This window comes from Halobacillus ihumii (genome assembly GCF_902726645.1).
GTDB lineage: Bacteria > Bacillota > Bacilli > Bacillales > Halobacillaceae > Halobacillus_A > Halobacillus_A ihumii.
Window position 1 is genome coordinate 2,645,172 of sequence record NZ_CACVAO010000001.1, and the last position, 57,671, is coordinate 2,702,842.

The window sequence follows — 57,671 nt, forward strand, 5'->3', positions numbered from 1 at the left end:
AGCAAAGAGATATAAAATAATGAGTGCACAAATGAATGCACAATTGAAGAGAAGATTTTATTTTGCTAAGATTCACACGTAAAAATTAATTCTTTTAGAGGAGGTAGAAAAATGACAGTTAAATCGGCTGATCGTGTTATTCGTATCCTGGATTTATTAAAGGATTTCCCTGAAGGGTTAACACCTAAAGAAATTGCTACCAGTCTGTCTTTGCCCCGGAGTAGCACATTTCACCTTCACCAGACAATGGAGGCTAGACAAATTTTAACTGTGGGAGAACAAAAGATATACAAGCTCGGTTCGAAGTTAATCCAAATCGGAGCAAGCGTACAGGAGACAACGGACATTTCTGCATAGGGTAAGTTTATCTCCTGGAATTCAAGGAAGTGATGGAAGGGCCATCCAAAACCCAAGAAAGACTCTGACAAAAGGAGCTGTCCTTATGGATGGTTTTTTCTCTAAGGGGGGCCTCTTTTCCTTTAGCCTTGGTGTGAGTAGCAGACCATATATTTGAGTACTTCATCCATCCTATCCTCTATTTGCTTCACTTTCTCTTCAAACGGGCAACCAGTTCAAAAAATCAAAGATGGTTATCGCGTAGAACAATGTATATCAAGATTAAAGACCCCATGGAGACCCTTGTGTGAGACGATAAGGTTATAATAAAGCCCAAAGTGGAAATTCTTAAAGAGCGGTTAGACAACGAGCCCCCTAGCATTCATAGAAATGTTTGTTATCCAAAAGGAGAGTTTATCATGAAGCAACAAATTATCGGTGAAACTGGAAGTGGAAAGTCCGTCATGTTAAGAAAATGGGCGCTGAATGATGCCAATAAGGGTTTGAATGTAGTTTTTGTCGATGGTATTGAGGGATATTCTAATCACGAGAAAAAATTATATACTAAAGAATTAATAGAATTCCAAGATAATCACCTAAACAAATTCACCGTTGATGAATTTATCACTGAAGTTGAACAAATAAAGTCGTGTGATCGTCTATATGTGGATCATGTTAGTAAAGATATGCTAGGAGAAAACCTTTTCCATGATACTATACATTTGATTCAATCGAAAAAGGAAGGTTTTCAAAACGTTTGTGCGGTCGTATATGGTGATAGATCTGATCACTATATACTTGACGGGTTTGTTCCTATTCAATTGGTCATGCGTAGTAAATAGGGGAATTCAATAAATGATGTTTTTACAACGCTAAGCCCTCTATTTGTAAAAAAATGGAATATCTAAAGCTGGGCACCCTTCGATAATAATAAAAATAGTGTTCATCTGAAGATATTAGTTGATAAAACAAATATTGAGGTGTTTATCGATGATGGGAAATTTGTTAAATCCAATCGGATCTTTCCCCCAAAGGATGACCAAGGAATCACCCTTTTCTCCGAAGGGGGAATGGCAACTTTTGAACATGTAGAAATTAAACATATGGGTTCCATCCATAAATAAAACCTCCCTTCTATGTTTTCAAAATATGCTAATAGGAGGGAATAGGTTGTGGGTTGTGCAGAGTCCATAGCAGAAAAATACATTTTAGTTAATTTTATGATTACGTTTAATAAACTGAGTTTTTCCCTTCATCTATAGTCTGTCTTTAAATATTGGACAACCAGCAGCCCTGATCAAATTTTCTCGACATAAGAATTCTTCCTACCTTTATTATTAAAGTATAGGGGTTTGGTATCAAGAAGGGTCGATGTTTCATTCATTTGAGCTTTCATTTTTGAGGGCTTTTTACCATTGTTTCTTTCTACATGGAAATGAAAGTATTATCCTTAGAGAGGAAAAGAAAAAAACCGTTTACAAATTAAGTTGTTTGTAGTACAACCCACTTAAATACAACGTATACAAAAGAAAGTGAGGTGAGAATAATGCGATTTCCAATTGACCGTCTGCCTTGTTCTTCGAAGGGAAAGGAGACTGCTAGTCAAATGCGATTTGAGATTATAGGGGGTGAATTGAAACCGGGTGAAACGGTTTCCGGAAATTATATTGCAAAAACATATAATGCTAGTCGGTCACCTGCAAGAGAGGCACTAGGCTTGTTATTTTTGACCACATAATGCTCACGTTAAAATCACATTTTATTCATTTTCTATATTTCTTAATTACTTTTTATTTTGTTTTAGAACGAAGGAAACCAACCGTAATAATTATCGTACGCTCGTAAACCCCCCGTTCTCCATAAAAGCTATATATCTCGATATGTATTCCCATAAAATAAATCCTCCGTTTCCCGGATCTCAAGTTGCTACAATCAATTTTCTTCTCTATCGAAAGTGGTGGGGGAGTTTGGTGTCAAAAAGATGTGACTTTTTAAAAGGTAACAAGAAAAGTAACGAGGAAAAACAACCTTACGAAGGTGTGCGAACGCACGTTCTATTTTAATAGTTTCAGTTTTAAAGATTCGCATTTAAATGGAGGGTGGAAAAGTCTCGAAAAACCTAATGATGTATGGGCGGCATGATGTAGGAAATACATGGATTGACAAAAGACTTTGTCTATATTATGATAATTCACATCATTTAAAAAATAATAAGCTTATCTTCTTATCTAGAGAGGTGGAGGGACTGGCCCTTTGAAACCTCGGCAGCGGGACTAATGAAGTTCATTAGAAACTGTGCCAATTCCAGCAGGTGCATGTGCACTTGAAAGATGAGGAGAGCCGGTTTTCTATTAAGTTTGAAAGCCCCTCTTCTAATTTTTCGAGAAGAGGGGCTTTTTCGTGTTAAATAAGGGGGATAAGAAATGATCCAGTTTGATGAGGTTTCGAAAGTTTATCAACATAATGGGAATGATTTGCGAGCAGTTGATCGAGTGAACCTAACCATTGATAAAGGTGAGATATTTGGGGTTATTGGGTTCAGCGGAGCTGGGAAAAGTACACTCGTTCGATTGGTAAACCTTTTAGAAAGACCTTCTGAAGGGAGTATATTAGTAGATGGTGAGGATTTGTCACAGTTATCAAAACCAGGTCTAAGGAAAGTGCGCAAGCGCATTGGGATGATTTTTCAACACTTCAACTTATTAGAATCTAAAACAGTTCTACATAATGTTGCTTTTCCTTTAATTATTTCAGGAACTCCGAAGAAAAAGGTTAAAGCTAGAGTTGAAGAGATATTGGAATTTGTAGGCCTTTCAGACAAGGCACATCAATATCCTGATGAATTATCTGGCGGCCAGAAACAACGAGTGGGTATCGCCCGTGCACTGGCTACTTCCCCTGATATTTTACTATGTGATGAAGCCACGTCAGCACTTGATCCAGAAACAACGAGGTCCATTCTTCAATTGCTTAAAAGAGTTCGAGATGAATATAACCTTACGATATTGATGATTACACATGAAATGAATGCGGTTCGCGAGGTTTGTGATCGCATTGCTGTCATGGAAAGTGGCCGTGTAATTGAGGAAGGTTCTATTTTTGACCTATTCTCTAATCCTCAACACCCAACGACTAAAAACTTTGTCAATTCAGTGATGGAAAGTGATATTCCGGCCTCTATACTTTCAGGAATTGAAGAGCGTGGTGGAGGACGACATGTCTATCGTGTAACTTTTGTAAAAGAAAAGGCCAGTCAGCCGATTTTTTCACAAGTCACTAAAAGTTATCAAGTAGAAGTAAATGTATTGTTTGGGCAAATTACCGAACTTCAAGGCATCCCATTTGGGCAGTTAGTTGTGGAATTGCAAGGCGATGATAAGGAGATCTTGAGAGCACTAGATTATATTCAACGAACAGTAACCGTACAGGAGGTAGAAGCCGATGCAGGTTGAGTTAGCAGAATTTTGGCCCCGGATTTTACAAGCAACTAGCGAAACTTTAATCATGGTAGGCATTTCGTTAGTTGCAGCAACACTTATTGGAGTTCCACTAGGAATTGCGCTCGTCGTTACACGACGAGGTGGACTTATTCAGAATAGCGCATTTTTTAAAGGGTTAAGCATAATTATAAACTTTTTCCGTTCGATTCCTTTCATTATACTACTTGTTGCTATTTTGCCATTAACTAGATTTATAGTCGGGACATCAATAGGGACGGCAGCTGCTGTGGTGCCACTCGTCTTATTCTCAGGTCCTTATATTGCAAGGTTAGTAGAAAGTAGCTTGTTAGAAGTGAAGCCAGGAGTCATAGAAGCCGCAGAAGCTATGGGAGCTTCTCCATGGCAAATTATTTTTCGTGTGTACTTGCCCGAAGCACTAAGTTCAATCATGTTGAATTTAACGATTGCAACGATCGGATTAGTTGGGGCATCCGCGATGGCTGGTTTTGTTGGGGGCGGAGGCCTCGGTGACTTAGCAATAGCCTATGGTTACCAGCGTTTTGAAACAGACATTATGATCATTACGGTCCTTCTACTCGTACTCATTGTGCAAGTAGTCCAAACAATAGGAAACATATTATCCAAAAAAATGAAAAGACAATAAACGGGAGGATTTATAATGAAAAAATTGACCGTACTACTCGGAATAATCTTAGCAGTAGGAACGTTACTTGCTGCATGTAATAAAGAAAGCGGGGCTACAGGCACCGATGAAGTTGTTAAAGTTGGATTGAATGGGTCCGGTGTTCCCATTTGGGAAAAGGTGAAAGAGAAAGCGGCCGAAGAAGGAATCAAAATTGAGCTCGTTGAATTTTCTGATTATGTGCGCCCTAATTTGGCACTTGCTGCCGGCGATATTGATTTAAATGCCTTTCAAACGGTCTCTTACTTTAATTCCTTTATTAAAGAACGCAATTTGGATCTTGAGCCCATTGCAACAACCATTATTGCTCCTATGGGGATCTACTCTGAAAAATATAAGGACGTAAAAAATATTCCAGAGGGTAGTTCCATTGCCCTGCCAAAAGAGGCGACAAACATGGGACGTGCGTTACTTCTATTAGAAAAAGCAGGATTAATCGGGCTTCCTGAAGACTTTGACGGAATTGGGTCATTGGATAAAATCGTTGAGAACCCTAAGAACTTAAAATTTGAACCCATTGCAGCTGCCCAAACCCCTCGCGTACTACCCGATGTAGCGGCTTCTATTATTAACAATGGGGTAGCCGTTGAGGCAGGATTTGTACCAGTAGATGACGCTATTTTCATTGAAGACGAGACGGCCCAGCCATATATCAATATTATTGCAGCTCAATCAGATGAAGCAGATAAAGAAGTGTATCAAAAGATTGTCGACCTTTATCAAGAAGAAGATGTAGCGCAACATATTCGTGAAGTGTTTAATGATTCTTTAATTCCAACATTTGTTCCGTTAGAGAAAATCGGATGGTAAGGGAGAGCTTTCTATGACTCTGACAACAGAGCAAGATTTACAGGACCAAATTATCCAGTCCATTGAAGGTGAAAAAGAAAGCTATTTAAATACAAGTCATAATATCCATGCTCATCCTGAGATAGGTAATGAGGAATTTTTTGCATCGGGTCTGTTAGCATCTTTATTAGAAAATGCAGGTTTTAATATCGACAGAAAAATTCCAGAACATGAGACCGCCTTCTTGGCTAGAAAAGTCTCTTCTAAACCCGGTGCTAAAATTGGATATTTAGCAGAATATGATGCGCTGCCGGGATTAGGGCATGCATGTGGTCATAATATTATCGGTACGACTTCTATTGCAGCAGCGATTGCTTTAGGGGAAGTGATTGAAGATACTGGTGGGGAAGTGGTGGTCCTCGGGACGCCTGCAGAGGAAGGTGGACCTAATGGCAGTGCTAAAGGTACATTTGTGCGTCATGGACTTGTTCAAGAGCTGGATGCATGTATGATGGTCCATCCCCTAGGAAAAACATCCGGATCAGCACCGACCTTGGCAGTAGATCCAGTAGATTTCGAATTCTTTGGTCAATCAGCACATGCAGCCAGTAACCCGGAGGACGGGATAAATGCCTTAGACGCTGTCATCCAATTATTCAACGGCATCAATGCTCTACGTCAGCACGTCACTGAAGACGTACGTATTCATGGTGTGATTTTAGACGGAGGACAAGCACCAAACATAGTACCGGATTATGCAAGAGCCCGATTTTTCATAAGAGCAGCGACTCGTGAATCTTGTGATCTATTAACTGCTAAAGTAGAAAGAGTAGCGGAGGGAGCTACCACAGCAACTGGAGCAACTTATAAGATGACCAGAATACAAAATGGGGTAGATAACTTTAAAGTTACACCACGATTCGACGTTATATTTAAGGAGAAGATTGAAGAATTGGGGGAAGATTATTATTTAATGAGCAAAGGCTTAGGATCCACAGATGCAGGTAACATTAGTCATGTGGTCCCGACGATCCATCCTTATATAAAAATCGGTAATGATGATCTTGTAGCACATACTAATGAGTTTAGAGAAGCAGCTCGTTCGAAAAAAGGGGACCAAGCACTATTAAAAGGAGCAAAGGCACTGGCTTTAACTGGTTTGGAATTATTACAAAGTCCAGAGTTATTGCAGGAAGTTAAAAACGAATATAATGATTTGTAGGAGTTTTACCTTTTATTAAAGGGGAAGAGTATCAATAATTCATAAAGTAACCAATTAGGCCAGCAATTATAAAATGGAGAAGTGAAAGAACACTTCTAAGGAACCGTTACTAAGCAGAGAAGCAACAAGTCAAAGACGACCACCTCGACAAAAGAGAGGGGCGTCTTTTTTCTTTCTACAGGTAGTGTGGATTATCAAATGAACATCAATGCTGATTGAGCTAGATGGTTAATTCATATAAGATTATCAGAAGTCAGAGTTCGCTAAAATCCCGTCCTTTTTCTTAAAGGAACGGGATTTATATTAGAAGTTTTACATTTGTTTTTAAAGGTAAATTGTAAACAATTTAATATGGAGACTTTCTTGGTCTCAAACCTATGCTTGTATGGTACTGGTATCCTTATTGAAAGTTTCTAAAACCCACTTACATTGTACTTACATCAATTACAAAACGATATTTTACATCGGAAGCTATTACTCGTTCGTAGGCTTCGTCGATTTCATCCGCTGAAATTACTTCAATTTTAGGAGTAATGCTGTGTTCTGCACAGAAATTCAGCATTTCCTGAGTCTCACGTATGCCCCCAATCATTGAACCTGCAAAGGAACGACGGTGACCGATAAGAGAAAACACATTTACTTCCAATGGTTCTGCAGGGGCACCGACATTTACCAGGGATCCCCCGAGATTTAACAAGGAGAGATAAGCATCAAGGTCAATTTTTGCACTTACCGTGTTAATGATGAGATCAAACGTACCGGACAGCTTATCAAAGGTCTCAGGATCCCTGGTGCTATAGTAGTCATTTGCGCCGAATTGCAGTCCATCATCTTTTTTATTCAAAGTTCGTGACAGAACGGTAACCTCTGCATCCATAGCGTGTGCAATCTTTACAGCCATATGACCAAGACCGCCCATTCCAACAACCGCTACTTTCTTACCTGGACCAGCTTCCCAATGATTTAATGGAGAATATGTTGTAATGCCTGCACAAAGTAATGGTGCTGCTGCGTCTAGTTCAATGCTTTCAGGAATCCTGAGTACGAAATCCTCAGTTACGACAATGTGGGTAGAATAGCCACCTTGAGTTGGCTCGCCATATTTGTCAACACCTGCATAGGTAGGGACATTTCCTTTGAGACAGTATTGTTCTTCACCTTTACGGCAGTTTTTACACTGGCCACAAGAGTCAACCATACATCCGACCCCTACTCGGTCCCCGATCTTGTACTTTGTTACCTCTGTTCCAACATCCGTGACTATCCCCGCAATCTCATGTCCAGGTACTAGAGGGTAGTTCACGTCGCCCCATTCCCCGTGAGCAGTGTGGATATCAGAATGGCATATCCCCGCATATTTAATTTCAATCAGAACATCATGTGAATCAAGATCACGTCGTGTAATTTCAGCTGATCGAAAGGCTTTATCTGGCCCGTCAACAGCTCGTGCTTTAGCAATAATCATATAATAACCTCCAGAAATTTATAGTTCAAGAGAATGCGCTGTATCGGATTAGATTGAAAACTCAGATGAAATCATCCTTCGTAAATCCCAATCCGAATTTTTTCTCTTGCAAAGCAATGGTAATGCTTATAGTTAACTCTAGGTCAAGAGATTAGTCTATTCTTTTTAAGGATCCAGTTCGTTAAATAGAACCAAGTTCTACATTATTTATAAGATTATTTTGACATTAAGTAAATACCGTGAAAGAACCCCTTCTAATCATAGAGTTAACTCGAAGTCTATACCATTAAAAATAGAAAAGGAGGTAAATGATGAAAAACTATTCTATCAGCGAAGTGGCAAAAAAATTGAATCTTACAGCATATACCTTACGTTACTATGATAAGGAGGGGCTTTTGCCTTTTGTTGAACGGAGATCCAACGGAACAAGGGTGTTTAAAGAATCTGATATCGACGCTTTAAAAGTAATTGAATGCTTGAAATCTACTGGGATGCCTATAAAAGAAATTAAAAGCTTCATTGATTGGTGTGCTGATGGGGATTCCACCTTGCAACAAAGATACGACATGTTTATGGAAAGAAAAGCTACTGTAGAAGCACAATTAAAAGAACTAAACAAGACAATGGAACTCATCAAGCATAAATGTTGGTATTACAAGACGGCTTTGGATTCCGGATCAGAAGATATTCATAAAAGTAATAAGATAGAGATTTAGACTAATTAAAAAAAGCCACTTGTATTTTATACTGTATATATGAAGTACAAGTGGCTCTATTTGTATCTATTACTATTGCTAACTATCTAAAATAAACAAAATACCAGAAGCCCCTTCACGAGGCTTCTGGCTATCTATATTATATTTTATCCATGAAATGGTAAAGAACTCATGAGAAGAATTATTAATTTGGTATGCGCACCATTTATATCGATTAAATTATTTGGTCTAACTGACATGTTATTCCCTGTATTATTTTCCTTAGTTAATTTGATATATGAACTTTGGCTCTGGAGCAGGATTAGGGTATTAATAGTGCCCCAATATTATTTAATTGTAGCATATACCACCATAGAAAAGATGGTTTTAACAGGGCTTTATACTTCACAGCAAAGGTTCCTACATACACCAACAGGTGAGTTGATCAAGTTCTCTGAAAGATATATTTGTGACTGGATTTTACTGGGTACTGTTCATCACTTTTGATAACTTATATTATCTAAAGTTATATAGACAATTTTTAACACTGATTATATAGGCGTTTTATCTCATATCTATACATATTTATTCTACTCAGGGAATGGGCGGCATGATGTAGTAAAACTCTGAAATTCCTTGATATAAGGGGTTTTAGAGGTTATACACCATCCGATCTCATTAAAATATCACGAAAACATCACATTTTTATATATTTTGTTCTGAGATGCTTTTCAGATGGCCTTTGACTTTCTGGGGAGCATCTTTTTCCATTTCCTATGTTACATATATATAAACCATATAACCAACGGGAAAGTGTTAATTCCACGGCACAGAGCCTCCTCGCTCCGCCTCATACATATCGGCGTTGTACACTCTAGGCAATGCAACTTGCGGGAAATAGGTGTTTAATTAACAAGTCTCTGACTTGGAATTAAGTGATATTTACTAAAATAATAAGTAAATACTTTACTTAGTTCTGTGTTATAGATGACTTGTATGGTGAATTACTTCTTGAATAGTGCGGGTAATAATATAGATACAAAACTTTCTAAAAATTTAGTGAATTTGTGTTGAAAGCGATTTAATAGTTTGATAGTATTCAATATAAGATACTGAAATTTAGTAAAATATTTACTCTTTTACATGAAGGGGATAACTATGACAACAATTAAAGATATAGCATTACGTGCTAAATTTTCAAATACGACTGTTTCCAGAGTTTTAAACCATGACAAAACATTATCGGTTGCCTCTGAAACACGGCAAAAAATATTGGATGTTGCCAATGAGATGGGATATAGAACGTTACAGGAACGCAAAAAGAAGAACCAACCTCGAAGTGACGTAAACACATCAAAAGTCGGCATTCTCCTCTGTGTTTCAGTTGAGGAAGAGCTGAATGATTCTTATTTTCTATCGATTAGACAAGGCATAGAGAACGAATGCCAGGAGAGAGGTCTGATCACTACAGAACTGTTTCGGTTAAACAATTTATTGTCTGGTCAAATCAGTAGTGATATCGAGAATTTAATAGTGGTAGGGAGGATCAATTCAGAAATTCTCGATCTAATCAGTGACCAATTACAAAACATTGTCTACATCAGTCATACAGTGGATGAAGACAAGTATGACTCTGTTGTTATTGACTTCGAAAAGGCAACCAAACGGGCATTATACCACCTGCTGGACCATGATTATAAGAAAATTGGATTTATCGGTGGGAAGGAAAGAGAGCACCAAAATAATAGAAAGGAAGAGTTCGAGGATATAAGGAAGTCTACTTTCAAAGAAGTGATGGAAGAGAAGGGGTTATTTAATCCGGATTCATTCCATGTTGGAGAGTTTACGATGGCTGATGGATATGAATTGATGAAATATTCCATTCAGCAAGGCGATCTACCTAAAGCGTTTTTTATTGCAAGTGATGCTATGGCAGTTGGAGCAATGAGGGCTTTGCAGGAGAATAACTTTAAAGTTCCCGAAGATGTAGCTATTGTGAGCTTCAACGACGTCAAATTGGCTCAATTTGCCAGCACTCCTTTAACTACAGTAAAAGTTCAAACAGAAGAAATGGGAAGGTTGGGTGTGAAATTAATGGTAGATCGTCTCAATGGCAGAGAAATACCGTTAAAAGTTACGGTTCCGACAAAATTAGTTATCCGGGATAGTTGCGGAACTAGGAATCTATCGAATGCCGTCAAACAAAAGAAAGAGATAATATCATAATGGGAATTTCCCGGGAAATAAAGGAGGTGATGTCGAATAGAAAAAGCTGAAAACGATGTGCATAAGAGTAATCACGTGAAAGAGGAAAAGCGTACACCTGCCAATGGTTAAAGAGGAAGGCAGGTGCACATGTAATTGTGCTGAAAGTTTATTCTGCGAAAATAAACCTTCTTCAGCATGTCAAATTATAACGGAACTGATCCACGACTACAATTATTTGTGTTTATACATGAATGAATTGAGGAGGAATTAGGATGAAGAAATTGATCCTGTTATTTGTAATGGTTGTCAGTACCATCATGGCTGGTTGTTCCAGTAATGAAGCATCAGGGGACGGCAGTGGAACTACTTTGACATTTTACTCAACAGCTACTTCTGAAGAAGATAAAAAAGTAATTTCAGAAGCTGTTGCTGCATTTGAGGAGAAATATCCCGATATTAATATAGAAGATAATTATCCGGGAGACGGATATGAAGACATGTTACGTGTGAAAATGGCAGCCAATGATCTGCCGGATTTATTTGATACACATGGCTGGGCTAAACAGCGTTATGGAGAATATGTAGCTGACTTGAGTGAGATGGACTGGGTGAAAAACCTTGATCCCGCACTTGATCCAATTCTAAAGGATGATGAAGGAAAAGTGTACGCATACCCTTTAAATCAAGCAAAGGATGGCATATCGTATAACGCTACATTACTTAAAGAATATGGTATAGGACCTCCGACAACATTTGAAGAATTTATGAAAGCATTAGAGCAAATTAAAGAGAAAAGTGATGGGGGAGTGACACCATTTTGGTTCAACGGTTCTGATAAGTCTGCTTTAGGTCAGTACTTTGATCAATTTGCGACCCCTCTGTTAGTAACAGATGAAGAACATAATTATGAAGAAGAACTGTTAAATGGAACATTTGATTGGTCTCACTATACTTTTCTGGTTGAAAAGCTGTTAGAAATGCAGGAGAAAGGGCTGCTTAATAAAGATGTTTTAACAGCGCAAATTCAGCAGCAAGCTCAATTAATGGCTCAGGGGAAAATTGGCTTTACTTTGGCAAGCAGCTCGCTCGGACCAGCCGTTGAAGACCTGAACCCTGAAGTGCAAGTTGGAGTTATCCCAATGCCAACGATTCACGAAGGAGATGAGCCGAGTTGGATCGGCGGGGAACGACATACTGTTGCCATCTGGAAAGATACAGAACACATGGAAGAAGCGAAGAGGTTTATAAAATTCTTGGCTCAACCGGAAATTGCAAAGAAAATCGCTGAAGGAACTTCACTTCCGGCAGGCTTGAAAAATGTTGAAGCTGACAACTATTTCTCTGAGTATTACAGGAAATATGAGGATGTGAAAGTGCAGCCTTATTTTGACAGAATCTATTTACCTAGTGGAATGTGGAATGTTATGGGGTCAACTGGACAGCAACTGCTTTCAGGGAAGATGACACCAGAAGAAGTCTCTGAAAAAATGGCTGAGGAATATAAGAGATTATTAGAACAATAGCCTGATAGAAGAGGGCAGTCTGCGATGAACCATGCCCTTGCAATATTTAATAAGCCAAGCTTATAGGAGTGTTTCTAATATGAGTGAATTGGTTAATAAATCACAACGTGCCATTGCTCACAAAGCGGCGGCAAAGCCTCCCAAAAAAAAGCGACAAAAGTCGCTTTGGTGGATGTATCTTCCTGCCTTAATTGTTGTCAGTGTGTTTATTATCTATCCGTTTTTAAATGGAATCCGTATTTCTTTTACGGATTGGAATGGATTTTCCCAAACAAAGAATTGGGTAGGCCTTGATCAATATAAGCGGATGTTCCAGGACCCTAATACATGGCTAGTAGTAAAAAACACCTTACTTTATGGAATTGGAAGTACAATTTTTCAAAATGTGATTGGGCTTTTATATGCCCTGCTACTTAATAAAAGCATTCACTTAAAGTCAATAACTAGAACAATTATTTACCTTCCTGTCATTATCAGTCCACTAGTAATGGGATATATTTGGTATTTCTTTTTTGCTTATCAGGGAGGAGCATTAAACGATGTGCTAATGTTATTTGGTTTAGAGAAAATCAATGCATTAGGCAACCCTGACGTAAATACGTGGATTATTGTTTTTGTGAATACTTATCAATTCGTAGGTATTGCAATGATTATCTATCTGGCAGGGTTACAGAGTATTTCGAAAGACTATTACGAAGCTGCTGTGATCGATGGTGCTTCGGCGTTCCAGAAGTTTAAAAATATCACACTGCCTTTATTGATGCCCGCCATCACCATTAATGTGGTACTCAATATCATTGGAGGACTGAAACTATTTGATGTTATTCTTGCTCTTACTGGCGGAGGACCGGGAAATGCTTCGCAGTCGATGTCAACATTTATGTACTCCTTATATTTCAGCAGACAGGATGCAGGCTACGCGGCCACACAAGGTGTGTTAATGGCGTTTATTACTCTAGTCTTCAGTCTGCTTGCTCTGGTGTACTTTAAACGCAAGGAGGTTGATGCTTGATGAAAAGTAAGGAGAAGAGATCAAGAAGATTTTTCACAGTCGTAGCCATTGTAATAACGTTGTTTCATCTCATACCCTTTTATATATTAATTACAACGTCGTTGAAAGCGAATAATGACTTCAGTTCTAAATGGGTATTACCAAACTCAGTTCATTTTGAAAACTTTATGAGAGCATGGGAACAAGCGAGCTTAGGAAATGCGTTTGTAAATACAACTATTATTACCGCAGGTGCGGCCTTGTTATTGATTATATTCGGGTCGCTGGCAGCTTACCCGTTGGCAAGAATGAATACAAGATTAAACAAATTTATCTACTTCTTGTTTATTGCGATCATGATCGTTCCTCCATTAACAGCACTCGTTCCTCTGTACAAAATGGTTGTCGACATGGGGATGATGAATACACATGAGATAGCAATTCTAAACAATATGGCAGCATTCTTGCCATTAACGATTTTTCTCTATGCTGGGTTCATTCGATCTACTATTCCTAAAGAGCTTGAGGAAGCGGCAAAAATCGACGGTGCAAGTACATTGAAGATATTCTTTAAAGTGGTTTTTCCGTTGTTAAAACCGATTACTGCAACCGTATTAATCATTTCCTGTGTATTTATCTGGAATGACTATCAATTTGCAATATTCTTCCTGCAAGACGAAAGTGTTCAAACATTAACAGTTGCGTTAGCAAGCTTTTTTGGACAGAATCAAAGCAATCTGAACTTAGTCGCAGCGGCCGCCATTATGTCAATGCTGCCGATGACGATCTTGTTTCTCTTTTTACAAAAGTACTTTGTGGCAGGTCTATCTTCAGGATCTGTTAAAGGATAACAAACCTTTATATAGTTAGGAGAGTGTTTATGTCGAAAATTACATTTCTAGGTGCAGGCAGTACTATTTTTGCAAAAAACGTTCTAGGAGATTGCATGTTAACACCAAGTGTTCAAGGGTTCGAATTTGCTCTCTATGATATTGATCTTCAAAGATTAAAAGACTCCGAGAATATGTTGGAAAACTTGAAAAAGAGTCTTGGCAGCCATGTTACTGTTAAATCATATACAGATCGTAAAGAAGCGTTAAAAGGCGCTAAATACGTGGTGAATGCGATTCAGGTGGGCGGGTATAAGCCTAGTACTGTGATTGACTTTGACATCCCCAAAAAATACGGTCTTCGTCAAACGATAGGAGATACAATTGGAATCGGCGGTATCTTCCGATCACTTAGAACCATCCCTGTTATGCTGGACTTTGCAAAAGACATGGAAGAAGTTTGCCCGGATGCCTGGTTCTTAAATTATACGAATCCAATGGCTTCTTTAACAGGTACGATGCTGCGTTATACGGGTATTAAAACAGTAGGATTGTGCCATAGTGTCCAAGCGGCTGTTCCAGATTTATTTAAGTCACTTAATATGGATTATGATGATGTTCAATGGAAAATTGCCGGGATTAATCACCTTGCTTGGCTGCTGGAAGTTTCAAAAGATGGAGAGGACTTGTATCCGGAAATTAAAAAGCGTGCAGCGCTAAAACAACAAGAACAGCATGATGACATGGTTCGTTTTGAACTGATGAATCGGTTCGGCTACTATGTAACAGAATCATCAGAACACAATGCTGAGTATCATCCTTATTTTATAAAAAACAACTATCCTGAATTGATTGAGAAGTTCAATATTCCAATCGATGAATATCCTCGTCGTTGTGTAGAACAGATTGAAGATTGGGAGAAAATGCGTGAAGATGTTGTTAACAATCAAAACCTCAGCCACAAACGCACCCATGAGTATGCTTCCTATATGATCGAGGCGATGGAGACAGATCAGCCATTTAGAATTCATGGAAATGTACTTAATACAGGCGGATTAATTAGTAATCTCCCTGCGAATGCCGTAGTTGAAGTGCCATGTCTCGTTGATCGCAATGGAGTGAATCCGTGCTATGTAGGAGATCTTCCGGGGCAATTGGCAGCTTTAAATCGCACCAACATAAACACTCAGTTGTTAACGATTGAAGCGGCTATGACTGGGAAGAGAGAACATATTTACCAAGCGGCCATGCTTGATCCACATACAGGGTCCGAGTTATCTATTGATGATATTATTTCACTTTGTGATGAGCTCATTGAAGCTCATGGGGAAATGCTGCCAAATTTTAAGCGTGAGGAATCCTTTGTTTAGACGTCTTCGTCTCAAAAGAAGGAAGTGAATGAACGGCTTTTTCTTCAAAACAAGAAAAATAGATTACAAGATGATCATTGGTTAACAGCAGATGTTTCGGCATCTGCTGTTTTTTGTACACAATCTGTTGGCTCCTCTTCAGGTTACTACACTGTTTCATGTGTAAAAGATAGAGAAGAAAATTTACGCTCTCTGAGTCCCTTTTTTCTTTGAATGGAATATGGAATTAGACGAAGGGACATCATTTATTGTTGTGAGCATGAAATCACCTTTACGCCTTATGTCTAACTGGCTACACATAAGTTAAAACTCAGTTTATCGGTTTTTTAATGAATCCTGAGAGGACCATTACAAATTTATCTTTTAATGTTGTAAGAAAAACTCTTCCAAAATTAATACACACGCACCATAAGCAGAAGCATTTTCTCCAAGACTTGATAATACAATGGAAGTTTCCCTAGCTTCTTTTGTCAATCCCCTTGACTGGATCGTTCCTTTTAGCCCTTCCATCAAAAAGCTGCCTGCATTCGCAACGCCGCCACCGATAATAATTCTGTTTGGATTCAGCGTATGCATGAGGTTGACGATACCTATGCCCAAAAACCTTCCAGTTTGATTTAACAATTGAATACTGAAATCATCTCCATCACAGGCGGCTTGATAAACAGTCTCACCGTCTATTTTCTCAATATCGTGGTCTATTAAATCTAGGATACGTGAGGTTTTGCCCGCTTTTAATTCTTTTTTCGCTCGTTCGGCAATCGCAGGGCCTCCAGCTAATGTTTGAAGACACCCGTAATTTCCGCAGGTACACTTTGGTCCGGAGAGGTCGATGGTGACATGGCCGATTTCTCCTGCAATATTGTTTTCTCCATGAAAAAGTCTTCCATTAATCATGATGCCTGCGCCGATGCCGTGACCGACGTTGATCCCCACAATATTATCCGCATCTTTTCCATTTCCAAACCACGATTCACCAAGGGTCATGGTACGGGCATCATTTTCAATTTTGACAACCATCTTAAACTCATTTTCCAACTCTTCTTTTATGAGAATATCGTGAAGATCAAAGGAAGGGGCGAAAAGGGAGACTCCTTTGTCCACGTCAACGATGCCGTGCATCCCTACACCAATGCCTAAAAACTTTTCTGTATCATTTTTGTTTGCCTGTAACAAGGAGTTGATGCCATTCTTCATTGTTGCAAGCAGATCTTCTCTTGTTGGGTATTTCTTAATCCGTAATAGGGTTGAATCTCTCACTTCACCAAACAAGTTCGTGACCACGAAATTCATCTTGTAGTGTCCAACGTCAATACCGATTATGTAAAAATGTTCAGCGTTAATCGCTAGTAAAGTAGGCTTTCTTCCACCTTGTGAGGCACCTTGGGTCGTTTCGATAACGAATTGACTAGTAAGCAATTCTTTGACGATGTTACTGACGGTAGGTGGGGTGAGTTTTGTTTGTTTTGCAATTTCGGCTCGGGAAATAGGACCATTCTTCCGAATCATATTCAAAATGATGGATCGATTGATCGACTTCATCAACTGGAAACTTCCTCTATTATACTTCGAAGACATTATTCTTCCTCCAACTATTCTAATTACGTCTATTATAACACAGGTTGTTCACTAAATTAAATTGATTAATAAAGTGAATGATTCAACTGACAAATGCCTCTTTTTATAAAAGTGGAATGTAATGAGGGAATAAATTGCATTATATGCGCTCACCATTGTCCTATAGTTTGTTTATAGAGAAGTAAGGAGAGACAAAATTCTTACTAAAGGGTTTTCATTTTTCAAACATTTATGATAAGTTGTACATAAGTTAATTAATTAATTTTATTAACTATATAGTGACCATTATCAAATCAATTGGATAAGGGGAGACAACCATGAATTTATTTACGATTTTATCTTTTCTGTTTTTTACTGGACTTGTAGCGCTTATCTCATACTTCCTGACTCGTAAAGAGAACTTAAACACTCAGGATGGTTATTTCCTAGGGGGAAGAAGCTTAGGGGCATGGACCATTGCTGGTTCTTTGATGCTCACGAACCTATCTACGGAACAGTTAATTGGGTTAAATGCTCAAGGGTATTCCGACACCATTGCTGTTATGGGGTGGGAAGTTGGTTCTGCTATTGCGTTAGTTGTTGTTGCCTTATTTCTTTTACCTAGATATTTAAAGGGCGGTATTACAACCATCCCTGATTTCTTAGAGGATCGTTTTGACTTTGGGACAAAACAAATTGTCACCATTCTTTTCTTGTTTGGTTACATATTTAATCTGCTGCCTCCGATTCTTTACTCAGGAGCCGTTGCCATTAATGGCTTGTTCAGTATTCCGGAAGCGCTTGGTGTTAGCAGGATGACCGCTTTATTCATTACGGTGTTCGCGATTGGAATTGTCGGTTCGATTTACGCCATTTTTGGCGGGTTAAAGGCGGTTGCCGTATCTGATTCCATCAATGGAATTGGTCTTCTGATCGGGGGATTGATGATCCCGGTAATAGGGTTATTTGTCCTAGGGGATGGTTCGATTACAAACGGCTGGAGTACAATTGTTCAGGAAACTCCGGAAAAGCTGAATTCAATCGGTGGACCTGAGAGCCCGGTGCCATTTGGGACCATGTTTACAGGGATGCTGTTAGTCAATCTATTTTACTGGGGAACGGCGCAGCATATTATGCAGCGAGCGATTGCTGCAAAAAGCTTGAAGGAAGGTCAGAAAGGTGTGTTAATTGCTGCCTTTTTGAAACTTTTGGGCCCTGTATTCCTGATTCTGCCGGGGATTATCGCCTTCAACATGTTCGGACCTGGGCTTGAGCCGACGAATGCTTATCCGATGCTCGTTAGAGAGGTATTGCCGACACCTTTAGTAGGTTTTTTTGCTGCTGTACTATTCGGTGCAATCTTATCTTCCTTCAACTCGGCCTTGAACTCATCGGTTACGTTGATTGCCCTCAATATTTATAAACCTTATTTCAAGCCAGATGCACCTGATCGTGAGGTTGTCCGTAAAGGGAAATATATTGGTATCGTACTCGCGTTGTTTGCGATGTGTATCGCACCACTGATTGATATGGTGCCTCAAGGGTTCTTCCAATATTTACAAATCGTTAATGGTTTCTATAATGTACCGATCTTTACCATTCTAATCGTTGGTTATTTAACAAAACGTGTACCAGCTATTGCAGCGAAAATATCATTGTTTGTATTTATTTCAATTTATGCCGCCACACAGCTGGTTTGGGACACAGGCATCCACTTTCTTCATATATTAGCGATCTTATTTGTGTTATGTTCAGGCCTTATGCTGCTTATCGGACAACTTAAACCGCGTGAACAAGCCTTCTCGTTAGAAGAAAAGGCGAAGGTCGATATGACTCCTTGGAAACTGGTTTTCCCTGTTGGTGTAGCAGTTACAATGGCGATGATCATTATTTATACCTTGTTTTCTCCAATAGGGATTATATAAATCTATTAGAAGGGTAAGTGAAAAAATGGAACAATTGAGAGAGGAATTTATCAATCAGTTCGGGGATCATGGAGAACTTGTGTCCTTTTTTGCCCCGGGACGTGTCAACTTGATTGGCGAGCATACCGACTATAATGGGGGCCACGTGTTTCCGTGTGCGCTTAGTGTCGGAACTTATGTGGTGGCTCGCAAGCGGTATGATGCTAACATTCAATTGTATTCCAAGAATTTTAGCGGAGCAGGAATCATCGAAACCAAGGTAGACGAACTCACATATGAACAGGTGCACGACTGGGCAAACTATCCTAAGGGTGTTGCTGCCTTATTTCAGCAAGCTGGCTACACGTTCCCCTATGGTTTCGATGCAATCTACTATGGAAATATTCCAAATGGGGCAGGTTTGTCATCATCTGCCTCAGTTGAATTGGTTACGGCTGTAATGTTGAAGGAGTTATTTCAGTTTGAGATCGACAGGATTGAGATGGTGAAGCTGGCTCAGAAAGCAGAGAACGAATTTGTCGGTGTGAATTGCGGAATCATGGACCAATTCGCCAGTGGAATGGGGAAGAAAAATCATGCCGTTCTATTAAACTGCGATACATTGGACTACCAATACACTCCCATTTCGTTAACGAACGAACAGCTGATCATAGCCAATACGAATAAACAAAGAGGCCTGTCTGAATCGAAATATAATGAGCGAAGGCAGCAGTGTGAAACAGCTTTAAGAGACTTGCAAACCGAGCTTGATATTAGCGCGCTCGGGGAACTGACAGCCGATAAGTTTGAGGATTATAAAAATTTGATTCAAGATGATGTGGTGCAAAAACGTGCGAAGCATGCGGTTTACGAAAACCTTCGTACGATCAATGCGGTGGAACAACTACAAGCAGGTGATGTTGAAGGTTTTGGCAAATTAATGAATGAGTCTCATGTTTCTTTACGGGATGATTATGAAGTGACAGGTAAGGAATTAGATGCCTTAGTCGAGGCTGCATGGGAAGAGGGAGCTATTGGATCGAGAATGACAGGAGCTGGCTTCGGCGGCTGCACGATTAATATTGTACCGAACGAGGTCACGAGTCGTTTTATCGATCGTGTCGGTCAGAAGTATACAGAGATTACGGGTATGGAAGCGGATTTCTATGTGGTCGATATTGGAGATGGAGCAATGAAATTATAAGAGGAGGTGCGCATATGGCGGTATTAGTATGCGGTGGAGCGGGGTATATTGGAAGCCATGCTGTGGCTCAACTGCTAGATCTTAACGAAGAAGTGGTGGTCGTAGACAATCTACAAAAAGGTCATCGTGAAGCCGTGGTTGAAGGGGCGGTTTTCTATCAAGGTGATCTTCGTGATGAAGCTTTTTTAAATAAAGTCTTTGAAGCAAACGACATTGATTCGGTGATTCATTTTGCAGCAGATTCACAAGTAGGAGAAAGTGTTGAGGATCCATTGAAATATTATGATAACAATGTGTACGGAGCGGTGTGCTTGCTGAGGACTATGGCTGTCCATCAGGTGAAGAAGATTGTTTTTTCATCAACAGCCGCTGCCTATGGGGAAGTGGAACAGATACCGATTCAGGAAACCGATCCAACTGTTCCGACGAATCCATATGGAGAAACGAAGCTTGCGGTTGAGAACATGCTGAGATGGGCTGAACAGGCCCACGGTATCCAATATGTCGTGTTACGTTATTTTAATGTGGCAGGAGCGGATCCCAATGGGCGGATTGGCGAAGATCATCATCCGGAAACTCATTTAATTCCCATCATCCTGCAAGTCGCTTCAGGGAAACGAGAGAAAATTTCCATATTCGGTGATGATTATCCAACAAAGGACGGAACATGCATCAGAGATTATATCCATGTAACGGATTTAGTCGATGCTCATTTGCTGGCAATCAAAAGGTTAAGAGGTCACAACAGCAGTGCCACGTATAATCTAGGCAATGGGCGAGGGTTTACTGTTAAAGAAGTCATTGATGCTGCGAGAAGAATCACAGGGCAAGATATTCCGGCAGAAAGTTCTCCTAGACGGGCAGGAGATCCTGCACAACTGGTTGCCTCTTCTGAAAAAGCAATGGAGGACTTAGGCTGGAAACCCAAGAACTCTGGCTTAGATCACATGATTCAAACGGCCTGGACTTGGTTTCAGAATCATCCAGACGGCTACGAAGAGTAATTTTGGAAGGGGGGGATGATCATGAAAGTCAACATTTATAAAGAGATTGAACGTTTGATTAATTATGGATTGCATAAAGAATTGATCTCGGTATGGGATGTCGATTATGTTCGGAATGCTCTGTTAGAAGTGTTTCATGCAGAAGATTGTGTGCCGGTACATGTGCCGAAGGAAGAGCATGATACTCCGATCGACATGATAGAAAATATGCTGGATTATGCAGTTGAACATCAATTGATTCCTGAAAATACCGTAACTGAAAGAGATTTATTTGATCCGAAAATTATGGATAAGCTGGTTCCCCGTCCTGTTGAAGTGATCCGAACCTTTTACCATCTCTATCAGACGAAGGGGCCGGAAGCAGCTACGAATTTTTTCTATGCATTAGCTAAATCCTCTTATTATATCCGAACAGATCGTGTAGCCAAGAATGTCCATTGGTACAGCTCAACCGCATATGGAGATCTAGAGATTACGATCAATCTTTCAAAGCCAGAGAAAGATTCGAAAGCGATTGAAGCGGCAAAAACAAAAGCGGCTGTTTCCTATCCGAAATGCATGCTATGTAAAGAAAATGTCGGATACGCAGGGCGGTTGGATCATCCAGCCCGCCAAAACCATCGTATCATCCCAATGGGGCTGCAGGAGGAAACATGGTTTTTACAATACTCTCCATACGTTTATTACAATGAACATGCCATTGTTTTTTCCCGTGAGCATCGCCCTATGAAAGTTTCACAGGCGGGCTTTGAGCGTCTGCTTCATTTTGTTGAACTTCTGCCTCATTACTTTGTCGGATCGAATGCGGATTTACCCATTGTGGGGGGATCTATTCTAAGCCATGATCACTTTCAGGCCGGTCATCACGAATTTCCAATGGCGCAAGCGCCTATGGAGGAAACGTTCACCGTAAGTAGTAATCCTGAGGTCACTGCCGGAATCGTAAAGTGGCCGATGTCCGTGATACGGCTTCAAGGGAAAAGCCGTGAAGCCTTAGCAAAACTAGGCGAACGAATTTTGCAAACGTGGCAAGGATACAGTGAAGAACGTATTGGAATTTTTGCCGAAACGGATGGGACGCCGCACAATACGATCACACCGATTGCCCGTATGAGGGGTGGGGTATTTGAGCTTGACCTCGTGTTGAGAAATAATCGAACGAACGAGGAGCATCCAACGGGGATCTTCCATCCTCATCAAGAAGTCCACCATATTAAGAAAGAAAATATCGGCTTGATCGAAGTGATGGGGCTTGCTGTATTGCCAGGGCGCCTGGTAGAGGAGATGGATGTGCTTAGTCAATACATGATTGAAGATGAACTGGATACAAAAGGATACGAAGATGAGCGTACAGCCAAACATGTTGATTGGGCTAAGCGAATCAAAGCAGAGAATGGTCACGTGAACACACAAACGATCAAGCAAATCCTCCGACAGGAAATCGGAAAGACGTTCTCAACCGTGTTAGAACATGCCGGTGTGTTCAAACGTTCGACAGAAGGACAGGAAGGGTTCCGACATTTTCTAAGTGAGGTATTGTAATGCACGTTGTAGGAGAGGTAATGATGATCAACTATTCCACGTTCAAGGGGATTAATTGTATTAGTTTAGAAAATGAACAAATTCGGTGCACGATTCTGCCTTCTTATGGCGGAAAAATGGCAAGCTTATTTGATAAACAAGCAGGATATGAATGGTTGTACCAGACAGAAGCAGACAAGCTGAACGTCCCCGCTTATGGGGACGACTTTTCCCAATTCGATTCCAGCGGATTTGATGAGATGTTCCCTGGAATAGATGAGGGACCGCACCCGCATGACTTTTCGCTAATTCCTGATCACGGAGAAGTGTGGGCGATGCCGTGGCAAGTGACAGAACGCTCGTATGGACTGGATTTAAAAGTGACCAGTCCGGTTTTTCCTTATTCGTTATCCAAACAAGTGGATCTTGGAATGGACCGTGTGGAGATCAATTATCAAGCAAACAACTTGTCTGACCAGCCTTTCCCGTTTATTTGGGCAGCCCATTCTCTATTGAATATGAATCAGGCTACAGTCATTCGCGTGCCGTCGGATATGAAAGAAGTCATAAATGTTGAACAGTCCTCTGTTCACCTTGGAGAGTGGGGAACACTTCATAGTTATCCCATAACCGAGTCAAAACGGACAGGTGACTCCGTCGATTTATCGAAAATGGAAGGCAAAGCAGCGAGCAATATCGAGAAGTTTTATTTTACAAAACCGTTAAGTCAAGGGTGGTGTCAGGCGGTCCAGGAAGACATAGGAAGAACGTTAACGTATACGTTTCCTCCAGATAAAGTTCCGTACTTAGGTGTATGGAAAACCCAGGGAGGCTATCGAAATGATTATAATTTTGCGTTAGAGCCTTGTACAGGGATGTATGATGATGTATATGTCGCAAATAAGATCAATAAGATTTCAAAAATTCCTCCGCGAGGAACGTACTCGTGGAAGATAACGATGCAGTTGGGGGGTTATTAAAATGCCATATCTTGGGGTGGATTATTATCCGGAACACTGGCCAAAGGGCATGATGAAAGAAGATATCCAAGGAATCAAAGAGATGGGAGCCAATATCGTACGCATCGGGGAGTTTGCCTGGCACCTGATGGAAAATAAAGAAGAAGAATTTGATTTTTCCTATTTTGATACGGTGATTGAAGCATTGAAAGAGAATGGACTGGATGTGATGTTCGGGACTCCTACCGCAACCTTTCCTGCCTGGCTAGCGGATCAGTATCCTTCCATCTTAGCTGAAGACGAATATGGTCACAAGCGGGTGTTTGGCGGCCGCCGACAATATTGCTTTAATTCGGAGGTTTACAGGAAACATAGCGCCCGTATTACGAAGGAATTAGTGCAACACTATCAACATGAACGCGCGATTGTAGTATGGCAAGTCGATAATGAGTTCGGCCATGAAGGAAGCGACCAATGCTACTGTGATCAATGTCATGCTAAGTTTCATGAATTCCTGGCTGAGAAATACCACGATATTGACAGCTTAAATGAACGCTGGGGGACGATATTCTGGGGGCAGACTTACAATTGTTTTGCTGAAATTCCCGTTCCAAAGCCAACCATTACGACTCATAATCCAGGGTTGAAATTGGATTGGGCCAGGTTCCGATCCGTTTCGCTTAATCGCTTCGCCCATGATATGACCAATATTGTTAAACAAAATAAAGGAACACACCAACAGGTGACCACGAACGTTGCAGGGGGATTTTTTAACAAATGGTTTGATCATGAGGAAAATCTGCGCCCCATGGACTTTGTTTCCTATGACAATTATCCAGTGTGGGGCGGACTCGAGGAGCCGATTCCCCCGGCTGAGATTGCGATGACGCTTGATTTCAATCGCGGCTTACTAGATCAAAACTTTTGGATCGTGGAGGGACTAATGGGAGCTCAGGGACATGATGTGATTGGTTATCTGCCGCGTCCGAATCAAGCTAAAATGTGGTCGTATCAGGCCTTTGCCCATGGCTGCCAACATATGCTTTATTTCCGGTGGCGAGGCATGACAAGGGGAGCGGAGCAATTTTGTTATGGAGTGGTTGATCAGGATAATCATTACGGCAGGAAGTACCAAGAAGTCCAATCGTTATTCCGTGAGATTTCTTCGTATGGTGATGTCCTGAACTCACCAATCAAGCCCGAGATTGCGGTTATTTATGATTACGATAATATTTGGTCGTGGCGTTCGCAGATTCAGAGTAAAGATTTCGATTTTAAAGAAGAACTCATGCGCCTGTATCGGCCGTTCTATGCTCTGAATACCCATATCGATGTGATTCCTAGTGATAGAGACCTTTCCACTTATAAGGTCGTCCTTGTACCCGCCATGCAAATCATCGATCAAAGGTTAGCAGATCAGTTAGCTGCTTTTGCGAAAAAAGGTGGGACGGTTGTCTTTACCTTTCGATCAGGTTTAAAGAATAAAGATAACGCGATTCATTTTAAAGAGCCGCTCCCAGGACTGGTTCGTTCCTTAACCGGAATCAGGGTTGAAGAAGTTGAATCCCTAACAAAAGAAAGAACGGCGCCAGTCGAAGGGAGAGGCGACTATCAGGGGAAAACTTCGCAAGTAGCGATTTGGAGAGATCTAATGGTGGCGGAAACGGCAGAAATTCTCTTTCACTATCAGGATGAGCTCTATGGGCAATACGCCGCGGTAACCCGAAATTTATATGGAAAAGGTAAAGTTTACTACATCGGCGGTGGGCTTGAAGAACAGGCAATGGATGCTATTTGCAAGGAGATTGTGGCCATTAATGGTATTTCTTTTGTGGAATCTGATGACGATTTGGAAGTTTATTGGCGCCATACTGAGGAAGATTCGTTTTATTTTGTTATGAATCATAGTGAACAGAGGAAATATTTTAAAGAGGTTTGTCTTGAGCCTTTTGAGAGTCGGATTATTAGGCAGTGACTGGTCGTTTTTCTTGCAGATCGTTGCGGAGTACCTCCATTGTTGATATTTATTTTGATGCTAAATACCACGGTCATTGGTATCTCTCTGACGCTATTGACTTTAAAATGATGTATAAAGCATCTAGAGTGATTTAGGAATGTGAATAGTAGGAGGTCGAAATGGAATCATTATGTATTGAAGTCGCAGTTCGTTGTGCAACACAACGGGCTGCGGCTTTTTTTATTGGCCATGCGGGGTGTTTTTCAACTCAACCCTACAAGCATATAAATTCCGGTGAAGGAAGTTGGACAGGATATGTTCCATCAGCGTGTGACAACGGAGGATGGGATGACGGAACCATGTTTCCTGAAACAGTCCCGTCAATACTTTGCATGCGTTAGGACTGACAGGTTATAGGGTATGAAGCACAGGTGGATTTGGCAGAACGAGGGCTGAAGCCATAAGAATAGATATGCCAGAGAAAGGAACCCTGCAAGGCGAGATTTTATATCCTTAGTTCTCCAATGTGGCATTTACTATAAATCTAGTTTTTGTAATGGAAATAAAAAACCATCACTAATATCAAGCAATGCCTTCTCCCCCATCAGCTAAAGTAATGGACTTTATATTACATGTTGGAAACACCATTTTATTCCCCTTTCCATACTCTTCGAAACTTCCAGTACAGACAAACTACCTTTATAAGAATCAGGGGCCAATATACACTTCATATTCATCGCCCTTTCTAGAAATCCTTATATAAACATAAAAAATTCCATCCTCTTTTATTTACAAAACTTTAAGAATTTCATTTCGGGCTCGCTTTCGATGGGATTGCATAGATTCTTGAGCTGCTTTTCCGTCGTTTGCCCGCATGCAGGCTATTATTGCTCTATGTTCAACGATAGAGCGAAAAGGCAGTGGACGCTTATTTATTGTAAATAGACGAGCCCGATATAATTGGTCTGCGTGTACTTCTATTACATTCGTTAACCTCTTATTATCGGCGTAATTTATAATTTTGAAATGGAACAGGTCATCGTGTTTAGCCCATTCAGTCAGGTCATTTTCCTTCAAGGCTCTTTCTTGGTAGTCAATTAGGACTTCAAGATCATCTAACTCCAGATCATCAATTTTATCAGTTGCTAAGCTTGCGGCTAAACCTTCTAATACCTCTACCACCTCGTAGGTTTCACGTAGATCATCTGTCTCAATTGGTTCAACAATAAAGCCCCTTCGAGGTATGAGCCTTACAACCCCCTCTGTTTGTAAGCGAATCAATGCCTCTCTTACAGGTGTACGACTCATGCCTAGAACTTCTGCCATTTCCCGTTCAAGAAAAGTTTTCCCTGGCATAAGCTTTAAATCTCTAATTGCTAATCGTAATATTTGGTAGGCACGTTGTGGAAGTTTGGTATCCTTTACATTATCCACGATATGCATTATTTCTCCCTGAACCTTTTTAATATTCATAGATGTTTCTGAGATCTTATCATTTTGCTCTTTCATCTTTTCACCACTTCATCGTTTATATCTTCATATTAATTATAAATTTATTACAGTTAATTGGGAAGAGAGTAAGTATAAAAAGAGGGAATATCTCCCTCTTTATACTTTTGTGTACATCCTTGATAAATGAGATATGATTGAGTCCGTAACTTCTTTCGTTGTATTTTTACCCCCGATATCGGCAGTTACTACTCCATCTTCTGTGGTTGTTCTAATAGCTTCATTTATCATTTTTGCTTCATCAGCCAGTCCTAAATGGTCTAACATTAGTGCTGCACTCCCAATAGTTCCAATAGGATTAGCTATACCTTTTCCAGCAATGTCAGGAGCAGATCCATGAACCGACTCAAACATACTAGGGAAACGACCTTCAGGATTAAGGTTTGCGCTTGATGCTATACCAAGGCTTCCGGCCAAAGCACTGCCTAAATCGGATAAGATATCAGCAAGTAAGTTAGAGGCTACTACCACTTCTAATTCCTCAGGATGAAGAACAAACTGGGCTGCCATAGCATCTACTAACCATTGGTCTGTTTCTACCTCGGGATATTCTTTACTTACCCTTTCAAAAACTTCATCCCATAAAACCATCCCGTACTGTTGGGCATTGCTTTTTGTAACACTAGTCACTTTTTTCCTTTTTCGCTTAAGGGCTAACTGGAATGCATGCCTGATTACTCTTTCGCAACCTTCTTCTGTGAAAATAGATGATTGCACGGCAACTTCTTTTCTGTTCCCTCTTCCCGTAAAGTTACGTCCTCCAATACCAGAGTACTCACCTTCTGTATTTTCTCGGACCAGTATCCAGTTTAAGTCCTCTTTATTGGGATGGTTCAGTTTACTTTGGATCCCGGGGAGAAATTCGACTGGTCTAATATTCGCCCATTGGTCAAACCCCTGACAGATTGCTATTCGAAGTCCCCAAAGACTGATGTGATCTGGTACAGTTGGGTAGCCAACTGCCCCAAAGTAAATAGCGTCATGATTTTTTATTTCTTCCAATCCATTTTCCGCCATCATTCTTCCATGCTCTAGATAATATTGACAACCCCAAGGGAAGTAATCGCTTTCAAAAGAGAACTTGTTGGATGTAGCTGCTAAATGTTCAACCACTCTTAGCCCTTCGTTAACTACTTCTTGACCAATGCCATCTCCGGGAATCACTGCTATACGAAAATGTTTTTTATTTTCCATGATATTATTCCTCCTAAAGATTTTTAATTTTGTGTCATTAACACCTAATATAAATAACGTATACATAATTTTCAAGTTAAATTAGTTATTTGGCTAATAAACTTAAATTAACAGAATAAATTGACATTAACGTATACATAAAGTAAGGTGTATTTATGAAAGCGCTAGCACAAAGATAAAGGAGAGGAAGGGTAAAAATGTTTTTACAGTCACTATGGGGACGATTATGGCAATGGGACACTGATATTAGAAAGGATATAAAGAAAACTACAGGACTATTGTTCTCTAAAAGCACAAGTAATGCAGCTGTACATGAAGAAGTTGACACTTCCAAACACAAAGTTAATGATAAACCTCCACAACCTGGAAATTATTCCTTGGCTCAAAAAATTGGATTATTTGTCGGTCCTTTAATGTTTCTTTGTATTTCTTTATTACTTAATCCAGAGGGAATGACTAGAGATGCTGTTATTATGCTTGGCCTCATTGCTTGGATTGCTACTTGGTGGGTAACAGAAGCTTTGCCTATACCAATGACTTCATTGCTTCCACTTATTTTATTTCCGATCACCGGTGTTATGGAAATAGGGAACGTATCCTCTTCGTATGGAGATCCACTCATTTTCTTATTTGCTGGTAGTTTTATGATTGCTTTAACAATGGAAAAATGGAATCTTCATAGACGTATTGCCCTTGCTATTATTGCTTTTATTGGAAGCAGTCCCAGTATGATTGTTTTAGGATTTATGGTTGCTACAGGATTTTTATCCATGTGGATTTCGAATACGGCTACTACAATGATGATGGTTCCAATTAGCTTAGCTGTTACTAAACATGTGGCGGAATCATTTGAAAACAATTCAACAATCGATACCTCTCCAGGAAAATTCTCGTTTGGAACTGCGTTAATGCTGGGAACCGCCTATTCAGCCACTATAGGTGGATTCGGTACTCTCATTGGTGCCCCGGCCAATACAATTTTAGCTGCAACGGTTAATAATTTGTATGGTATAGAGATATCATTTGCAAGATGGATGCTTTTTGGCGTGCCAATGGTTATTTTACTTATACCGATTGTCTGGTTTTACCTTGTTAAAATCGCCTACCCGATGGATGAAAAAAATATTCCAGGGGGGCGCGGGATTATTAAAAAGGAACTTCGGGAACTTGGGAAGATGAGTTATGAAGAAAAAATTGTACTAACCATCTTTACCCTGACAGCAGTTGGTTGGATTACACGAAGTTTGCTGCTTGAAAAAATAATTCCAGGATTAGATGATACCATTATTGCTTTACTGGGTGCTTTCGCCTTATTTTTAATACCGGCTAAAAATAAAAAAGACACAATTTTAGATTGGAATACTGTTTTAAAACTTCCATGGGGAATATTATGGCTATTTGGAGGAGGACTAGCTCTTGCTGCTGGAATCATAAGTACCGGTTTGGATAAATGGATCGGAAATCAGCTTGTTAACTTCAGTGACGTCCCATTCTTTATCACGATAGCATTAATCGTTGGTGTGATAACCTTACTAACAGAGTTCACCTCTAATACTGCTACATCCACTATGGTTTATCCGATCGTCGCGGCGGGGGCTGCCGCTCTGGGGACTGATCCAATTATACTCATGGTAGCTGCATGTATGGGTGCAACATTCGCATTTATGTTCCCTGTTGCCGCCCCACCAAACGCCATTGTATTCGCAACAGGATATGTGAAAATGAGCAGAATGGCGCTGACTGGTGTGTGGCTAAACTTATGCGGAATTATCTTTTCCGTCATTATTATTTACTTTTTTGTACCTCTTATCTTTGGTGGATTGATGTAATAGATACTAAAGTAAATTGATAAAACATTTATTTCTATAGGGGGCTGGAATATGGTGTAGTCGTGAAAGTTTCAGGGCGGTCTTCAACTAAAGGTGCGCGCGCGACAAGTTCTGTTATCGAGAATATCGGGGTTAACAACTTTTTCAACGGGATTAAATGTACGTGTCATGTCATTCATAAGCTTGGAGAATATACGACACCACAAAGAAGTTAATACTTATATTTAGTAGTTCCCTTTTAAGTCGATTGAAGCAATAAGGGAATATCTTTTTAACCATATCTTTAAGAAATATGATCATGAGATACTTTATTCCCTTACAATAAGCTGTGTAAAGCTAAAATGCAGAATATATAGGAGTTTTGAATGTTTAACATCGCCTTATCATACTTTTCAAGGAATGGCCGTCGTGATGTAAGCTTTCCTCAAACCCTTTGCTTTAAGGGGATTTGAAACTCTATAAATGAATATTGACTGGATTTCTATGAAATTCCGAATAAAACCTAAAGCCTCCCCAAAGTTCACGTTGAACTTTGGGGAGGCTTTCTTACTTCTCTTCATCTTTGTGGAATACCACCAAACTTTATAGGTATCTCGGACTTACCCCATATAGTAAATACAATATTTATTTATGCCCTATAAAATAAAACAATTATTCAGGGAACCGATATATTGCTAATATTAAGATAAATATAGATTTACTTGTGAAAGGCGTTAACAGTAAGGATTGAAAGAGTTAAAGGGGGGGACAGTCAATACTTGTTCTTCAGTATGCAGTTAAAGTTAACAAAAATAATGCTATTGTTATTAACAAATTTTTAAGAACAACTTGGTTTTTTTAAGTAGATCCATTATGAAATTGATTTAATTAAAAAAATCACTCGACATCGTTTCACTTTTTTATAAGAAAAAGAGAACAAATAGTTGCAGATAAATCTCCACCATGACATAAAAAGTTATGGCGTATTTGTAGTTAAATAGCAAACTGTTTTTGATTATGCTAAGCCGGTTCACAGAACTTAAAATGATCGATGGTAAAATCAGCGGAGATAACATAATTGAAATCACGCTCCCTGATGTAATACCTAGAACGATGATTTCTGGTGGATAGGGCAGTTCCACCCCTTGTAAAATCCCTGAGACGAGTACGATGACTGTTAATGGACCAAGTCCGATAAACCCTAAAAGGATCACGACAAAAGGAAGAACCCATAAGAAGTTTAAGAACGGTACAGCGTCTGTCACATAAAAGAGGCCGTCAATAATATATTCGCCATATCCCGACTGATTCACCGCATTGATTAAAAATCCAGCTGCCAATAGAATCGAGAACTGTTGGACTTTGTTTGGAATGGTTTTTTCTAAATAAGCTTTTCCATTCTCCGTAATTGCGCTGCTTCTTCTACGAACGATAAAGTAGACGATTACCCATCCTACGATAACGATGGGGATAATGAGTAATAGCTCCACATCCCAAATCGCGTTGAGAAGAAATATCGATCCAAATAACGTTACAAATAGACAGCCAAATTCGAGCGCATCGCGATGACCTTTTGTATCCTGTTTCTTATCCTTTGCAATATTAGCTAGTTCCTCCTGGATGCCTGCCGTAAGATTAATACCGTAATGACGTTCTTGAAAATACGAGAAGAGAACAGATAACAAAATACCGACGAAGGAGATGATAAATCCTTGTAAGATGGATAGAGCCAACGAGGCATCAAGCGCATGAACGGCGAAAATAAAACTGGGAATGCTAACCACCCACATTGTCGTTAAGGAAAACGCACGAAGTAAGGCTGTTCCTTTATAATTCTCCCACACCTCTCCTTTTTGATTATTTAAAAATTCGTTGATCATTCCATATACCATAGGGATCGATCCGAATAATAGAAAGTACGAAATAATTTGAGTAATTATCATCATCCCAAAATAAAACTTGCGACTCGTATTGAGCAAGTTTTGAGCGAAGTTAATGACAGATTCAATGTATGGCTTCTCTTCTAACACCCAACTTATCGTAGGAACGATAAGTAGGATAGCGATCAGTCCACTCATCACAGCAAATCCAGATATAATCCCTTCTATGAGAGAAGTACCTGCTGAAACATGAACTATCAAGGCTATCACGAGAAGTAAAAGAGATATGCCTGCCTGTTTCATAGGCAAAAAGAAATACCCGAGCAGAAAGGCTGCCAAACCGAATAAGGAAAGAGTTGTCGAAAGCACTTCTCCTCCTGTGAAATAAACAATAAAGTGCATGATTACATATAAACTAATAAAAAAGGTATAGCCTCTTTTTGCCATTTGTACCATCATTGATCCCCCAATCCTGGTTCAAAATGTTAACCTTAAACATCGTATCATAAGGAATATAATAAAGCTTTCGTGGTAATGCTGAAAATATTTCTTAAGTCGTCTTCATTGATTAAGGAGAGAAGGAACGAAATGGATGAACTATTATATTTAAGCGTTTTCCTCATCTATACCATTGCTATTCTTATACTAGGGAAACACGGTTTTGATAGAACAGATAAACTTAAAGGTTATTTTCTAGCAGGGATGAAGAAACAGATCTTTCATCTCTTGATCAAGGGGGGGGGGAGAATACTACCAATGACACTTGGAGATGCTTATGGATCAATAAATTCTTATCTTGAAAAGGCAGGATCTTTCCAATTTCACCCCTGTTTCAATTTTATAATAATATCGTGACAGGATTCCTCCTTGCTTTCCTTTTAACCACATAGTAATCTTGAGATTCATCGAAGGGAGTGGAGAGACCATGACGCGAGTGGTCATCTTAGCCGAAAAACCCTCTCAGGCAAAAGCTTATGCAGAGGCTTTTACGATACAGGAAAAAACGAAAACTTATATTCTATTAAAGCCGGATGAGACATTCCCGAATGGAGCGACAATTACGTGGGGGGTCGGCCATTTGGTTGAATTAAAAGAACCTCATGACTATAAGAAGGAATGGAAGAGGTGGAAGCTTGATCAACTGCCGATTGTTCCTGATCGGTTCCTTGAGAAGGTCTCTAAAGGGAAATGGGAGCAGTTTCAAGCGGTCAAGAGGTTGTTCCAGCAAGCGGACGTGCTCGTGAATGCGGCCGATGTTGACCGGGAAGGCTCGAATATTTTTTACAGCATTCTCCGCTTAACTGGTGTGAAGGGAAAGCCGATTCAGCGATTGTGGATCAATTCTCTCGAGAAAGATGAAGTTCGAAAAGGATTTAAGAATTTACAAAATAACGATAAGGACTTGCGTTTATTTGATGAAGCGAAAGCCCGGCAAATTAGTGATTGGATGGTTGGAATCAATGCCAGTCGTCTGTTTACATTGCTGCTGCAAAAGAAAGGGTTCGCAAGCTACCTTTCAATTGGGCGCGTGCAATCTCCGACGGTTTATTTGATTTATCAAAGACATAAAGAAATTGAAAACTTTGTATCCGAGCCCTTTTATCAAATCGAGGGACTTTTTCAATCTGAAACGGGTGCCTATAAGGGGCTTGCTGAGATTAAGGAAAAGGAAAAGGATAAGGTGCAGGAACTTATGGACAAGCATGGCCTTAAAGAAAAGGAAGACTTACAAGGGATTGTCCAACGTGTGGACAAAAAGACAAAACACCAAAAATCTCCGAAACTGCATTCCCTGTCTACCCTGCAAAGTGTTGCGAACAGGCGTTGGAAATATACACCTTCGCAAGTACTCAAGACGATGCAGAAGCTCTATGAGAAGCGTCTCGTCTCCTATCCGAGAACGGACTGTAACTTTATCACTGAAAATGAGTTTGCTTATTTAGTGAACAACTTGAATTCTTACCAGGAAGCGTTGAATGTCTCTTTCACACCGGTGTCTCTGAAACCAAATAAACGGTATGTTAACAGCCGTAAAGTTCAAGAACACTATGCGATCATTCCGACAAAGTCTGTCCCTTCTCAAAGGAAGCTGAGTGGGCTGAGTCGTGAGGAAAGCAATATTTATCATGAAGTTCTGGCCACGACGCTTGCGATGTTCCACGCAGACTACGTGTATGAAGAGACGACGATTTTTACACATGTTCAGGACTTACCTTTTAAATCTTCAGGCAGAAGAGAAGTGAAACGCGGATGGAAAGAGCTGTTTCCAAAGCCTTCTAAATCAAAACAGGAAAAAGAAGCGGATCTGCCGGATGTCCAAAAAGGTGCACAGGTTGGCGCTCGGCTTCATATTAAAGAAAGTATGACACAGCCGCCCAAGCCTTATACAGAGGGTCAGCTGATCAATATGATGAAAACTTGCGGGAAGCTCATGGATAATGAGGAAGATGTGGAGATTCTGAAGGAAGTCGAAGGCCTGGGCACAGAAGCCACCCGTTCTAGCATCATTGAAACGATTAAGGCACAAAAATATATTGAAGTGAAACGAAACAATGTGTATGTCACAGATAAAGGAATTATGCTTTGTGAAGCGATTGAAGGGACGCTGTTATCGAGCCCTTCCATGACCGCAAAATGGGAATCGTATTTAAAGAAAATCGGAAGTGGTGAGGGATCTAAGCAAGTATTTCTCAAACAGACCAGTCAGTTTGTAGAAAAGCTGATCCAGGAGACCCCCGATTCCATTCAGCAGGTTCACATTCGAAGCACCGGAGAGAAAAACAAGTGGAATGCTCCGATCGCCAAATGCCCTGCTTGTTCAACTGGTTCTATTGTGGATCGATACAAGTTTTATGCGTGTTCCGCTTACAAAGAAGGATGTAAAGTGACCTTTCCTAAGAAATTAGCAGGAAAGACGCTAACAAAGAATATGATTAAAACGTTGTGTGAGAAGAAGCGAACAAGGGTTTTAAAAGGATTTAAAGGAAAGAAAACATTTAGTACAGCTTTAACACTCGATCAAGATTACAAGATTAAATTTGACTTTAAGAAGAAAGCGTGAAGCGGATCTTACTCAAACAATGATAGATTTTATAAAAGCGCCTGTTCCTACTGCATAGCATTTTAACGCAGCGGGGATCAGGCGCTTTTATTTTATCATGCACATTTTTTAACAAAGGCAGGAACATCCCTCCTATAGCAGAAACATGTTACGATACCTTTAGGAAAATAGAGGAGGATTTACAATGACGACGAGAAGACTTTTCTACGAAGATCCTTATAAAATGGAATTTGAGTCTAAGGTTATAAAAATAGACAAAGACGAGCGTGGATTTTATGTGGTGCTGGAAGAGACGGCGTTTTACCCGACTGGCGGGGGGCAGCCGCACGATACAGGAACATTGAATGGATTTGAAGTGATGGATGTAGAAGAATTAGAGGGCGAGGTGCGTCATTACACAAGAGAAAAACTTCCCGCTGAGACAGAAGATGTACAAGCAAGCATCGATCAAGAGCGACGTATCGATCATATGCAGCAGCACTGTGGACAGCACATCATTTCAGCTGTTTTCGATGATCAGTTTGGGATTCCAACAACGAGCTTCCATTTAGGAACAGATACAGTAACGATCGATTTGGATACGGAACATCTTTCCGCAGACCTTTTGGAAAAGGTGGAGAGGCAAGTGAACGAGGTCGTTCGGGATAACTATCCGGTTAAATCGAAGTGGATGTCCGCAGAAAAGGCAGCGGAGTACCCGCTTCGCAAACCGCTCGCAGTTAAAGAAGATGTCCGGCTTGTCATCATTCCAGATATTGATTATAACGGATGCGGAGGAACTCACCCGCACTCCACTGGCGAGGTTATGGCTGTCAAGTTTCTAGGATGGACAAAAAACAAGAAACAGGTTCGCCTGGAGTTCGTCTGCGGTTATCGAGTGCTGCAAAAGCTTGAACAAAAACACCGGATATTAACCGAAATGAAGCGGCTTGTTCCAAGACCAGAACAACAGCTTGTAGAGGAAGTCGATGAGCTGATCACGTCAAGCAAGGAGAAAGACAAGAAAATCGCTGAGCTTGAAGAACACCTGTTGCAACATGAGGCACGTGATATTATTTCAGAGTTCCAGGAGGGTCGAGTGATTCAGTGCGTTTTCCAAGACCGGCCTGTCAAAACACTCCAATCACTCGGAAAAGCCATCATACAAGAAACACCTGATGCTTATCTTATTCTGATCAGTGAACAGGAAAACCAACTCCAGTTTGTACTGGCTCATGGGGAAAACATTAATCAAAATATGAATGAAATAGCCAAACAAATTATGCCCCTAATTGAAGGAAAAGGCGGGGGCAAACCGAATTTCGTTCAAGGAGGCGGGAAAAAGTTCATGGACGGAGATGTTTTTGCTGATCGAGCTAAGGACCTTTTATAACGTTGGGGTTGGAAGATCATTAATCTTCTTGAGTAAAAAGAAGGAAAATGGATAATTACCCCCATAACTTACGATTGCTGACATGAATTAGTTCCTGCTTAGCTTCCTTCGCCAGAATACTAAGACAAGCATGTCGAAAAGTATCGCCTTATTGGTACCGTGAGGGATGAACTTACAAAATATGATGCATTCGAGGAAATTTCCCGGGAAATAGACACGTCTTCTGAAGACGAAGTGACTGATTTTTCGACAAGACATGAAGGTTACAATCATATGACAAGTGGTACACAGCTCTGAGTGAACATTCTCGCTGCCCATCCCTTGATGGGAAAAACGGCCTTTGCCTAAAAAATTTTTCAATAGACGCCTCTAACTTAACGGGGGTGTTATTAAATGAGTTAGTAAAACTATAAGCAAATAAATCTTGAATACATACCGTTTCACAATACAGAGTATTCAAGGTGACAGGCCAACAGAAAGGACTAAAAAAGATAGAAAATTCATGTTACAATAAAAATTAAACTTCCAGTACACTTGAAGTTTATGGTGAAAATGTATAGGGTTGGTTGTTCTTTATACTTCTGTGGGTGAGTAAACTGTTCGTTCTCCCCCCATTTAATTAAAACTATAGAACTCTTGTTAACGAACGTCAGAATAGTGGTTCAAAATTACTAACATGAAAATTGTGAAAACAGGGTATGGATACTACATAATACTTTAACAAATGGGGTTGATGTCTCTAAATAAGAGGAAGAAGTTATAAAAATCGATAACATAATAACCTTAAATTTTTACCTAAAGGAGACTTGTAATGGATAAAAAACAGAAAAACTGGAAATTCATGAATAGAGTTTTTTGGATTTCTTTCTCCATAATTTTCCTGTTTGCATTATGGGGAGCATTAGCTCCTGGCGCCCTTGCCTCACAGGCAGAAAATATCTATGGTTTTATTGCGAACACTTTTGGATGGTTTTACTTAGTATTTGTGCTATTTTTAGTTCTATTTAATTTCTACTTAGCTTTTAGTAAATATGGGAAAATTCGTTTAGGTGGAGATGATGTTAAACCGAAGTACCCTCTTTTTACCTGGATCGCGATGCTCTTCAGCTGTGGGTTTGGGGTCAGTATCGTATTCTGGGGAGTAGCAGAACCAATGACCCATTTTGGCACCCCACCTCCCTTTGATCCCAGCATAGAACCTGAATCTGCAGAGGCAGCCCGCGTAGCTATGTGGAATGCTTTCTTTAATAACGGAGTCCATCAATGGGCTTCATTTACGTTTGTAGGTCTTGCTCTTTCCTATTTTATCTACCGTCAGGATGAAAGAAGCTTGATTAGTGATACGATGAATTCAGTCATAGGAAGCACAGGCAAAAAGCCGTTTCGGAATGCGGTTGATATTATCGCGATCGTAGCAACCGTAATGGGCGTTGCAACAACGCTTGGTTTAAGTGTTCTGCAAATTAACAGTGGACTTGGCAGCGTGTTTAATGCACCAACTGGTGGTGTCACACAGATTATCATTGTTCTCGTTATGTTTATTTTCTTTATGTTATCCACCCTCTCAGGTCTAGATCGAGGAATTAAATACTTAAGTAATGCCAACTTAGGCATCGCTCTATTTCTTATGATTGCTGTATTACTTATCGGACCCACAGGCTTCGTACTCGATACTATTACGATGGGAGTCGGTGACTACCTGCAGAACTTCTTCCAGGCGAGTTTACGACTTGATCAGTACACGGGGAGTACATGGGTACAGGATTGGCCAATTTATTACTGGGCCTGGACCATTGCCTGGGCGCCGTTTGTCGGAATGTTCGTTGCACGAATATCCAAAGGACGTACTGTTCGGGAATTCGTTCTCGGCGTTATGGTAGCTCCGCCTGCTATAGGAATTATTTGGATCGGAATCTTCGGAGGAACAGCCATCAACTTAGACCTCTTCCACGGAACCGACATCGCTGGTGCTGTTGCGGAGAATGAAGCAACTGCTTTATTCAGCATGCTGGAGAATTTACCATTCGGTACGATCTTATCAGTTCTTTCCATTTGTTTATTGTTCACTTTTTTAGTCACTTCTGCGGACTCCGCAACATTCGTACTTGGAATGATGAGTTCAAAAGGGGATACGAACCCTTCCGGTGTAGTTAAAGTCGTTTGGGGTACATTAATTGCCGCACTGGCCATTATTTTAATCTTAAGTGCTGGGTTAAATGGACTTCAGACCGCCTCGCTAATCGGTGCATTGCCGTTCTCCATCGTCCTGTTTATTTCTTGTGTATCGTTGCTCAAATCGTTACGTGAAGACTACAAAGAAACCAGGCGTGAAGAAGAGAAAAAACGTCACCACAGAATTCAGAAACAAATTGAAGATTACAACTCAGATTAATCAATAAATGAGCGACCTTCATTATGAGAAGGTCGCTCTTATTTTCAGATTTGAACCCGTCTCATTTGTTTCATCTAAAAATAAAAAGGTTAAGAACGTACAGTTTGTCATCAAAACAGAAAGTATCAAAAAAGAGGAAGACAAACAAGAAGATAAACAAAAAGAAGCCGAGGAAAAAGAGAGGTCTGGGGTCGGTTATTCGATTGTTCAGATAGTACCATAGAAATATAGCAATGAAGCCTAAATTCTTTATAAATCAAAGGATTTAGGCTAATTAAAAAAGTTATAAATATTACTTATAAGAGGGCGTTAAGTGCGATCTCGGCAGCTTGAGCTATCAGCTCGTCGTTATATTGGGCATCCTCCTGATCACGGTGGGACATGATCGCAATGACAATTGGTTCTCTGTTTGGCGGCCATACCACTGCAATGTCATTTCTCGTTCCGTAACTTGCGGCCCCGCTCTTATCACCAACCACCCAACCTTCAGGTGCTCCTGCACGTATTAGCGCATCTCCTGTAGCATTGCCTTTTAGCCAATCCGTGAATAGTTCACGCTTATCATTTGAAAGCAAGTCGCCGACTGCGAATTCTTTTAGACTGGTGGCGAGAGCTTTCGGTGTGCTCGTGTCTCGCGTATCTCCCGGGGTGAATTCGTTTAAATCCGGTTCGATTCGATCTGCCTGGGTAACGTTATCGCCGATTTGCCTTAGAGCTTGTTCAAATTCATTAGGACCTCCTAGTGCCTTAAATAAAAGGTTCCCCGCGGTGTTGTCACTGGTTCGAACAGCCGCTTCGCTTAGTTCCAAAAGTGTCATCCCAGTATCCACGTGCTTTTTGGTGACCGGAGAATAGGTTACTAAATCATCCTCTGTGTAGGTAATGACTTCCTCAAGTTCATCCTTGGACTTCTGCTGCAGCACGATGGCTGCGGCCAAAGCCTTGTAAGTGGATGCAAAGGCAAAACGCTCCTCTGACTGATATTCGATAGTTTGATCCGTGCCCGTATCGAGCGCGTAGACACCGAGTTGAGCGTCAAATTCATTCTCGAGTTTGGAAAACTTTTCATCTGTTTTAACTGTTTGGCCAGCTTTGTTTTCCTCTTTAGGTGAGGCATTGGTCGAACTGTCTGCATTCATGCAAGCGCTGAGTGTAACTAGTGTGAGCAACGATGCAAACAGTGTGAACTTATGCATGCTGAATTTGTATTTATATGTTTTTTTCAACTTGATACCCTCTTTCTGTAAGTTTCTTCACTTAATTTCTATTTGAAAACTTAACTGTCTTTTTTCTTAGAAATCAACCCTCCCTTAACTTTCAACTCGTTGTTGATTACAACTGTAGTCATATACTACAATTGTAATCAAAGAAATGTCAAACCTTTTTAAGTTGAAATAGGGATATCTATTTTCTTTCAGATAAAGACTAAAGAGCTCATAATCTCTTAGGATTCACCATTTTTTATCGGAAAATGATAAACTAATCATAAACTGTTAAACTTTAATACCCATAGCTTTGGAAAATGGAGGTTGGAGGAATGTTCTTCACTCATCTCGTTACAAGTTTTATAGTGTCCTCTTTTACTATAGTGATAATTATGCTGATTAAGAAAATATGTTTCCAACACCTTTCAGCGAAATGGCAGTACAATCTATGGTTTTTAGTGTTAATCGCATTGACACTTCCATTTCTGCCGAAGCAATGGATTCATTTTGAAAATTTTTTTATATCATTCGATGGAAATCATAGTAATGGTACCAGTAATCCTTCTGTCAACACGGGTGAAGGCCTAGGGCTAAGTAACGAAAATTGGATGCAGGATTTTACGGTATCAGTTAATCGGCTCAATCTGGATTTCCTGAATATCACGTTAGCCAGCATTTGGATTGCAGGAATGCTGGTCATGGCTGCTCTTTCCCTGCATGCATGGTTCAAACTAAAGAAAATTAGAAACACGACAACTGTCCTGAACAATGAAGAACTCTTACACTTATTTGAACGGTGTAAGCATCGATTAAATATATCTAAACCTTTATTCGTAGGAGAATCACCGCTTGTCAAATCTCCAATGACGTTTGGACTGTTTAAGACCTATGTTGTGCTGCCGAGGCACCTTGACGAACGAACGTCTATAGAAAATATCAAATACATTTTCATGCATGAATTACATCATTATAAATACAAAGATATCGCAACGAATTACCTTGTTATCATTTTTCAAATTTTATACTGGTTTAATCCACTTGTTTGGTTTGCTTTTAAAGAAATGAGGATAGATCGAGAAATTGCCTGCGACAGGGCTGTTTTAAAATCGTTGGATGAAAATTCTTATGCCGATTATGGGAATACGATTATTAGTTTCTTGGATGTACCCTCGTATTCGAAGAATTTTACTGGGTCCAATCAGTTGAATGGTCCCAAGCAGCAAATTAAAAAAAGAATTGAAAGAATCGCATCCTATACGATGGAATCGAAGTGGCTGAAGCTGAAGAGTATATCAATTTTTACTCTTGCAGGGATATTTGTAGCAAGTCAGCTCCCATTTATTTCTGCAATGGCCACAGGTAATGACCGTTATGATTTTAATTTTGAACACACGATTTACGATGATTTAGGTGAATATTTTGGCGGATATGATGGAAGCTTCGTGTTATATAACATGAAAGATGATCAATATACCATCTATAATAAAGATAAAAGCACATTGAGAGTTTCCCCAAATTCTACTTACAAAATTTATACCGCATTAATGGGATTAGAGTTAGGGGTCATCACAAGTAATCATTCCACAATGAAATGGAACGGAACGCAATATCCTTATGAATCTTGGAATTCGGATCAAAACCTATCGACAGCCATGGAAAATTCCGTAACCTGGTATTTTAAGAAATTGGACCAAAAAATGCCGCGGGATACCGTCCAAGCTTATTTGAAACAAATAGGTTATGGAAACCGTGATCTTTCCGGCGGCAAAGGCTATTGGCTGGAATCTTCATTAAAGATTTCTCCGGTCGAACAGGTACAATTGTTATCGGCGTTTTATACCAACCAGTTTGGGTTCAGCCAAAAGAATATCCAAACTGTAAAAGACTCCCTGTTATTAGAGGAATACGATGATGCAAGACTCTTCGGGAAAACCGGTACTGGCAATGTTAATGGCAAGAATATAAACGGTTGGTTTATTGGGTATGTAGAGAGTGAGGACAATACTTATTTCTTTGCAACCAATATACAAAACGAAGATAATAGTTATGGAAGCAAGGCGGCAGCAATTGCGTTATCGATTTTGAGGGATAAGGGAATCATAAAGGAATAAAAGAATAAGTAGTTTGATTTCATATGAGTCCAAAAGAAGGAGGGAGGATAAGGATGACAAAGAAAATCCCGAATATTTCCGAATCAGAATGGGAAGTTATGCATGTACTTTGGAAAAATGCTCCACAAACGGCCAATGAAGTGATATCCTCCCTGCAGGAGCAGACGGATTGGAAGCCGAAAACCGTGCGAACTCTGTTGGATCGTCTTTCCCGTAAAAAGGTGATCGGTGTCAATAAAGATCGGAGGGTTTATACTTTTTATCCGCTTTATTCACAAGATGAGTGTCAGCGCGCTGAGGCACAGTCATTTATTCAGCGAATTTACGGCGGAACGTTAAAGTCAATGCTGGTGCAGTTCATCGAGGAGGATTCTTTGTCAGAAGAGGATATTAAAGAATTACGTTCGATGTTAGATGAAAAGCCTAAAAAAAGGGAATCAAAAGATGAAGATTAAAGACTTTTATTGGAGGTTTATATATGGATAATAATGATATATTAATTAGATTACGATATGCCCTGGATATTAAAGATAAAGATATGATAGAAATATTTAAACTTGGCGGCGTTGACCTCACAAAAGAAGACGTGTTAAAGGTACTCACTAAATCGGAAGACAGTTCCGATGATGACCACGACTATAACGATGATATACCGGAAAATGAAGAGCATATAAAGTGCACGAATAGTATGCTAGAGTCCTTTTTAAATGGCATGATTACTTTTAAAAGAGGACAACAGGATCCAAAACCTGGACAATCGAATAAACCTGACCGGTCTATAAAGAATCATTCAAGTGTTAATAACGTCATGTTAAAAAAAGTGAAAATAGCACTGAAATTAACGAGTGAGGATATAATCGATATTTTAGATGAAGCAGGGGTCACGATCACAAAAGGGGAATTAAGCGCATTGTTAAGAAAAGAAGGACACAAGAATTACAAAGAATGCGGGGATAAGTACGCCAGGAACTTCTTAAAAGGGTTAGCGTTAAAATATAGAGGATAAGAGGGACGGGCAAATAAAAAAGGGTGCAAGTACATCGTCGTACTCGCACCTTTTTATTACTATCTTTTATTAACAGAAGCATCGTAAATTGAATCAACGGCATTTTTCAATGCGGTATTAAACTCTTCTTCAGATTGATTGGCATTTAAGTCAGCGGATAACGCACGGGAGAAACTTGCTATGAGCCCGTCATTTTCTTTCAACTTCTCATTCGCTTCTGCGCGAGAATAGCCGCCTGAAAGAGCGACGACCCGAACAACGCGTGGATGCTCGATCAATTCTTTATAGGCATTGGCCGTTGTTGGAATTGTGAGTTTCAGCATCACATTTTCATCCTCTGATAAGTCATTTAAGTGTTTAATAATTTCTTCTCGAAGGATTTCCTCCGATTTGTTTTTATCTTCACTGTTAATATTGACTTCTGGCTCAATGATCGGGATAAGGTCAGAAGCGATGATGCGTTTTCCGACTTCGAACTGCTGGTCGACTACAGCCTTAATACCACTTTGGTTTGGTTCATGGATAACAGAGCGCATTTTGGTACCGAAAATATTCCGTTCGTTAGCACGTCTTAGGGTTTCATCTAAATCATGAATTGGTTTCATGAGCTGTACACCGTTTTCCTTTTCAGCTAGTCCTTTATCGACTTTGAGGAAAGGCACAACTCCTTTATCAGCAAGGTAATCTGCTGTATATTTGCCTTCGATTTCGCGGTCCATCGTTTGCTCGAAAAGGATGGCGCCAAGAATATGATCGGAATTAAATGCTGGTGACGTGATGATTCTGGTCCGCATTTGGTGAACCAGATCAAACATTTCATCCTCGCCAGAATAAGAATCTTCCGGTACACCATAACCTGCTAATGCTTTCGGTGTACTTCCGCCACTTTGGTCGAGTGCAGCGATAAACCCTTTGCCATTCTTGATTTTATCGAATTGCTTATTGTTCATTACCTTCCACTCCTTTTTCTAGTCATTCAAGACAAAGTCCATTTATACTCTTTCCCTTATCTCTTCGTATATAACATATAAATGATCTATATTGTCATTCTTGCACAAAATGTCACGGAGGATCAAATGGCGAGGTGAAGTTCTAGACATCTTCAATCATTTCCATTTACGATAAAAAGAAGCAAGTATTTAATCGTAACGTGATTGAACTAATTTAATTTGAAAGGATGGAAAAAATGAAAGTACTTGTAGTTGGAGCAAATGGTCAAATTGGAAAACATCTCGTTTCATTTATTAAGGATAGTGATAACCTTGAAGCAAAAGCCATGATTCGTAAGCAGGAGCAGGCCTCCTTTTTTGAAAATTTAGGGGCGGAAACTGTAGTAGCAGATCTGGAACAAGAGACCGAAACGATTACAAAAGCGGCGGAGGGTGTGGATGCAGTCGTGTTTACTGCAGGATCTGGACCGCACACAGGACCGGATAAAACCATTTTAATTGATTTGGACGGGGCTGTGAAAACTATGGAAGCAGCTAAAGCTGCTGGGGTAAAACGGTTCATCATGATTAGTTCTTTTGATACGAGGCGTGAAGCTATCCAGGCGGCTCCTTCGTCCTTTGCACCATATGTTGCGGCCAAGCATTATGCAGATGAGTGGTTAAAGTCAGCGGATTTGGATTATACGATTATCCATCCTGGACGGTTAACAAATGATGAAGGAACAGGTCAGGTAGAGGCTGCATACGAAGTGAACCGAGCTGAAATTCCTAGGGAAGATGTGGCACATGTTATCGTGGCCAGTCTGGAAAATGAGTCAACGGTCGGTAAGGAATTTCAGGTAGTGAGTGGAACGAAACGTATTAAGGAAGCCGTACCGTTCGTCTAAGGGAAAAAGGACGCTTCATTTAGAGAAGACAATTTGCCGATGTGGTGAATTGTCTTCTTTTGGTGTGCCCAAAAGTAACCCTTGAACCTCTCTTAAAAAGATTATTTTGATAAACATTCAGACTGGTCAATAATAAAAGTCTAATTTATTGATGCTTTAATCGATATATTAGGCTGTTTTTCTTCTAGTTGACAAATCGAACAGTTTGCTATAAAATTTATCTTGAATTAAAGATAAATTAATTAAGGATTTGATGTTCATGAAGCAGTATGATGAAAAGGATTTGTCCTTAAAATCTTTTATTGTCCTTTCTCGTGCAAGTCATGTTGTGGAGGAAAAGATTAGAGAAGCTATTCAAAAACATGATTTGAATCCGACGGAGTTTGCCGTTTTGGAATTGCTGTATCATAAGGGTGACCAGCCGATACAGCGTATTGGGAAGAAGATCTTGCTTGCCAGCGGCAGTGTTACGTATGTTGTTGATAAGTTAGAAGGCAAGGAGCTCCTGCAACGGATCAGATGTCCAGAAGATCGGCGTGTTATTTATGCCAGGATCACAGATAAAGGCAATAATTTGATGGATGACATTTTTCCGCAACATGCAAGAGATGTTCAACATATATTTGAAGAGTTGGATGAGACTGAAAAGAAAACACTGATTTCTTTGTTAAAGAGGCTGGGTCTTTCTTTGAAGGATAACTAAATTTTTTTAGCCTTATATCTTTAATTCGAGATAAATGAATCAGAAGTAAATGAAGCGACATAATACAAACGAAAGGAGCAAGAACATGACAAAGGCTACAGAAGGCATTCACCACATTACGGCGATTGTGGGAGACCCGCAGGAAAACGTTGATTTTTACGCTGGTGTTCTCGGGTTAAGGTTAGTAAAAAAGACCGTAAACTTTGATGATCCAGGCACTTACCATTTGTATTTTGGAAATGATAATGGTCAGCCGGGGACAATTATGACCTTTTTCCCCTGGGCGGGCGCCCGTCAAGGTCGGATTGGTACTGGCCAGGTTGGTACAACTACATTTGTCGTCCCTGAAAATGCCCTCGGTTTCTGGGAGGAGAGGCTTCTGACATTCAGTGTGTCGGTAAATAAAGAAACTCGTTTTGGTGAGGAATTTCTTCTATTTGATGATCCGCACGGCTTGCACCTTGAAATCGTGGCACGAGAAGAAGGCCCTAAGAGTAGGTGGGAAACCGGTAATGTGACACCTGAATTTGCTATTAAAGGATTTGGAGGGGCGATCTTAAATACAGCTGCTCCATACAAAACGGCAGATTTACTTGAAAATGTCTTGGGAATGGAAAAAGTTGGACAGCAAGATGACTATCTCCGTTTTCGTTCTTATGGTGAATTAGGAAATATCATTGATATTCAATTAACGGCAAGCCCAAGAGGTGAACTGGGGGCTGGTACTGTTCATCATATTGCTTTTAGAGCAAAAGACTTTGAAGACCATAAAGATTGGCAGACCCATATTGCTAATAAGGGATTCTTCCCGACAGATGTAAAAGACAGGGATTATTTCGATGCCATTTACTTCCGGGAACATGGCGGATTATTATTTGAGATTGCCACAGACCCGCCAGGATTCACACGTGACGAGCCGTTCGAAGCATTAGGCGAAAAGTTAAAACTTCCTCAATGGCTCGAAACACATCGCTCAAGAATTGAAGAAGTTCTTACACCTATAACTGCACGAGAACGTAAGGGGGAACAATAATGAAACACATTTATCATAAAGGAACGGACTTGGAAAAGCCAACTTTCCTTTTGCTGCATGGTACCGGAGGAACAGAGACCGATTTATTACCGATCGCGGGGATGATTGATGATTCTGCATCAATTCTGGGGGTTCGTGGCAACATAAGTGAAAATGGTATGCCTCGATTTTTTAAAAGACTTGCTGAGGGTGTATTTGATGAAGAAGATTTGATCAAGCAAACGAAAGAGCTGCATCAATTTCTTGATACAGCTGCCCATGATCATGACTTTAATCGCAGCCATATGCTTGCCATTGGCTATTCCAATGGGGCAAATATAGCTGCCAGTCTGCTATTTCACTACCAAAACTCTTTACAGGGAGCCATATTATTGCATCCTATGGTACCGCGTCGAGGTATCGAACTACCTGATTTAACTGGACTTCCTGTATTCATCGGTGCCGGGACGAATGATCCGATTTGCAGCTCTGAAGAAACTGAAGAATTAGCTGAAATGTTGGAAAAAGCCGGGGCTCTTGTAGAAGTTCATTGGGAGAACCAAGGGCACCAGTTGACAAAAAGTGAAATTGACAAAGCGGCTGAATGGTACAGGGCGACATCTCTTAAAATGTGAAGTTAACAGTTTTAAGATTCGGGTAAATAAGTTGCAAAATAAGCATTTGATTTTATTGAATAGGAGATATACCACATGGGAATATTAAATTTTTTTAGAAAAGATACAAAAGGGAGCGATTCAACAATGGAAAACGTTAAATTAGCAGTTATTTATTATAGTTCAACGGGTACTAACTATGAAATGGCAAAATGGGCAGAGGAAGGTGCCAAGCAGACAGGTGCTGAAGTGAAGTTGGTCAAAGTCCCTGAACTTGCACCGGAAGCAGCAATTGAGTCCAATCCGGCATGGAAAGCTCACGTGGATGCAACAAAAGACGTTCCTGAAGCCACCTTAGATGATCTTGAATGGGCGGATGCGATTATTTTCAGCATGCCGACTCGTTTTGGTAACTTACCAGCTCAAATGAAGCAATTCCTTGATTTAACGGGTGGACTTTGGTTCAATGGGAAGTTGATTAATAAAGTGGTTAGCGGAATGTCTTCAGCAAACAACCCACACGGTGGTCAAGAAGCGACAGTTAAAGCACTTTATACTTCTATGATGCACTGGGGTGCGATTATTGCTGCTCCTGGATACACAGATCCTGTGCAATTCACTTCAGGCGGGAACCCATATGGTGTTAGTGTGACAGTTGATCAGGAAGGAAACATGCAAGAGGATATAGAGGATGCAGTTAAACATCAAGCTAAACGTACAGTTACAATCGCTTCCTGGGTAAAACAGGGTCAACAATAATTCAACGCTGTATTTCTTAGATATTTCTTAGACATGTGGAGGGTTCAAGTTCTCCACATGTCATATACATAACAATGACTTTTCTAGAGTTATACCCGAAAACAGTATATGTACCCTAAACAAAAACACGAACATATTCGCCAGAAGTTTGTGTTTTTGTTATGTAGAGAGCCATTAAACAGCAACAATTCTAATGTTTACCCCATTCCTGGATCTCCAGGATCTTTAACTGAACGATTGGTATGAACAAACTGAAATATACTAAAGATGTGTTTTATGATCATCAATCCTCCTTAAGTGCAAAGTTATGTAGTGTGTGAAAAAGTTTGAACAGTTTCCATTTTGTAGGGGCATAAAGATTCAATAAGTCAAAATATTCTAAACACAATTCTGAGTATAAAGGAGTGGTTAAGAAAATTCAGTCGAGTTTTGTAGAATTATTAAAATTTACTAAAAAGTTTTTGAGTTCCCTTTAGGAACGCCAAGATTAGAGCTTTTTTAAACTTGTAATATATGTACGGACAGGCAATGCCCAAAAATGAATCAGAATAGTGGTATAATCAGACTAGGATAATTGGTAATAAGATAAGGGCAAGCGTAAAAACCTTAAGTAATACAAGTGTTTTTACGCTTTTTTCTATTTATAAAGAATGGAATGGACATAACGTATTGACCTTGTTGTGCACCCCACAGTTTATGATGGAATGGGAGGGGAAGGATGCACAAGATTAGTGAATTTGCGGACATGACTGGACTAAGTAGAGAAACGCTGCGTTATTATGCGGAAGTGAAATTACTTGAGCCTGCCTATATAGACCCTAATAATCATTATCGATATTACGATGATGGTAGCTACTTTTTAGCTGTGCTGCTTGTGAAGCTAAAAGAGTTTGGTTTTACGATCCAGGAAATGATGGCTGTGATGAATGATCAGTCATTTGAACATTTAGAGGATTTGCTAATCCAAAAAAGAAAGAACATACAGGACCAGATAAAGGAACTTCAGATACGGGTAGAAGAAATAGATGATTTCCTCGCATCTGGAAAGGAGGACGTGCCATGATCAGTTGGAAAGAAGAAAGAATCATTGAAGCTTCTATCGAAGAGGTGTGGGAGTTATTTTCCGATGCTCAAATTCACCGCATCATGCCTAAGGTGGAGGAGCATCAACTTATTGAAAAGACTGAAGAAGAAGCGGGAGCCAAGCATCGCCAGAGCTACCGTGAAGGAAAGCGTGTCGAAACTTATATCGTCGAAACATTGGCGTATGAAGATCTGGAAGATAAGAAAAAGAAGCGTATTAGCTTTGTGCTGGGTTCAGCCTTTGAGATCGATCTTACCTTCACGTTAGTAAAAGTAGGGGAGAATCGCACGAAATTTATCTATGAAGGCAGTAATAAAGGAACGAACTTTGTAGGAAGAGCGATGCTTAAGCTGGGTGGCAAGAAAGGGAATCATAAAGTAGTGGGAGAATTTATGGATCGAGTGGAACAGGAGGCAGTAAATGGGTAAATTTGGTTAGCGGAAAAACTATGCGTCATGGGAAACACGTAACGAAGCAGGATAATACTGTCTCTCTTCTGTTCATATCATAAATAGCAATCTATTTTTGTCGATGAGGGAGGAGTTACGTGATTCAGTGTGAAGGTTTTTGGACCTGTATATCACCTGATGCCTGGATTACAAGCGGCGGAACATTAATAGGGGCATTTCTGGGGGCATTAATTGCTGGCCTGATCACCTTACGTGCCAACAAGAAAATGATTGAGTGGCAAGAGAAACTAAGGACAAAAGATAAAGACGACTATTTTAAAATTATTTCGCAACAATTTATAGATCAATTTGAATTAATTGATTCCAAAGTCCAGATGGTGATTGAAACAAACTTTGATAAAGAAGTCTCGAAAGAGGTCGGTCGCTATATATCGGATAACATAAATGGTATCGATGCGACTCTTGATATTAAACAAATGAATCCTGAAGATTACAAGGTTTTTAATAAATTGTTAGAAGGTTACCGTTATATATCATATGAACTCGTTTATATGATGGATGAACGTTCACCTAATTTAGAAGTTATGAACATGATTAAAACAGAGATGGATAATACTTTGAAACAAATTAAAAATACCTCTCCACCGGATTTCCAATGAAGGAAAGTGGTTAGACCGCATGAGAGAAGAGAAGGTTGAGCGTAGCTTTGCAGATTCAAAAGAGCTGCACATGGGGGCTGCGCTATTGCCGCCTGCAGAAAAACAGGGGTTCTCCATAAGCTGTAAAAGCTCCTTTAGTGGGAGCTTTTATTGTAGTTAATAATAATAAATGAATTATAGATTAAACTTTTTTAAGCGATATTGAAGACTTTGTCTGCTGATGCCAAGAATTTTTGCGGACCTTGAAATATTATGATCATTTTCAGTCAGAATTTGTTGAATATAAGACACTTCAACTTCTGCTACTTTATCCTGTAACGTTTTTGCTCCTTGTTCAGATTCAGACATAGCAGCCAGGGGGAGCTGTTCACTCTGAGAAGAAGGTGCTTCATTTGCTTGGTACCTTTTACGAAACCGTACAGGTAGGTTCTGCAATGTAATGATTTCTTCTCCCATAATTAAATTCATTATCCCTTCGATCGTATGCTCCAATTCCCTCACATTTCCCGGCCAGTCATGCTGTTGAAGCAATTGTATTACATCTTCATCTACCCCTTTGACATCCATATTAAATAAAGCATTATATTTATTTATGAAACTCTGACCAAGCAGTAAAATATCCTCTTTTCTGTGTCGGAGCGGAGGGACAAATAAAGTAACGACACTAAGGCGGTAATAGAGATCTTTTCTTAATCGGTTGTTCGTTACAGCTTCTAATGGATCTTCGTTTAGTGTAGCAAGGATGCGTACATCTACATATTTATCTTTCATATCTCCAACTCTTCTAATTGATTTCTCTTGAATCACTCTTAATAATTTTGCCTGAAGAGCGGGGTCTAACGAATTGATTTCATCCAGTAATAATGTGCCGCCATCTGCTTGTTCAAACAGCCCGGGTCTATCGATGGCCCCTGTAAATGCTCCTTTTTTAGTCCCAAATAGCAGACCTTCCATTAAATTATCTGGTATAGCTGCACAGTTTTGAGATATGAAAGGTGCACCGGAGCGGCTGCTGCCGTTATGAATACTCTGGGCAAATAATTCCTTTCCCGTCCCCGTTTCTCCTACTATGAGCACAGAAGAAGGCGTACGAGTTGCCCGCTTCGATTCTTCAATAACCGATTCCATCAAATCACTTTGCCCGATAATATCTTCAAAGGTAAACTTTGTATTTTGTTTACGAAGCACGTTTTCCTTAATGACACGTTCAAGATGAGTTACATCTTTCGCCATTTCAATTGCTCCCGTAATTTTACCATCTTTTATGATAGGGAAGGAGTTGTTGACCGTTGTGATCTCCTTCCCTTTATTATTGAAGTAGGTTTGTTTGACGTTCTTGGTTGTTTTTCCGGTTTTTAGTGCTTTGACTAGTGTGCTGTTTTGACTTTTATCGAACATGAAGACGTCTAATAAATTTTTATCAAGGACATCTTCGCCTGTCATTGATTCAATCTCCATCATTTTTTTGTTATAAATGATGGTTTTTCCCTTTTCGTTAATAACGTGAATGCCGACATCGACTTCATCAAGGAGTTTTTCGTAAAGTTCGTTCATTCCTATTAAAGCTTGTTCGTCCATAGTAACTCCTCCTTTATGTATATATTAATAGAGTAATGGGTGATCTGCAAAATAATTTGGCATATTTATCTCCCTTTTTATAAAAAGTGCAAAATGATATTGCATGTTGGTAGGGTATTGGTTAAGAAAATAGCATCAATTCAAGAGATCAAAATGTTGGCATGAAAATTGCATGGTAAGTAAAGTGGAAACCATTATATATATATTTCAAGGAGGAGTTAGATGACTAATACAACTGTAAAAACAAAGGAAATCATAAATCAGACGGAAGAGTATGGGGCAAATAATTATCACCCGCTCCCAATTGTTATCTCAGAAGCTGAAGGTGTCTGGGTTAAAGATCCTGAGGGCAACACCTATATGGATATGTTAAGCGCATACTCAGCGGTAAACCAGGGACACAGACATCCAAAAATAATTGAAGCGTTAAAAAAACAAGCCGATCGCGTCACGTTAACATCACGTGCTTTCCATAACGATCAGCTTGCACCATTTTACAAAAAAGTAACTGAATTAACGAATAAAGATATGGTTCTACCGATGAACACAGGAGCTGAAGCGGTTGAAACGGCTGTGAAAACCATCCGTCGCTGGGCATATGAGAAAAAGGGTATTCCTGAAGGGAAGGCTGAAATTATCGCATGCGAAGGCAACTTTCACGGGAGAACGATGACGGCTGTTTCGTTGTCATCCGAACAAGATGGTCATGATAGCTATGGCCCCGTTCTTCCAGGGATAAAACTGGTTCCCTATGGAGATATCGATGCATTAAAAGAGGCTATTACACCAAATACTGCAGGCTTTTTACTTGAACCAATTCAAGGAGAAGCAGGAATTGCTATGCCGCCAGAAGGGTTCCTGAAAGAAGCCTATGAGGCATGTAAGAAAGAGAATGTTCTTTTTGTTGCAGACGAAATACAGGCAGGTCTAGGCCGTTCAGGGAAAATGTTCGCCTGTGACTGGGAGAATGTTCATCCTGACATGTACATTCTCGGGAAGGCTCTTGGCGGTGGTGTGATGCCGATTTCCTGCGTTGCAGCAGACGAGGATATCTTAGGCGTCTTCACTCCAGGCTCACATGGTTCTACCTTTGGAGGAAATCCTCTTGCTAGTGCTGTAGCAGTTGCTTCATTAGATGTAATTGAAGATGAGAAACTTGTAGATCGTTCCCTTGAGCTTGGTCAGTATTTTCAAGAAAAGCTGCAAGAAATTGATAATCCAGTAATTAAAGAAATTCGCGGCAAGGGACTTTTTGTTGGTGTGGAATTGCATGAGCCGGCCCGTTCTTATTGTGAAAAGTTAAAAGAACAAGGACTGCTGTGCAAGGAAACACATGAAAATGTCATCCGTTTTGCACCACCGCTCGTAATCAAGCAGAAGGATCTTGATTGGGCAATTGAAAAAATTACTCAGGTTCTATCCAAATAAAGACTGATATATTTCATAGGAGTGAGAATATTGGCAACGACTGATCTTTTAAACAACAAACAGCTAGAGAATAGTCCGGAAGCAGAGTCGCTCGATTTGTTCAAATCCACGCAGATTGTTATTGAAGAAGCCATTCAGAGTTTGGGTTACCCTGAAGAAACCTACGAATTACTGAAAGAGCCAATGAGAATGTTTACGGTTCGCATTCCTGTTCGGATGGATGATGGGAATATTAAAATTTTCACCGGCTACCGTTCCCAGCATAATGACGCTGTCGGGCCAACAAAGGGCGGTGTCAGATTCCATCCGGAAGTTAATGAGAAAGAGGTAAAAGCACTCTCGATGTGGATGAGTTTAAAATGTGGCATTACAGATTTACCTTATGGTGGAGGGAAAGGCGGCATTATTTGTGATCCTCGCGAGATGTCTTTTCGGGAATTAGAAGGTTTGAGTCGCGGATATGTTCGGGCAATCAGTCAAGTCGTTGGACCAACAAAAGATATTCCAGCTCCAGATGTATTCACCAATTCACAAATTATGGCCTGGATGATGGATGAATACAGTCGAATTCGTGAATTTGACTCTCCAGGTTTTATTACGGGGAAACCAGTCGTCTTAGGCGGTTCCCATGGTCGGGAAACAGCGACAGCAAGCGGTGTGACGATATGTATTGAGGAAGCAGCCAGGAAAAGGGGAATTCAATTAGAAGGAGCCCATGTTGTGATCCAGGGATTTGGAAACGCAGGAAGCTTCCTGGCAAAATTCATGCATGAATCGGGTGCAAAAATTGTTGGCATTTCAGACGCTCAGGGGGCCATTTATAACTCAGACGGGCTAGACATTGAGTATTTACTGGACCGCCGTGATAGTTTTGGTACAGTTACTAATTTATTTAAGAATACCATCACGAACGAGGAACTGCTTGAAAAGGAATGCGATATTCTTGTACCGGCAGCCATTACCAACCAAATTACGATGCAGAATGCCAAGAATATAAAGGCTTCTATCGTTGTAGAAGCCGCAAATGGCCCTACCACTCTTGAGGCCACTAAAATACTAACGAAACGTGGGGTCCTCCTCGTTCCAGATGTTCTGGCAAGCTCTGGTGGAGTGACGGTTTCATACTTTGAATGGGTACAGAATAATCAGGGCTACTACTGGACTGAGGAAGAAGTTGCAACGAAAATGCGTAAAGTAATTGTAGATGCTTTTGACAAGGTACACTCGGCATCTCAGAAGCATCAGGTTGATATGCGTTTAGCTGCCTATATTGTCGGTGTACGCAGAATGGCGGAAGCTGCCCGTTTTCGTGGATGGGTATAAAGATTTTACGGACATACGAAAAGTGAGTATTACTCGGAATTCCAATAAAGAGGAGGAAAAAAATGAACGAAGTCCTTCAAACTGTTTATAGTCCTTGCCATGGTTCTGTTAAAAAAGTATTTATTAACTCATCGTCTTATGTTTATGAATGGGAGCCATTATTTTTAATTGAAACAAAAGAGCAAAATGAGGTAGAAGTAGCTGTTGGGATCAGTGGGAATATCACATCTTTAGATATTGAACAGGGACAGGAAGTAACTCCGAAAACGGTGTTAACTAAGTTGAGGGACGATCTTGAGATTACCGGAAGTGATTAAGGTGATTAGGGGGAGGTCAACTCCTCCTAATCTCATTTAAATTTTGAAAACGTTTGCATTTTCTGCAGAATTTGCAAAATAATGTCTATACATGAAGAGAATTTTAGGCATCAGCAAGTGGACCTTTTCCACGAGACTAAATATGCCTTTAATTGGGAAGGGAGTTATGTATGAGGGAAGCTGCACAGAGTAAGGAACAAAGTTATTCTCAGAACGATGAAATGAGTTCAAGAGAGGGGTATAGTGTTAATCACTTACTGAAATTCTCGATTCCTTCTTTAGTTGGAATCTTTTTGTTTATGATACCCCTTAGTATTCAAGGAGAAATTACAATTCCGGTCGCCTTGCTGGCTAGCTGGATTCAAAGCACATTCGCTGGTGTGTTACCGGAATTTATAACGAGTGTGATCATTTTAACAGCTGTGATGACGTTTGTAACGAAAGTTTTCAAGCCTGATTGGATTTTGGAAAAGCCATTCTTGAAAGGTCTTTTTGGAGTGTCGACAGTTTGGTTTTGGACGAGAATGCTGGCCATGGTTTTTGTAATCATGACCTTCTTTGAGGTAGGTCCTCAGTTAATTTGGTCAGACGCTACAGGAGGATTGTTATTTAATGATCTGATCCCAGCTCTGTTTGCAGTATTTCTTTTTGCAGGACTACTCTTGCCATTGTTACTAGATTTTGGATTGCTTGAATTGTGCGGCGCTTTATTCACTAAAATTATCAAACCAGTTTTTACTTTACCAGGACGATCCTCAATCGATTGTCTGGCTTCATGGCTTGGGGACGGTACAATCGGTGTGCTTTTGACGAACAAGCAATATGAGGAAGGGTATTATACGAAACGAGAAGCAGCCGTCATCGGGACAACCTTCTCCGTCGTCTCCATCACATTTACGATTGTTGTCCTAACACTAATGGATCTCCAACACATGTTTTTTCAATATTATTTAACCATCGTTGTTGCAGGTTTAGCGGCAGCTTTGATTTGCCCGCGCATTCCACCGCTTTCCGGGAAACAAGATCAGTATTATGAACACGCCGACAATCATTTTGATGAAAAAATCCCTGGAGATATCTCTTCATTCAAATGGGGGATAAACCAGGCAGTAGAAAAAGCGAAATCTACCAGGTGGGCAGCGGTTATAAAAGGTGGAGGACAAAATGTTTTGGATATGTGGATGGGGGTCATCCCTATTGTAATGGCGATAGGAACCGTAGCATTAATTGTTGCTGAGTACACACCAGTATTCGAATTTATTGGAGCGCCGTTTATCCTTATCCTTAACTTGCTGCAAATCCCCGAAGCAGCTGCAGCCGCCCCATCCATGGTTGTTGGTTTCGCAGATATGTTTCTGCCAGCAGTTCTAGGGAGCGGTATCGAAAGTCCATTAACTAGATTTGTCATCGCTTGTGTGTCGGTTACCCAGTTAATTTATATGTCAGAGGTTGGCGGGCTTTTGCTTGGTTCCAAACTTCCGGTTAACTTCAAAGATCTTGTGATCATTTTTATTGAGCGAACTTTGATCACACTTCCAATTATCGCTTTGATGGCGCACTTATTCTTTTAATTTAAAAAGAGTAATAGTTATTGATGTGTATAAAAATGGTATAAAGTTTGTGAAGCCCTCAACAATCTATAAAGGTTGTTGGGGGCTTTTTAGGTAGATAAGCTGGATATAAAAAAACCACCGAGAGTTTGTCTCGGTGGCAGAATCATAGTCTTATTATTTACCAATGAACATTTGAGTCCAGTAGTTTCCTTCTTCCACATATCCTACACCAATGTGTGTAAAGGAAGGGTTCATGATGTTTTTACGGTGACCTTCACTGTTCATCCATCCTTGAACCACTTCTTGTGGAGAAGTTTGTCCCATTGCAATGTTTTCTCCGGCACTGCGATAGTCAATACCATATTGATTCATCATATCAAACGGTGACCCGTATGTCGGGCTGTTGTGTGAGAAGTAGTTTTTTTGCTGCATATCAAGAGATTTATCTCCCGCTACTTTACTTAATTCTACATCTAATTTTAGTGGTTCTAGTCCTGCTTGAGTACGCTCAGCATTTGTTAATTCTACAACCTTTTTCTCAAATGCTGATACGGCTGAATTGTCAGCTGATTGTTCTGTTTGCTCCTTGGCTTGAGCTGTTTCTTCGGCTTGTGGTTGAGCCTCTGCTTTTTTTGGCTGTTTTGGTTGAGCTTCAGCTTTAGCTGGCTGCTCTTCAGCTGGTGCTGGTTGTTGCTCAGCCTTAGCCGGTTGTGGCTGCTGGTCTTCTTTAGCAGGTGTACTAGGCTGTTCTGTTTGTTCTTGAGCCTTTTGAGGTGTTTCTGTTTGCTGTTCAGCTTGAGCCGGCTGCTCCATTCCAAACTGGGCCTTTTCTATCTGTTTTAAGATGGATTGGATTGAGCTACCTTCTTGGAACTTCCCAATCATTTCCTCCCAATTTGTCGCGCAATCTATATTAGTGTTCTCCTGATCCGCAGTCGACGCTTGCGTTGCTGCTGGAGCAAATAAAAGCGATGCCGCTACGGCTCCAGAAATGATAAATGACATACCTTTCATGTTTTACTTCCTCCTTTTGGGTTTTTGTCTTTCCGACTCTTTTATACTACCATCCGATTTTTGTAATATATTAGGATAAATTTGGTTAAATCTATTTTTCTAGTGCTAATAAGTTGACAAAACAGCTACTTGCATAGAAAAACTCAAGTTATCCTTGATAACAC

General features: G+C 40.2%; 50 protein-coding genes, 1 pseudogene and 1 riboswitch. Of the genes and pseudogenes, 42 read left to right on the plus strand and 9 right to left on the minus strand.

Translation table 11 applies throughout. The features are described 5' to 3' along the window. Positions 1-111: 111 nt before the first annotated feature. From G6R08_RS13225 to G6R08_RS13260, 8 genes and pseudogenes are all read left to right on the plus strand, one after another. Positions 112-357 carry a helix-turn-helix domain-containing protein gene (locus tag G6R08_RS13225; protein ID WP_163528554.1) on the plus strand — a complete coding sequence of 82 codons (246 nt, stop codon included), beginning with the start codon at positions 112-114 and terminating at the stop codon, positions 355-357. 398 nt (positions 358-755) lie between these two features. Further along, positions 756-1,178 (plus strand): hypothetical protein, encoded by a 423-nt coding sequence (locus G6R08_RS13230; protein WP_163528556.1) that lies wholly within the window; start codon positions 756-758, stop codon positions 1,176-1,178. Between the two features lie 66 nt (positions 1,179-1,244). Next, positions 1,245-1,460: pseudogene (locus G6R08_RS13235) on the plus strand (glycoside hydrolase family 32 C-terminal domain-containing protein); the annotation flags it as partial. A gap of 422 nt (positions 1,461-1,882) precedes the next feature. Beyond that, on the plus strand, positions 1,883-2,074 hold the full coding sequence (locus tag G6R08_RS22480; protein ID WP_420810402.1) for a GntR family transcriptional regulator: 192 nt from the start codon (positions 1,883-1,885) through the stop codon (positions 2,072-2,074). Positions 2,075-2,557: 483 nt separating this feature from the next. Beyond that, positions 2,558-2,673, plus strand: a riboswitch (SAM riboswitch). A gap of 86 nt (positions 2,674-2,759) precedes the next feature. After that, a complete protein-coding gene (locus G6R08_RS13245; RefSeq protein WP_163528560.1) occupies positions 2,760-3,788 on the plus strand; it encodes a methionine ABC transporter ATP-binding protein in 1,029 nt (342 codons plus the stop codon). Next, positions 3,778-4,440, plus strand: coding sequence for a methionine ABC transporter permease (locus tag G6R08_RS13250; protein ID WP_163528562.1), 663 nt, complete (start codon positions 3,778-3,780; stop codon positions 4,438-4,440). The genes G6R08_RS13245 and G6R08_RS13250 overlap by 11 nt, the downstream gene beginning before the upstream one ends. A gap of 15 nt (positions 4,441-4,455) precedes the next feature. Next, positions 4,456-5,289 carry a MetQ/NlpA family ABC transporter substrate-binding protein gene (locus G6R08_RS13255; RefSeq protein WP_163528564.1) on the plus strand — a complete coding sequence of 278 codons (834 nt, stop codon included), beginning with the start codon at positions 4,456-4,458 and terminating at the stop codon, positions 5,287-5,289. Positions 5,290-5,302: 13 nt separating this feature from the next. Further along, complete coding sequence (locus G6R08_RS13260) at positions 5,303-6,490, plus strand: M20 family metallopeptidase (protein ID WP_163528566.1); 1,188 nt, start codon at positions 5,303-5,305, stop codon at positions 6,488-6,490. Positions 6,491-6,914: 424 nt separating this feature from the next. On the opposite strand, the gene G6R08_RS13265 is transcribed toward G6R08_RS13260, so the two are convergent. Beyond that, a complete protein-coding gene (locus G6R08_RS13265) occupies positions 6,915-7,955 on the minus strand; it encodes an NAD(P)-dependent alcohol dehydrogenase (RefSeq protein ID WP_163528568.1) in 1,041 nt (346 codons plus the stop codon). Between the two features lie 311 nt (positions 7,956-8,266). Here G6R08_RS13265 and G6R08_RS13270 point away from each other — a divergent pair, with 311 nt between their 5' ends. The 6 genes from G6R08_RS13270 (at position 8,267) to melA (ending at position 15,572) form a co-directional block, all read left to right on the plus strand. Then, positions 8,267-8,671 carry a MerR family transcriptional regulator gene (locus G6R08_RS13270; protein WP_163531314.1) on the plus strand — a complete coding sequence of 135 codons (405 nt, stop codon included), beginning with the start codon at positions 8,267-8,269 and terminating at the stop codon, positions 8,669-8,671. A gap of 1,137 nt (positions 8,672-9,808) precedes the next feature. Beyond that, positions 9,809-10,876 (plus strand): LacI family DNA-binding transcriptional regulator, encoded by a 1,068-nt coding sequence (locus G6R08_RS13275; protein WP_163528570.1) that lies wholly within the window; start codon positions 9,809-9,811, stop codon positions 10,874-10,876. Between the two features lie 254 nt (positions 10,877-11,130). Next, positions 11,131-12,381 carry an ABC transporter substrate-binding protein gene (locus G6R08_RS13280; RefSeq protein WP_163528572.1) on the plus strand — a complete coding sequence of 417 codons (1,251 nt, stop codon included), beginning with the start codon at positions 11,131-11,133 and terminating at the stop codon, positions 12,379-12,381. Between the two features lie 79 nt (positions 12,382-12,460). Continuing rightward, on the plus strand, positions 12,461-13,393 hold the full coding sequence (locus G6R08_RS13285; RefSeq protein ID WP_163528574.1) for a carbohydrate ABC transporter permease: 933 nt from the start codon (positions 12,461-12,463) through the stop codon (positions 13,391-13,393). Further along, on the plus strand, positions 13,393-14,223 hold the full coding sequence (locus G6R08_RS13290; protein ID WP_163531315.1) for a carbohydrate ABC transporter permease: 831 nt from the start codon (positions 13,393-13,395) through the stop codon (positions 14,221-14,223). Before G6R08_RS13285 ends, G6R08_RS13290 begins: the two co-directional genes overlap by 1 nt. Before the next feature lie 29 nt (positions 14,224-14,252). Beyond that, positions 14,253-15,572 (plus strand): alpha-glucosidase/alpha-galactosidase, encoded by a 1,320-nt coding sequence (melA, locus tag G6R08_RS13295; protein WP_163528576.1) that lies wholly within the window; start codon positions 14,253-14,255, stop codon positions 15,570-15,572. Positions 15,573-15,935: 363 nt separating this feature from the next. On the opposite strand, the gene G6R08_RS13300 is transcribed toward melA, so the two are convergent. Next, positions 15,936-17,150: an ROK family transcriptional regulator gene (locus tag G6R08_RS13300; RefSeq protein ID WP_163528577.1), complete on the minus strand. Its 1,215-nt coding sequence runs from the start codon at positions 17,148-17,150 to the stop codon at positions 15,936-15,938. Positions 17,151-17,467: 317 nt separating this feature from the next. Between G6R08_RS13300 and G6R08_RS13305 the strand changes: the two genes are divergently transcribed. The 7 genes from G6R08_RS13305 to G6R08_RS13335 all read left to right on the plus strand — a co-directional run bounded on the left by G6R08_RS13305 (position 17,468) and on the right by G6R08_RS13335 (position 26,079). Continuing rightward, a complete protein-coding gene (locus G6R08_RS13305) occupies positions 17,468-19,054 on the plus strand; it encodes a solute:sodium symporter family transporter (protein ID WP_163528579.1) in 1,587 nt (528 codons plus the stop codon). A gap of 25 nt (positions 19,055-19,079) precedes the next feature. Continuing rightward, entirely contained in the window at positions 19,080-20,237 is a 1,158-nt protein-coding gene (locus tag G6R08_RS13310; protein ID WP_163528581.1) for a galactokinase, read from the plus strand. 14 nt (positions 20,238-20,251) lie between these two features. After that, entirely contained in the window at positions 20,252-21,241 is a 990-nt protein-coding gene (gene galE / locus G6R08_RS13315; protein WP_163528583.1) for a UDP-glucose 4-epimerase GalE, read from the plus strand. 21 nt (positions 21,242-21,262) lie between these two features. Further along, entirely contained in the window at positions 21,263-22,783 is a 1,521-nt protein-coding gene (galT, locus tag G6R08_RS13320; RefSeq protein WP_163528585.1) for a UDP-glucose--hexose-1-phosphate uridylyltransferase, read from the plus strand. A gap of 20 nt (positions 22,784-22,803) precedes the next feature. Further along, positions 22,804-23,742 carry an aldose epimerase family protein gene (locus G6R08_RS13325; RefSeq protein ID WP_240339714.1) on the plus strand — a complete coding sequence of 313 codons (939 nt, stop codon included), beginning with the start codon at positions 22,804-22,806 and terminating at the stop codon, positions 23,740-23,742. 1 nt (position 23,743) lies between these two features. After that, positions 23,744-25,696: a beta-galactosidase gene (locus G6R08_RS13330; protein WP_163528587.1), complete on the plus strand. Its 1,953-nt coding sequence runs from the start codon at positions 23,744-23,746 to the stop codon at positions 25,694-25,696. Positions 25,697-25,857: 161 nt separating this feature from the next. Continuing rightward, positions 25,858-26,079: a hypothetical protein gene (locus G6R08_RS13335; protein ID WP_163528589.1), complete on the plus strand. Its 222-nt coding sequence runs from the start codon at positions 25,858-25,860 to the stop codon at positions 26,077-26,079. Between the two features lie 388 nt (positions 26,080-26,467). Here G6R08_RS13335 and G6R08_RS13340 read toward each other — a convergent pair whose 3' ends face one another. Beyond that, entirely contained in the window at positions 26,468-27,187 is a 720-nt protein-coding gene (locus tag G6R08_RS13340; RefSeq protein ID WP_163528591.1) for a GntR family transcriptional regulator, read from the minus strand. Positions 27,188-27,286: 99 nt separating this feature from the next. Next, the gene (locus tag G6R08_RS13345) at positions 27,287-28,381 is read right to left on the minus strand and encodes a tartrate dehydrogenase (protein ID WP_163528593.1); all 1,095 of its coding nucleotides are present in this window, start codon (positions 28,379-28,381) and stop codon (positions 27,287-27,289) included. Positions 28,382-28,578: 197 nt separating this feature from the next. Here G6R08_RS13345 and G6R08_RS13350 point away from each other — a divergent pair, with 197 nt between their 5' ends. Continuing rightward, the gene (locus G6R08_RS13350; protein WP_163528595.1) at positions 28,579-30,210 is read left to right on the plus strand and encodes an SLC13 family permease; all 1,632 of its coding nucleotides are present in this window, start codon (positions 28,579-28,581) and stop codon (positions 30,208-30,210) included. Positions 30,211-31,109: 899 nt separating this feature from the next. Here the strand turns inward: G6R08_RS13350 and G6R08_RS13355 are convergent. Further along, positions 31,110-32,528: a hypothetical protein gene (locus tag G6R08_RS13355; protein WP_240339715.1), complete on the minus strand. Its 1,419-nt coding sequence runs from the start codon at positions 32,526-32,528 to the stop codon at positions 31,110-31,112. 129 nt (positions 32,529-32,657) lie between these two features. On the opposite strand from G6R08_RS13355, the gene G6R08_RS13360 reads away from it, so the two are divergent. From G6R08_RS13360 to G6R08_RS13380, 5 genes are all read left to right on the plus strand, one after another. After that, a complete protein-coding gene (locus tag G6R08_RS13360; RefSeq protein WP_163528597.1) occupies positions 32,658-32,924 on the plus strand; it encodes a hypothetical protein in 267 nt (88 codons plus the stop codon). Positions 32,925-32,994: 70 nt separating this feature from the next. Continuing rightward, positions 32,995-35,130 (plus strand): type IA DNA topoisomerase, encoded by a 2,136-nt coding sequence (locus tag G6R08_RS13365; RefSeq protein ID WP_163528598.1) that lies wholly within the window; start codon positions 32,995-32,997, stop codon positions 35,128-35,130. Positions 35,131-35,314: 184 nt separating this feature from the next. Further along, a complete protein-coding gene (locus G6R08_RS13370; RefSeq protein WP_163528600.1) occupies positions 35,315-36,502 on the plus strand; it encodes an alanyl-tRNA editing protein in 1,188 nt (395 codons plus the stop codon). 811 nt (positions 36,503-37,313) lie between these two features. Further along, on the plus strand, positions 37,314-38,894 hold the full coding sequence (locus G6R08_RS13375) for a BCCT family transporter (protein WP_163528602.1): 1,581 nt from the start codon (positions 37,314-37,316) through the stop codon (positions 38,892-38,894). Positions 38,895-38,901: 7 nt separating this feature from the next. Then, positions 38,902-39,117, plus strand: coding sequence for a hypothetical protein (locus G6R08_RS13380; RefSeq protein ID WP_163528604.1), 216 nt, complete (start codon positions 38,902-38,904; stop codon positions 39,115-39,117). 73 nt (positions 39,118-39,190) lie between these two features. On the opposite strand, the gene bla is transcribed toward G6R08_RS13380, so the two are convergent. Beyond that, positions 39,191-40,120 (minus strand): class A beta-lactamase, encoded by a 930-nt coding sequence (gene bla, locus G6R08_RS13385; protein ID WP_240339716.1) that lies wholly within the window; start codon positions 40,118-40,120, stop codon positions 39,191-39,193. 311 nt (positions 40,121-40,431) lie between these two features. Here bla and G6R08_RS13390 point away from each other — a divergent pair, with 311 nt between their 5' ends. From G6R08_RS13390 to G6R08_RS13400, 3 genes are read left to right on the plus strand one after another with little or no spacing between them, the layout of a single operon-like run. Beyond that, positions 40,432-42,210, plus strand: a complete 1,779-nt coding sequence (locus G6R08_RS13390) for a BlaR1 family beta-lactam sensor/signal transducer (RefSeq protein ID WP_163528605.1) — start codon at positions 40,432-40,434, stop codon at positions 42,208-42,210. A 53-nt stretch (positions 42,211-42,263) separates the two neighbouring features. Further along, the gene (gene blaI / locus G6R08_RS13395; protein WP_163528607.1) at positions 42,264-42,665 is read left to right on the plus strand and encodes a penicillinase repressor BlaI; all 402 of its coding nucleotides are present in this window, start codon (positions 42,264-42,266) and stop codon (positions 42,663-42,665) included. Positions 42,666-42,688: 23 nt separating this feature from the next. Next, positions 42,689-43,216 (plus strand): YehS family protein, encoded by a 528-nt coding sequence (locus G6R08_RS13400; RefSeq protein WP_163528609.1) that lies wholly within the window; start codon positions 42,689-42,691, stop codon positions 43,214-43,216. 59 nt (positions 43,217-43,275) lie between these two features. On the opposite strand, the gene G6R08_RS13405 is transcribed toward G6R08_RS13400, so the two are convergent. Beyond that, a complete protein-coding gene (locus G6R08_RS13405) occupies positions 43,276-44,166 on the minus strand; it encodes a fructose bisphosphate aldolase (RefSeq protein WP_163528611.1) in 891 nt (296 codons plus the stop codon). 236 nt (positions 44,167-44,402) lie between these two features. Here G6R08_RS13405 and G6R08_RS13410 point away from each other — a divergent pair, with 236 nt between their 5' ends. The 8 genes from G6R08_RS13410 to G6R08_RS13445 all read left to right on the plus strand — a co-directional run bounded on the left by G6R08_RS13410 (position 44,403) and on the right by G6R08_RS13445 (position 50,294). Further along, a complete protein-coding gene (locus G6R08_RS13410; RefSeq protein WP_163528613.1) occupies positions 44,403-45,053 on the plus strand; it encodes an SDR family oxidoreductase in 651 nt (216 codons plus the stop codon). Between the two features lie 259 nt (positions 45,054-45,312). Then, positions 45,313-45,756 (plus strand): MarR family winged helix-turn-helix transcriptional regulator, encoded by a 444-nt coding sequence (locus tag G6R08_RS13415; protein WP_240339717.1) that lies wholly within the window; start codon positions 45,313-45,315, stop codon positions 45,754-45,756. A gap of 85 nt (positions 45,757-45,841) precedes the next feature. Further along, positions 45,842-46,789 carry a ring-cleaving dioxygenase gene (locus G6R08_RS13420; protein ID WP_163528617.1) on the plus strand — a complete coding sequence of 316 codons (948 nt, stop codon included), beginning with the start codon at positions 45,842-45,844 and terminating at the stop codon, positions 46,787-46,789. Next, the gene (locus G6R08_RS13425) at positions 46,789-47,403 is read left to right on the plus strand and encodes an alpha/beta hydrolase (RefSeq protein ID WP_163528619.1); all 615 of its coding nucleotides are present in this window, start codon (positions 46,789-46,791) and stop codon (positions 47,401-47,403) included. Before G6R08_RS13420 ends, G6R08_RS13425 begins: the two co-directional genes overlap by 1 nt. Before the next feature lie 75 nt (positions 47,404-47,478). Further along, entirely contained in the window at positions 47,479-48,141 is a 663-nt protein-coding gene (gene wrbA, locus G6R08_RS13430; protein WP_240339718.1) for an NAD(P)H:quinone oxidoreductase, read from the plus strand. Between the two features lie 718 nt (positions 48,142-48,859). Continuing rightward, on the plus strand, positions 48,860-49,204 hold the full coding sequence (locus G6R08_RS13435; RefSeq protein WP_163528620.1) for a MerR family transcriptional regulator: 345 nt from the start codon (positions 48,860-48,862) through the stop codon (positions 49,202-49,204). After that, positions 49,201-49,653: an SRPBCC family protein gene (locus G6R08_RS13440; RefSeq protein WP_163528622.1), complete on the plus strand. Its 453-nt coding sequence runs from the start codon at positions 49,201-49,203 to the stop codon at positions 49,651-49,653. The genes G6R08_RS13435 and G6R08_RS13440 overlap by 4 nt, the downstream gene beginning before the upstream one ends. A gap of 119 nt (positions 49,654-49,772) precedes the next feature. Then, complete coding sequence (locus G6R08_RS13445) at positions 49,773-50,294, plus strand: hypothetical protein (RefSeq protein ID WP_163528624.1); 522 nt, start codon at positions 49,773-49,775, stop codon at positions 50,292-50,294. A gap of 174 nt (positions 50,295-50,468) precedes the next feature. Here G6R08_RS13445 and G6R08_RS13450 read toward each other — a convergent pair whose 3' ends face one another. Beyond that, complete coding sequence (locus G6R08_RS13450; RefSeq protein ID WP_163528626.1) at positions 50,469-51,872, minus strand: sigma-54 interaction domain-containing protein; 1,404 nt, start codon at positions 51,870-51,872, stop codon at positions 50,469-50,471. 222 nt (positions 51,873-52,094) lie between these two features. Between G6R08_RS13450 and G6R08_RS13455 the strand changes: the two genes are divergently transcribed. From G6R08_RS13455 to G6R08_RS13470, 4 genes are all read left to right on the plus strand, one after another. Next, positions 52,095-53,300, plus strand: coding sequence for an ornithine--oxo-acid transaminase (locus tag G6R08_RS13455; protein WP_163528628.1), 1,206 nt, complete (start codon positions 52,095-52,097; stop codon positions 53,298-53,300). Between the two features lie 96 nt (positions 53,301-53,396). Then, the gene (locus G6R08_RS13460; RefSeq protein ID WP_240339824.1) at positions 53,397-54,623 is read left to right on the plus strand and encodes a Glu/Leu/Phe/Val family dehydrogenase; all 1,227 of its coding nucleotides are present in this window, start codon (positions 53,397-53,399) and stop codon (positions 54,621-54,623) included. 62 nt (positions 54,624-54,685) lie between these two features. Further along, a complete protein-coding gene (locus G6R08_RS13465) occupies positions 54,686-54,940 on the plus strand; it encodes a biotin/lipoyl attachment domain-containing protein (protein ID WP_163528631.1) in 255 nt (84 codons plus the stop codon). Between the two features lie 221 nt (positions 54,941-55,161). Then, complete coding sequence (locus G6R08_RS13470) at positions 55,162-56,511, plus strand: YjiH family protein (RefSeq protein WP_163531320.1); 1,350 nt, start codon at positions 55,162-55,164, stop codon at positions 56,509-56,511. Positions 56,512-56,667: 156 nt separating this feature from the next. On the opposite strand, the gene G6R08_RS13475 is transcribed toward G6R08_RS13470, so the two are convergent. Beyond that, positions 56,668-57,507, minus strand: coding sequence for a CAP domain-containing protein (locus G6R08_RS13475; RefSeq protein ID WP_163528633.1), 840 nt, complete (start codon positions 57,505-57,507; stop codon positions 56,668-56,670). Between the last annotated feature and the right edge of the window lie 164 nt (positions 57,508-57,671).

Excerpts from the sequence above, each read along its gene's own strand:
- G6R08_RS13275 (WP_163528570.1), top strand. The coding sequence starts at position 9,809 with ATGACAACAATTAAAGATATAGCATTACGTGCTAAATTTTCAAATACG.
- G6R08_RS13435 (WP_163528620.1), top strand. The coding sequence starts at position 48,860 with ATGCACAAGATTAGTGAATTTGCGGACATGACTGGACTAAGTAGAGAA.
- G6R08_RS13405 (WP_163528611.1), bottom strand. The coding sequence starts at position 44,166 with ATGAACAATAAGCAATTCGATAAAATCAAGAATGGCAAAGGGTTTATC.
- G6R08_RS13310 (WP_163528581.1), top strand. The coding sequence starts at position 19,080 with ATGGAACAATTGAGAGAGGAATTTATCAATCAGTTCGGGGATCATGGA.
- G6R08_RS13305 (WP_163528579.1), top strand. The coding sequence starts at position 17,468 with ATGAATTTATTTACGATTTTATCTTTTCTGTTTTTTACTGGACTTGTA.
- G6R08_RS13415 (WP_240339717.1), top strand. The coding sequence starts at position 45,313 with ATGAAGCAGTATGATGAAAAGGATTTGTCCTTAAAATCTTTTATTGTC.
- G6R08_RS13370 (WP_163528600.1), top strand. The coding sequence starts at position 35,315 with ATGACGACGAGAAGACTTTTCTACGAAGATCCTTATAAAATGGAATTT.
- galT (WP_163528585.1), top strand. The coding sequence starts at position 21,263 with ATGAAAGTCAACATTTATAAAGAGATTGAACGTTTGATTAATTATGGA.
- G6R08_RS13300 (WP_163528577.1), bottom strand. The coding sequence starts at position 17,150 with ATGTCTTCGAAGTATAATAGAGGAAGTTTCCAGTTGATGAAGTCGATC.
- G6R08_RS13260 (WP_163528566.1), top strand. The coding sequence starts at position 5,303 with ATGACTCTGACAACAGAGCAAGATTTACAGGACCAAATTATCCAGTCC.
- G6R08_RS13290 (WP_163531315.1), top strand. The coding sequence starts at position 13,393 with ATGAAAAGTAAGGAGAAGAGATCAAGAAGATTTTTCACAGTCGTAGCC.
- G6R08_RS13455 (WP_163528628.1), top strand. The coding sequence starts at position 52,095 with ATGACTAATACAACTGTAAAAACAAAGGAAATCATAAATCAGACGGAA.
- G6R08_RS13390 (WP_163528605.1), top strand. The coding sequence starts at position 40,432 with ATGTTCTTCACTCATCTCGTTACAAGTTTTATAGTGTCCTCTTTTACT.
- G6R08_RS13380 (WP_163528604.1), top strand. The coding sequence starts at position 38,902 with ATGAGCGACCTTCATTATGAGAAGGTCGCTCTTATTTTCAGATTTGAA.
- G6R08_RS13335 (WP_163528589.1), top strand. The coding sequence starts at position 25,858 with ATGGAATCATTATGTATTGAAGTCGCAGTTCGTTGTGCAACACAACGG.
- galE (WP_163528583.1), top strand. The coding sequence starts at position 20,252 with ATGGCGGTATTAGTATGCGGTGGAGCGGGGTATATTGGAAGCCATGCT.
- G6R08_RS13425 (WP_163528619.1), top strand. The coding sequence starts at position 46,789 with ATGAAACACATTTATCATAAAGGAACGGACTTGGAAAAGCCAACTTTC.
- G6R08_RS13375 (WP_163528602.1), top strand. The coding sequence starts at position 37,314 with ATGGATAAAAAACAGAAAAACTGGAAATTCATGAATAGAGTTTTTTGG.
- G6R08_RS13400 (WP_163528609.1), top strand. The coding sequence starts at position 42,689 with ATGGATAATAATGATATATTAATTAGATTACGATATGCCCTGGATATT.
- G6R08_RS13285 (WP_163528574.1), top strand. The coding sequence starts at position 12,461 with ATGAGTGAATTGGTTAATAAATCACAACGTGCCATTGCTCACAAAGCG.
- G6R08_RS13345 (WP_163528593.1), bottom strand. The coding sequence starts at position 28,381 with ATGGAAAATAAAAAACATTTTCGTATAGCAGTGATTCCCGGAGATGGC.
- G6R08_RS13420 (WP_163528617.1), top strand. The coding sequence starts at position 45,842 with ATGACAAAGGCTACAGAAGGCATTCACCACATTACGGCGATTGTGGGA.
- G6R08_RS13365 (WP_163528598.1), top strand. The coding sequence starts at position 32,995 with ATGACGCGAGTGGTCATCTTAGCCGAAAAACCCTCTCAGGCAAAAGCT.
- G6R08_RS22480 (WP_420810402.1), top strand. The coding sequence starts at position 1,883 with ATGCGATTTCCAATTGACCGTCTGCCTTGTTCTTCGAAGGGAAAGGAG.
- G6R08_RS13475 (WP_163528633.1), bottom strand. The coding sequence starts at position 57,507 with ATGAAAGGTATGTCATTTATCATTTCTGGAGCCGTAGCGGCATCGCTT.
- G6R08_RS13340 (WP_163528591.1), bottom strand. The coding sequence starts at position 27,187 with ATGAAAGAGCAAAATGATAAGATCTCAGAAACATCTATGAATATTAAA.
- G6R08_RS13360 (WP_163528597.1), top strand. The coding sequence starts at position 32,658 with ATGGATGAACTATTATATTTAAGCGTTTTCCTCATCTATACCATTGCT.
- G6R08_RS13465 (WP_163528631.1), top strand. The coding sequence starts at position 54,686 with ATGAACGAAGTCCTTCAAACTGTTTATAGTCCTTGCCATGGTTCTGTT.
- G6R08_RS13245 (WP_163528560.1), top strand. The coding sequence starts at position 2,760 with ATGATCCAGTTTGATGAGGTTTCGAAAGTTTATCAACATAATGGGAAT.
- G6R08_RS13355 (WP_240339715.1), bottom strand. The coding sequence starts at position 32,528 with ATGATGGTACAAATGGCAAAAAGAGGCTATACCTTTTTTATTAGTTTA.
- wrbA (WP_240339718.1), top strand. The coding sequence starts at position 47,479 with ATGGGAATATTAAATTTTTTTAGAAAAGATACAAAAGGGAGCGATTCA.
- G6R08_RS13330 (WP_163528587.1), top strand. The coding sequence starts at position 23,744 with ATGCCATATCTTGGGGTGGATTATTATCCGGAACACTGGCCAAAGGGC.
- G6R08_RS13325 (WP_240339714.1), top strand. The coding sequence starts at position 22,804 with ATGATGATCAACTATTCCACGTTCAAGGGGATTAATTGTATTAGTTTA.
- G6R08_RS13230 (WP_163528556.1), top strand. The coding sequence starts at position 756 with ATGAAGCAACAAATTATCGGTGAAACTGGAAGTGGAAAGTCCGTCATG.
- G6R08_RS13255 (WP_163528564.1), top strand. The coding sequence starts at position 4,456 with ATGAAAAAATTGACCGTACTACTCGGAATAATCTTAGCAGTAGGAACG.
- G6R08_RS13250 (WP_163528562.1), top strand. The coding sequence starts at position 3,778 with ATGCAGGTTGAGTTAGCAGAATTTTGGCCCCGGATTTTACAAGCAACT.
- G6R08_RS13440 (WP_163528622.1), top strand. The coding sequence starts at position 49,201 with ATGATCAGTTGGAAAGAAGAAAGAATCATTGAAGCTTCTATCGAAGAG.
- G6R08_RS13410 (WP_163528613.1), top strand. The coding sequence starts at position 44,403 with ATGAAAGTACTTGTAGTTGGAGCAAATGGTCAAATTGGAAAACATCTC.
- G6R08_RS13450 (WP_163528626.1), bottom strand. The coding sequence starts at position 51,872 with ATGGACGAACAAGCTTTAATAGGAATGAACGAACTTTACGAAAAACTC.
- G6R08_RS13470 (WP_163531320.1), top strand. The coding sequence starts at position 55,162 with ATGAGTTCAAGAGAGGGGTATAGTGTTAATCACTTACTGAAATTCTCG.
- blaI (WP_163528607.1), top strand. The coding sequence starts at position 42,264 with ATGACAAAGAAAATCCCGAATATTTCCGAATCAGAATGGGAAGTTATG.
- G6R08_RS13225 (WP_163528554.1), top strand. The coding sequence starts at position 112 with ATGACAGTTAAATCGGCTGATCGTGTTATTCGTATCCTGGATTTATTA.
- G6R08_RS13280 (WP_163528572.1), top strand. The coding sequence starts at position 11,131 with ATGAAGAAATTGATCCTGTTATTTGTAATGGTTGTCAGTACCATCATG.
- G6R08_RS13350 (WP_163528595.1), top strand. The coding sequence starts at position 28,579 with ATGTTTTTACAGTCACTATGGGGACGATTATGGCAATGGGACACTGAT.
- melA (WP_163528576.1), top strand. The coding sequence starts at position 14,253 with ATGTCGAAAATTACATTTCTAGGTGCAGGCAGTACTATTTTTGCAAAA.
- G6R08_RS13270 (WP_163531314.1), top strand. The coding sequence starts at position 8,267 with ATGAAAAACTATTCTATCAGCGAAGTGGCAAAAAAATTGAATCTTACA.
- G6R08_RS13265 (WP_163528568.1), bottom strand. The coding sequence starts at position 7,955 with ATGATTATTGCTAAAGCACGAGCTGTTGACGGGCCAGATAAAGCCTTT.